Annotated in this window: 46 protein-coding genes (1 of these 46 cut by a window edge); 37 read left to right on the top strand and 9 right to left on the bottom strand. The window is 39.7% G+C overall.

All coding sequences use genetic code 11. The features are described 5' to 3' along the window. Window positions 1–185: 185 nt before the first annotated feature. A complete protein-coding gene (locus tag ACSQ6I_RS17955) occupies window positions 186–890 on the bottom strand; it encodes a phosphoribosyltransferase (protein ID WP_438891657.1) in 705 nt (234 codons plus the stop codon). 455 nt (window positions 891–1,345) lie between these two features. Here ACSQ6I_RS17955 and ACSQ6I_RS17950 point away from each other — a divergent pair, with 455 nt between their 5' ends. From ACSQ6I_RS17950 to ACSQ6I_RS17940, 3 genes are all read left to right on the top strand, one after another. Next, complete coding sequence (locus ACSQ6I_RS17950) at window positions 1,346–1,873, top strand: universal stress protein (RefSeq protein ID WP_438891656.1); 528 nt, start codon at window positions 1,346–1,348, stop codon at window positions 1,871–1,873. Between the two features lie 326 nt (window positions 1,874–2,199). Next, a complete protein-coding gene (locus ACSQ6I_RS17945; RefSeq protein ID WP_438891655.1) occupies window positions 2,200–2,886 on the top strand; it encodes a LabA-like NYN domain-containing protein in 687 nt (228 codons plus the stop codon). Window positions 2,887–3,464: 578 nt separating this feature from the next. Continuing rightward, entirely contained in the window at window positions 3,465–3,740 is a 276-nt protein-coding gene (locus ACSQ6I_RS17940) for a hypothetical protein (RefSeq protein WP_438891654.1), read from the top strand. 151 nt (window positions 3,741–3,891) lie between these two features. Here the strand turns inward: ACSQ6I_RS17940 and ACSQ6I_RS17935 are convergent, their stop codons facing one another. Continuing rightward, window positions 3,892–5,130 carry an HhoA/HhoB/HtrA family serine endopeptidase gene (locus ACSQ6I_RS17935; RefSeq protein WP_438891653.1) on the bottom strand — a complete coding sequence of 413 codons (1,239 nt, stop codon included), beginning with the start codon at window positions 5,128–5,130 and terminating at the stop codon, window positions 3,892–3,894. Window positions 5,131–5,607: 477 nt separating this feature from the next. On the opposite strand from ACSQ6I_RS17935, the gene ACSQ6I_RS17930 reads away from it, so the two are divergent. The 6 genes from ACSQ6I_RS17930 (at window position 5,608) to ACSQ6I_RS17905 (ending at window position 10,882) form a co-directional block, all read left to right on the top strand. Then, window positions 5,608–6,183 (top strand): TetR/AcrR family transcriptional regulator, encoded by a 576-nt coding sequence (locus ACSQ6I_RS17930; protein WP_438891652.1) that lies wholly within the window; start codon window positions 5,608–5,610, stop codon window positions 6,181–6,183. Between the two features lie 29 nt (window positions 6,184–6,212). Then, on the top strand, window positions 6,213–7,502 hold the full coding sequence (locus ACSQ6I_RS17925) for an ABC exporter membrane fusion protein (RefSeq protein WP_438891651.1): 1,290 nt from the start codon (window positions 6,213–6,215) through the stop codon (window positions 7,500–7,502). An 86-nt stretch (window positions 7,503–7,588) separates the two neighbouring features. Beyond that, window positions 7,589–7,924, top strand: a complete 336-nt coding sequence (locus ACSQ6I_RS17920) for a DUF2834 domain-containing protein (protein ID WP_438891650.1) — start codon at window positions 7,589–7,591, stop codon at window positions 7,922–7,924. 14 nt (window positions 7,925–7,938) lie between these two features. Further along, complete coding sequence (devC, locus tag ACSQ6I_RS17915) at window positions 7,939–9,120, top strand: ABC transporter permease DevC (protein ID WP_438891649.1); 1,182 nt, start codon at window positions 7,939–7,941, stop codon at window positions 9,118–9,120. 356 nt (window positions 9,121–9,476) lie between these two features. After that, entirely contained in the window at window positions 9,477–10,214 is a 738-nt protein-coding gene (locus ACSQ6I_RS17910) for a DevA family ABC transporter ATP-binding protein (RefSeq protein ID WP_438891648.1), read from the top strand. A 32-nt stretch (window positions 10,215–10,246) separates the two neighbouring features. Next, the gene (locus ACSQ6I_RS17905; protein ID WP_438891647.1) at window positions 10,247–10,882 is read left to right on the top strand and encodes a MotA/TolQ/ExbB proton channel family protein; all 636 of its coding nucleotides are present in this window, start codon (window positions 10,247–10,249) and stop codon (window positions 10,880–10,882) included. A 247-nt stretch (window positions 10,883–11,129) separates the two neighbouring features. Here ACSQ6I_RS17905 and ACSQ6I_RS17900 read toward each other — a convergent pair whose 3' ends face one another. Both ACSQ6I_RS17900 and ACSQ6I_RS17895 read right to left on the bottom strand, forming a co-directional pair. Then, complete coding sequence (locus tag ACSQ6I_RS17900; protein ID WP_438891646.1) at window positions 11,130–11,516, bottom strand: response regulator; 387 nt, start codon at window positions 11,514–11,516, stop codon at window positions 11,130–11,132. Window positions 11,517–11,825: 309 nt separating this feature from the next. Then, the gene (locus ACSQ6I_RS17895) at window positions 11,826–16,253 is read right to left on the bottom strand and encodes a response regulator (RefSeq protein ID WP_438891645.1); all 4,428 of its coding nucleotides are present in this window, start codon (window positions 16,251–16,253) and stop codon (window positions 11,826–11,828) included. 798 nt (window positions 16,254–17,051) lie between these two features. Between ACSQ6I_RS17895 and ACSQ6I_RS17890 the strand changes: the two genes are divergently transcribed. The 19 genes from ACSQ6I_RS17890 (at window position 17,052) to ACSQ6I_RS17800 (ending at window position 42,400) form a co-directional block, all read left to right on the top strand. Next, the gene (locus tag ACSQ6I_RS17890) at window positions 17,052–20,399 is read left to right on the top strand and encodes a PAS domain S-box protein (RefSeq protein WP_438891644.1); all 3,348 of its coding nucleotides are present in this window, start codon (window positions 17,052–17,054) and stop codon (window positions 20,397–20,399) included. Window positions 20,400–20,898: 499 nt separating this feature from the next. Next, window positions 20,899–21,918, top strand: coding sequence for a helix-turn-helix transcriptional regulator (locus ACSQ6I_RS17885; protein WP_438891643.1), 1,020 nt, complete (start codon window positions 20,899–20,901; stop codon window positions 21,916–21,918). A gap of 188 nt (window positions 21,919–22,106) precedes the next feature. Then, window positions 22,107–24,722 (top strand): TonB-dependent siderophore receptor, encoded by a 2,616-nt coding sequence (locus ACSQ6I_RS17880; RefSeq protein WP_438891642.1) that lies wholly within the window; start codon window positions 22,107–22,109, stop codon window positions 24,720–24,722. A 123-nt stretch (window positions 24,723–24,845) separates the two neighbouring features. Next, entirely contained in the window at window positions 24,846–25,784 is a 939-nt protein-coding gene (locus ACSQ6I_RS17875) for an iron-siderophore ABC transporter substrate-binding protein (RefSeq protein WP_438891641.1), read from the top strand. Window positions 25,785–25,936: 152 nt separating this feature from the next. Then, window positions 25,937–26,971: an ABC transporter substrate-binding protein gene (locus tag ACSQ6I_RS17870; RefSeq protein ID WP_438891640.1), complete on the top strand. Its 1,035-nt coding sequence runs from the start codon at window positions 25,937–25,939 to the stop codon at window positions 26,969–26,971. 255 nt (window positions 26,972–27,226) lie between these two features. Continuing rightward, a complete protein-coding gene (locus tag ACSQ6I_RS17865) occupies window positions 27,227–27,583 on the top strand; it encodes a hypothetical protein (protein ID WP_438891639.1) in 357 nt (118 codons plus the stop codon). Window positions 27,584–27,615: 32 nt separating this feature from the next. Then, the gene (locus ACSQ6I_RS17860) at window positions 27,616–29,409 is read left to right on the top strand and encodes an ABC transporter ATP-binding protein (protein ID WP_438891638.1); all 1,794 of its coding nucleotides are present in this window, start codon (window positions 27,616–27,618) and stop codon (window positions 29,407–29,409) included. 201 nt (window positions 29,410–29,610) lie between these two features. Then, window positions 29,611–30,609: a helix-turn-helix domain-containing protein gene (locus ACSQ6I_RS17855; protein ID WP_438891637.1), complete on the top strand. Its 999-nt coding sequence runs from the start codon at window positions 29,611–29,613 to the stop codon at window positions 30,607–30,609. 130 nt (window positions 30,610–30,739) lie between these two features. Then, window positions 30,740–33,304: a TonB-dependent siderophore receptor gene (locus tag ACSQ6I_RS17850; protein WP_438891636.1), complete on the top strand. Its 2,565-nt coding sequence runs from the start codon at window positions 30,740–30,742 to the stop codon at window positions 33,302–33,304. Window positions 33,305–33,318: 14 nt separating this feature from the next. Beyond that, the gene (locus tag ACSQ6I_RS17845; protein WP_438891635.1) at window positions 33,319–34,272 is read left to right on the top strand and encodes an ABC transporter substrate-binding protein; all 954 of its coding nucleotides are present in this window, start codon (window positions 33,319–33,321) and stop codon (window positions 34,270–34,272) included. A gap of 4 nt (window positions 34,273–34,276) precedes the next feature. Next, window positions 34,277–34,654 carry a DUF1636 family protein gene (locus ACSQ6I_RS17840; RefSeq protein WP_438891634.1) on the top strand — a complete coding sequence of 126 codons (378 nt, stop codon included), beginning with the start codon at window positions 34,277–34,279 and terminating at the stop codon, window positions 34,652–34,654. Between the two features lie 406 nt (window positions 34,655–35,060). Further along, window positions 35,061–35,591 (top strand): universal stress protein, encoded by a 531-nt coding sequence (locus ACSQ6I_RS17835; RefSeq protein ID WP_438891633.1) that lies wholly within the window; start codon window positions 35,061–35,063, stop codon window positions 35,589–35,591. Window positions 35,592–35,622: 31 nt separating this feature from the next. Next, entirely contained in the window at window positions 35,623–36,138 is a 516-nt protein-coding gene (hoxE, locus tag ACSQ6I_RS17830) for a bidirectional hydrogenase complex protein HoxE (RefSeq protein ID WP_438891632.1), read from the top strand. Then, a complete protein-coding gene (locus tag ACSQ6I_RS17825) occupies window positions 36,125–37,729 on the top strand; it encodes an NADH-ubiquinone oxidoreductase-F iron-sulfur binding region domain-containing protein (RefSeq protein WP_438891631.1) in 1,605 nt (534 codons plus the stop codon). The genes hoxE and ACSQ6I_RS17825 overlap by 14 nt, the downstream gene beginning before the upstream one ends. 174 nt (window positions 37,730–37,903) lie before the next feature. After that, window positions 37,904–38,620 carry a bidirectional hydrogenase complex protein HoxU gene (hoxU, locus tag ACSQ6I_RS17820; RefSeq protein ID WP_438891630.1) on the top strand — a complete coding sequence of 239 codons (717 nt, stop codon included), beginning with the start codon at window positions 37,904–37,906 and terminating at the stop codon, window positions 38,618–38,620. Window positions 38,621–38,686: 66 nt separating this feature from the next. Then, window positions 38,687–39,208, top strand: coding sequence for a DUF3122 domain-containing protein (locus ACSQ6I_RS17815; protein ID WP_438891629.1), 522 nt, complete (start codon window positions 38,687–38,689; stop codon window positions 39,206–39,208). A gap of 102 nt (window positions 39,209–39,310) precedes the next feature. Further along, the gene (locus tag ACSQ6I_RS17810; RefSeq protein ID WP_438891628.1) at window positions 39,311–39,856 is read left to right on the top strand and encodes an oxidoreductase; all 546 of its coding nucleotides are present in this window, start codon (window positions 39,311–39,313) and stop codon (window positions 39,854–39,856) included. Window positions 39,857–40,033: 177 nt separating this feature from the next. Next, window positions 40,034–40,648: a CP12 domain-containing protein gene (locus ACSQ6I_RS17805; protein ID WP_438891627.1), complete on the top strand. Its 615-nt coding sequence runs from the start codon at window positions 40,034–40,036 to the stop codon at window positions 40,646–40,648. A gap of 303 nt (window positions 40,649–40,951) precedes the next feature. After that, window positions 40,952–42,400: a Ni/Fe hydrogenase subunit alpha gene (locus tag ACSQ6I_RS17800; protein ID WP_438891626.1), complete on the top strand. Its 1,449-nt coding sequence runs from the start codon at window positions 40,952–40,954 to the stop codon at window positions 42,398–42,400. Window positions 42,401–42,997: 597 nt separating this feature from the next. Here ACSQ6I_RS17800 and ACSQ6I_RS17795 read toward each other — a convergent pair. Then, window positions 42,998–43,393, bottom strand: coding sequence for a pentapeptide repeat-containing protein (locus tag ACSQ6I_RS17795; protein ID WP_438891625.1), 396 nt, complete (start codon window positions 43,391–43,393; stop codon window positions 42,998–43,000). A gap of 210 nt (window positions 43,394–43,603) precedes the next feature. Between ACSQ6I_RS17795 and ACSQ6I_RS17790 the strand changes: the two genes are divergently transcribed. The 3 genes from ACSQ6I_RS17790 (at window position 43,604) to ACSQ6I_RS17780 (ending at window position 48,208) form a co-directional block, all read left to right on the top strand. Continuing rightward, window positions 43,604–44,827 carry a hypothetical protein gene (locus ACSQ6I_RS17790; RefSeq protein WP_438891624.1) on the top strand — a complete coding sequence of 408 codons (1,224 nt, stop codon included), beginning with the start codon at window positions 43,604–43,606 and terminating at the stop codon, window positions 44,825–44,827. A gap of 15 nt (window positions 44,828–44,842) precedes the next feature. Next, on the top strand, window positions 44,843–45,310 hold the full coding sequence (locus tag ACSQ6I_RS17785) for a hydrogenase maturation protease (RefSeq protein WP_438891623.1): 468 nt from the start codon (window positions 44,843–44,845) through the stop codon (window positions 45,308–45,310). A 120-nt stretch (window positions 45,311–45,430) separates the two neighbouring features. After that, entirely contained in the window at window positions 45,431–48,208 is a 2,778-nt protein-coding gene (locus tag ACSQ6I_RS17780; protein ID WP_438891622.1) for a bifunctional acetate--CoA ligase family protein/GNAT family N-acetyltransferase, read from the top strand. Here the strand turns inward: ACSQ6I_RS17780 and ACSQ6I_RS17775 are convergent. The 3 genes from ACSQ6I_RS17775 to ACSQ6I_RS17765 form a co-directional block, all read right to left on the bottom strand. Further along, window positions 48,176–50,428 carry an FdhF/YdeP family oxidoreductase gene (locus ACSQ6I_RS17775; RefSeq protein WP_438891621.1) on the bottom strand — a complete coding sequence of 751 codons (2,253 nt, stop codon included), beginning with the start codon at window positions 50,426–50,428 and terminating at the stop codon, window positions 48,176–48,178. The two genes, ACSQ6I_RS17780 and ACSQ6I_RS17775, sit on opposite strands and share 33 nt — an antisense overlap. 120 nt (window positions 50,429–50,548) lie before the next feature. After that, complete coding sequence (locus ACSQ6I_RS17770; protein ID WP_438891620.1) at window positions 50,549–51,481, bottom strand: DUF4351 domain-containing protein; 933 nt, start codon at window positions 51,479–51,481, stop codon at window positions 50,549–50,551. Window positions 51,482–51,689: 208 nt separating this feature from the next. Next, window positions 51,690–52,961 carry a tetratricopeptide repeat protein gene (locus ACSQ6I_RS17765; RefSeq protein WP_438891619.1) on the bottom strand — a complete coding sequence of 424 codons (1,272 nt, stop codon included), beginning with the start codon at window positions 52,959–52,961 and terminating at the stop codon, window positions 51,690–51,692. A gap of 180 nt (window positions 52,962–53,141) precedes the next feature. Between ACSQ6I_RS17765 and ACSQ6I_RS17760 the strand changes: the two genes are divergently transcribed. The 6 genes from ACSQ6I_RS17760 to ACSQ6I_RS17735 all read left to right on the top strand — a co-directional run bounded on the left by ACSQ6I_RS17760 (window position 53,142) and on the right by ACSQ6I_RS17735 (window position 57,315). Continuing rightward, window positions 53,142–53,996 (top strand): ATP-binding cassette domain-containing protein, encoded by an 855-nt coding sequence (locus ACSQ6I_RS17760; RefSeq protein ID WP_438891618.1) that lies wholly within the window; start codon window positions 53,142–53,144, stop codon window positions 53,994–53,996. Beyond that, complete coding sequence (locus ACSQ6I_RS17755; protein WP_438891617.1) at window positions 53,953–54,768, top strand: ABC transporter permease; 816 nt, start codon at window positions 53,953–53,955, stop codon at window positions 54,766–54,768. Before ACSQ6I_RS17760 ends, ACSQ6I_RS17755 begins: the two co-directional genes overlap by 44 nt. A gap of 19 nt (window positions 54,769–54,787) precedes the next feature. Then, a complete protein-coding gene (locus tag ACSQ6I_RS17750; protein WP_438891616.1) occupies window positions 54,788–55,240 on the top strand; it encodes a MarR family winged helix-turn-helix transcriptional regulator in 453 nt (150 codons plus the stop codon). Next, a complete protein-coding gene (locus ACSQ6I_RS17745) occupies window positions 55,212–56,480 on the top strand; it encodes an MFS transporter (RefSeq protein WP_438891615.1) in 1,269 nt (422 codons plus the stop codon). Before ACSQ6I_RS17750 ends, ACSQ6I_RS17745 begins: the two co-directional genes overlap by 29 nt. A gap of 92 nt (window positions 56,481–56,572) precedes the next feature. Next, a complete protein-coding gene (locus ACSQ6I_RS17740) occupies window positions 56,573–56,992 on the top strand; it encodes a XisH family protein (protein WP_438891614.1) in 420 nt (139 codons plus the stop codon). Then, window positions 56,980–57,315, top strand: a complete 336-nt coding sequence (locus ACSQ6I_RS17735) for a XisI protein (protein WP_438891613.1) — start codon at window positions 56,980–56,982, stop codon at window positions 57,313–57,315. Before ACSQ6I_RS17740 ends, ACSQ6I_RS17735 begins: the two co-directional genes overlap by 13 nt. A gap of 149 nt (window positions 57,316–57,464) precedes the next feature. Here the strand turns inward: ACSQ6I_RS17735 and ACSQ6I_RS17730 are convergent, their stop codons facing one another. Then, window positions 57,465–57,671, bottom strand: partial view of a hypothetical protein gene (locus ACSQ6I_RS17730; protein WP_438891612.1) — the end only. 243 nt of this gene lie beyond the right edge of the window; 207 of the gene's 450 nt are visible here — the last part of the coding sequence; the start codon falls outside the window, past its right edge; the stop codon is at window positions 57,465–57,467.

The raw sequence follows: 57,671 nt of genomic DNA, 5'->3' as shown, positions 1-57,671 counted from the left end.
GCAGGGACTGGGATTGCTTCGCTTCGCTCGCAATGACTGTAAATATTTTTGTCCAATTACTTACCTTTATCAACACCAAAATAGTTGTGTGGGTGATAGGTTCTCAAACAACACTCTGTCACCGTGATTAACCTAGTGGAGAGCAAGCCAAACTCATCACAAAAATGCTGAGTACACAGCTAAGTTCATTCTGATAATTTTCTCAAGTCTGATTGCTTGGCTAAAAGTTCGCGTACTTCTTCATCGGTAGTTTGGGAAAAATCTTCATACCAAAATCCAATAGCAGACATTTGTTCTAGGATTTGCAAACACACTATTTCGTCTACTTCTAACTGCAACTCTTGGTAAGTGCTTGTTGGTGCAACTGGAACTGCGACAACAATTTTTGTCGGCTGTTGTTGTTTGAGGATTGCGATCGCAGCACGTATGGTTGAGCCAGTAGCAATACCATCATCTATCAAAATCACCGTTTTATTTTTGACGTTTAAAGCTGGAGCATCACCCCGATAAGTGCGATCGCGTCGCTGTAATTCTTGCAATTCTTCAGCAGCAACTATCTCAATCACTTCTCTGTCTATTCCCAAGGTATTGATGACATCATAATTTAGTACTTTTATACCCCTATCAGTGATACCTTCTCTATGAGAGGCTTCGCTAACGGTGAGCATTGCGATCGCACCCATTGCCAATTCTTTATGGCCAGGTACGCCGAGTTTTCTGACTATACAAACATCCAGGGGTGCATTTAAGGTTTTGGCTATTTCAAAGGCGACAGGCACACCCCCACGAGGCAAACCCAATACTAGCAGGTCTTCTCGGTGAGCATAGGCTGTTAAATGTTGCGCTAAAATTTGTCCTGCTTCTGTACGGTTATGAAATCTTTTCACCATCACTATCACCACCTCGTAATGATTTTGGATGACTAACAACTTCTCCTCATCTGCAATTAAGAAGAAACTAAGACATTGCTAGGGCTTACGCACTCAGCCAGGTTGAGAACGGTAGAATAGGCGTTTCAACTTCTGGAGAGATTCTTCGCTGCGCTCAGAATGACAGTTTTCCGTTTTAGTGCGTGAGTCCTGATTGCTTAATTCACCGATGAGGCTATTCTCCACCTTGTATAGGGAGTTAGGAGGGATTTCGATACAACGGTAGAGTTTTCAAACATCCTCTCCTATTTCTATGGTAGATCCAAAATGCAGGTGATCAGAAATAACTATCCGGTCAAAAAAGGTTAAAATAGTTTGTATATAAGTAGGTGGGCAAAATAAAACCAAACTTAAGACTTGTCGAAACTTACCCTCAAGCTGGCTTATTGCTACCTACTCCTCAAGGAATATTAACTATGTTTCACCAAATTTTAGTTGCGTTAGACAACTCCGAAACAAGTCAGTATATTTTCGAGCAAGCCCTATTTTTGGCAAAAACAAGCAATGCAGCCTTAATGTTGCTTCATGTGCTATCGCCCTTAGAAGATCCTTACCTCAATCCTATATTTTTGCAACCAGAAACAATTTATCCCACTTTGTATACTGAAAACATCAATCAATATATGCAAGCATGGGATAAACTCAAGCAAGAAAGACTCGACTGGATGCGATCGCTCACTCAAACAGCAGTTAATGCAGGTGTCAAAACTGAGTTGACCCAAACTGTAGGCGATCCAGGTCGCATCATTTGTGAATTAGCATTAAGTTTGCCAGCAGACCTGATTATTGTCGGTCGTAGAGGAAGAACTGGAATCAGTGAAGTTTTCTTGGGCAGTGTCAGCAATTATGTACTACATCATGCTCATTGCTCAGTTCTCACTGTACAAGGTTTAATTCCCGCTAACATACCAAATAGCGAAGATACTCAAGTAACTTCCACCTAAAAAATTCACAATTTCTTAATATTTAAGCTAGGACAGATCAAGCAAACTTTTCTTTTTCCCCTCTGCAAATAGGGGTAATGAAAGGCTGCTCACCTCTGGGTTTGAACCACAATATCAGTCAGCACTATAATACTATTGCTGTATCTACTCTCATCCATCACTTTAATTTAAGATATGGCTCAGTCTCAATGAGTTAAATTTATTTGTAGCTAGGTCTGTATACAATTTCCTACTACTTTTATGACTACGGTTATTAACTTGGTACAGACTATACTAGTATTAGTAATTTATCAAATACATCCAAAATTTAAAATCTAGAGGTATCTATGAGTTTTTCTAATCTTAACAAGAATACAAACGAATATAAAGAACTTAAAGAAAAACCACATTGGCAAGGGCCACCCACAATAAAAAATGGTGTCAAAGGTAGAGAAATCAAGCCACAAGAGATAATTACCGATGTTTTCAATGAAGATGATCGGGGTCGCGGTCGAGTGGCAATTTTTATTGATGGCTTAAACCTATTTCACGCAGCTTTGCAACTAGGCATTGAAATCGACTACGTTAAATTGCTATGTCGTTTAACACAGAGTTCTCGATTGTTACGAGCTTTCTTTTATACCGGAGTCGATGCCAGCAAGGAAAAGCAACAAGGGTTTCTGCTATGGATGCGTCGCAATGGATATCGTGTAGTCGCTAAAGAAATAGTTGCAGTTGCCGAAAATTGCAAAAAACCCAATCTCAATGTAGAAATTGCCGTTGATATGATTACTCTAGCACCCTACTACGATACGGCTGTCTTAGTCAGTGGTGATGGTGATTTAGCCTATGCTGTCAGTGCTGTCAGCAGCTTGGGATCTAGGGTAGAAGTGATTGGTCTGCAAACAATGACTAGTGATAGCCTGATTGATGTGGCTGATTACTTCATAGACTTCGACAGTATTAAACAACATATTCAAAAGGATTCTCAGGTTGGCTATAGTTATCGCACTTCGTCCACTTCTCAAATTTAAATACTCAAACATCTGCTGAGGTAACAGGACTTATTGAGGTAAATCACAGCCAGGAAATTAGTCTCCATATTTTGCTCAAACTTCATCAAAATGGATATTTTAATAGTTGAATATGAAACCCAACTAGCTTTAGAAAAAGAAAAATTTTATTGTCGGATTCAGTCGCAATGGGATCAATATCGCCATATTCTTTATTGCCTGTTCCCCGTTAAGAGTTACCCTAGCTAGAGAATTTATTTTGCACAACTACTGACATCAACTTATAAAGTAGCAAATGCTGCATTTTATTTGCGCCTTATTTTAGATGTGTGCTATACCAGGTTAGGAATAGCTAGTTAACATTTCCATGTATAATTACTATCCTAATTATGGAAGTTTGAAATTCAGTGATAGTACTGATTAAGGTGTTTTTAGAATTCGATTAATATTGACTTTAGGGAGGAATGTATAGTTAGCTTCAAAGTTATTAAATATGAAAGTCTCTTTGCAAACTTATGCATCTTCACTGCACAAACTATATTAATAACCTGAATACAGACATTGTTACTGGATCTCGCAAAATCTAAGGAGTGCAAAACGTGAATCAGATCCAATTGACTTTAGTGATTAGTTATCTGTTAATGACTTGCTATTTTTTTACCAATTGGTTAAGTTTTTCCCTGCGTCATCCGGCATCTACTCCAGAAGATAAATTTTTATCATTTATTATGTGTTTAACAACTACTATCTTCTGGCCTTTAATGATTCCTCTATCGTGTTTAAAAATTATTAAGAATGGCAAGCTAGAATTTAGTACTGTAATTCCTGTGCTTTTAGCAATATTTGCTTGTAGTATTTCCTACTATCTCAGTTAAGTAACCACGCATAAATATTTAGATAAATAGGGTTTGCTGAAAAAGTTGTTGATGAGGATTTAGATTTATTCAGCAAGCCCTAAGTAAATTCTACATTCCTGACACAACTTTAAATTAGGGACAAAATTATTCCGTCCCTAATTTTAAAATATTACTGAACGCGTGTAGGAAAAGTCCCAGGACTAACACCTATGTTGAGATTCTGGTTATTTCGACGCAGATCTAAACGTAAATTTCCGCCAATTTGGGCTTTTTCAACAGCTTTCTGCACACTAGCTGCATCTGTAACTAATTGGCCATTGAGTTTTTGAATGACATCACCAGCACGTATTCCGGCTTTGTCCGCAGGTGAATTCACCATAACTTTGACTATCAACACACCTTTATCTTCTTTCACATTTAAACCACTATTGGGATCTGAGTTGAGACGTTGCTTCAACTCAGGTGTTAAACCCACCATTTGAATTCCTAAATAAGGATGTTGGGCTTTACCTGTTGTTATAAGTTGATTAGAAATGCGTTGTGCTGTGTTAATAGGAATGGAAAATCCTAAACCCTGCGCTCCTTGAATGATAGCTGTATTCATACCAATGACTTCCCCGCGAGCATTTAGCAAAGGGCCACCAGAGTTACCGGGGTTAATTGCTGCGTCGGTTTGAATAAATTCTACTCGCTTATCGGGAACGCCAACTTGATTGCTAGAGCGTCCAGTGCCGCTGATAATGCCTGTAGTTACGGTATTATCTAACCCTAGAGGATTACCAATTGCGATCGCCCATTGTCCCGGTTGTAGTTGATCAGAATTACCTATAGTCACTGTTGGCAAATTATTCGCCTGAATTTTCACAACTGCAACATCAGTTAATTCATCTTTCCCAATTACTTTACCGTCAAAGGTACGCCCATCCTTGAGAGTGACACTCACTGTATCAGCACCATCAACTACGTGAGCATTAGTAATAATTCGACCGTCTGCACTGAGGATAAAACCTGAGCCAGTACCTCTTTCTACCCGATTTCTTCCTTGCATTGGTAGTTGTGAACCAAAAAAGCGGCGGAAAAACGGGTCATTCAACTCATCGGGTAACTGGGTTGTAACAGTGCGGGCTGAGTTAATTCGCACTACCGCAGGCCCTACTTTTTCGACAACTTGAGTAATAAAATTAGGATCTGTATTTGCTGGTAATGGGGAAGCCGCATTGACTCGACTTACTGCTAGTTGAGATGCAGTTTCAGATACCTGCTGTTGGTTTCCAGCTAGATAGCCACCTGCTAACGTCATACCTGATCCCAGCAGCACCAAGGATAAAGAGGCCGCTGCCTTTTTCCAGGGTGTATCATGATGGCTTTTTGGTAAAAGATTGTCTTGGTCTTGTGTTTGTTTTGACATTTTCTGTACAGAAGGGATATTGAGGACTATTACTAAGGTAGATATTTTTTTTGATGCTTTTGTTGCAAAAGTGTAGCAGTATTGGGAAAATTTCTAGTCTTTATATTTGGATACACTCACAAATATGAATTTTTCCAACAAATCCATAAAATCTGTTGACATTATAGCAATCTTCAAAATTTGATACCCTAATTATCACAAAGTGCGTAACAGCCTACCATCATTGAAGGAGGCAGGAGGCAGGAGGCAGCTATGCAGAAGGAGCAAATCAGGCATGGGATTCGACCCTGATTTGAAGTCACTGAAAATTCCCAATCCAAAATCTAAAATTCAAAATCTAAAATTTTTCGGTCAGTTTCCCTCTTGCCTTCTGCCCCCTAACTCCTGCCTTCGATAAATCATTGGTCAAGTCTTGACAAGTCTCATGCTATGTGGTTTATTAAAAATAACGACCGTTCGATATAGATAAGCTGAGTAATGCCGAAAATTGTTGATCACGAACAGTACCGTAAAGAATTAATCGGCAAGTGTTTTGATTTATTTGCCGAAAAAGGTTATGGCGCTATTACCATGCGGCAAATTGCTCAGAGTTTAAATGTTTCTACGGGTACGTTATATCACTATTTTCCCAGTAAACAAGCTTTATTTGAGCAACTGGTGGAAGAAATTACTCAACAGGATGTCATTACAGCTTTAGCAGAATTGGGAGGAAAGAATAACTTATCTGAATTGATGACAGCCTTAGGTAATTATCTTGTCAAAAATGAAGAATACCTAATTAAATGGACTTATGTATGGGTTAATTTTTGTCAACATCAAGACTCAAAATCCATGCTGAGTAATAGCACGGTTTTCAAACACGCTAACCAACGATGTCAACAAGTAGCCTGTGACTTATTAGGCATTCAAGATGTAGTATTGGCATCTTTTATTTTAAGCTTTGTCAATGGTGTAATTCTAGAAAAATTATGGGGTAATGAAACAATTAACTTTCCTGAACAATGTGCTTTGTTAGAAAAAATGTTAACTGCTTATTTACAGCAAAAATCATAGGTGACTGGGGAGTCTTTTGGTAAATAGAAATGAATCAAAAACTGTTATTCAAACCTGCAAATAAAGGGTTTATCGGTTTACTCATAGGTACTACTGCTATTATAGCGGGGATGACGACTTACGGTATTTATAATTTTGGAAAAATTGGCAAAAATGCCACATTGGAATTAGCAGCAGCTTCCCCTAGTCCCATCAAAGTGACTGCTTTAGGCAGACTAGAACCAGAGACAGAAGTTATTAGCTTGTCTGCACCTTTAGCATTAGATGGCGATCGCATCGCGGAAGTTTTAGTTAAAGAAGGTGATAGAGTCAAAGCCAGACAAGTGATCGCAGTTTTAAATTCACGCGATTATCTGCAAAATGCTGTCCAACAAAGCGAGAAACAAGTTAGAGTTTCCCAAGCCAAACTTGAGCAAATCAAAGCTGGGGCAAAATCGGGAGATATTCAAGCACAACAAGCAAGTCTTGAACGAATAAAAGCCCAATCTGAAGGCGATAAAAATGCCCAACAAGAAAATATTGCTCGCATAGAAGCTCAATGGCAAGGTGATAGAATTGCTCAAGCAGCAACTATTAATAAATTAGCCGCAGAACTGAATAATGCTGAAGCCGAATCTCAACGCTACCAACAGTTATATTCTGAAGGTGCTGTTTCTAATTCTGTGATTGACAGCAAACGTTTAAATGTGGAAACTGCCAAACAGCAATTAGGAGAAGCCAAAGCAATTCTCAACCGCATCAATTCCACCGCCACCAAGCAACTAGCAGAAGCCAAAGTTGGATTAACTCGAATTAACGCCACCAGTAATAAACAAATTAGCGAAGCCAAAGCCACGCTGAACAGTATTGCCGAAGTTCGTCCGGTAGATGTGAATTTAGCACAAACAGAAGTTGAAAGTGCGATCGCTACCCTCAAACGCGCTCAAACTGACCTAGAAGCAGCTTATATCCGCGCCCCAATGGATGGACAAATACTCAAAATTCATACCCGTGCTGGCGAAAAAATAGAGAATACTGGAATTGCAGACTTCGCACAAACAGACCAAATGCTGGCAGTGGCAGAAGTTTATCAAACTGATATTAGTAAAGTCAAATTAGGGCAAAAAGCCTTAATTACCAGTTCCTCATTTACAGGTGAACTGCGGGGAACGGTTTCACAAATTGGCTTACAAGTCAACCGCCAAAATGTGTTTAGCAATCAACCCGGTGAAAACCTCGATAGTCGAGTAATTGAAGTAAAAATTCGCCTTACCCCTGAAGACAGTAAAAAAGTTGCAGGTTTAACCAACTTGCAAGTACAAACAGCAATCGAATTGTAAAGTTGATTTGCTGTTAAATATAATGAATGTTCGTTATCAACTGGTTTGAATTGTAACCTAAAAACTACTTTGGGGTGAATTTAATCATGATTCAATCTATATACATATCGCTTGCTATTCTCGGCTTAGTTCTTCCATATTCTCAGTTTATTCCCTTTATATTAGAGCATAGTCTTGATATAAAACTGTTTTTTGAACAACTTTTTGTTAACAGAATATCTAGCTTTTTTGGAATGGATGTAATTGTTTCTTCCCTCGTATTTTGGGTATTTGTGTTTGGGGAAGGAACACGGCTAAAAATGCAAAATCTATGGATTTACATTGCTTTTAATCTTATGGTTGGCGTTTCCTTTGGTCTGCCCTTATTTTTGTTGATGCGACAACGGCAGATAGAACAACAAAGTGACAAACTTAGTTATTAAGAGGCGGTTACACAATGCTATCTCAATTATTTCGCAAAACGCCTCTAGCTTGGCGACAGTTAATGAAAGAAAAAACACGGCTGGCTATTGCAGTCGCTGGGATTACTTTTGCAGATATGCTGATGTTTATTCAGATGGGTTTTGAAAGTGCTTTATTTGATGCAGCTATTCAACCACATCGCAATTTACAAGCAGATTTAGTTTTAATTAATCCTCAATTTGAAACTCTATTTTCAGTTAAAAGCTTTTCCAGAGAAAGACTTTATCAAGCATTGAGTTATGATGGTGTAAAATCAGTTAACTCTGTTTACATTGGTACTGGACAGTGGCGAAATCCAGAAACACGAATTGATAGGGCTATCTTAGTTTGGGGCGTAGATCCAACACAACCAGGTTTGATATTTCCTGAAGTGCAAAAAAATAAAGATTACCTCAAGTCACTACATCAAGTAATGTTTGATCAAGCCAGTCGTCCTGAATATGGTGCGGTGGGTGATATCTTTAAAAAAACGGGTAATTTTCAAACAGAACTAAGTAGTAAATCTGTTAGTGTTAAAGGGTTATTTAGTAATGGTGCTTCCTTTGCGGCTGATGGTAATGTTGTTGCTAGTGATTCGACTTTTTTAGAACTATTTCCTACTCGGAAAGCAGATCAAATTGAAGTGGGTTTAATTACTCTCAAACCTGGTGCTGATATTGAAAAAGTCAAAGCACAACTAAGAATAGGATTAAATCCAGATCCAAAAAATCCCTTTGTTCAAGTCGGAACACCTGAAGATTTTGCTCAAAAAGAAAAAAGTTATTGGGCTAATGGGACAGGGATTGGTTTTATTTTTGGTATAGGTGTCGGAGTAGGTTTTATTGTTGGTATCGTGATTGTTTATCAAATTCTTTATTCTGATGTTTCCGATCATTTACCAGAATATGCCACTCTCAAAGCAATGGGTTATACAGATACCTATTTTTTGGTTGTCTTGCTACAAGAAGCATTACTTTTAGCTTGTTTGGGTTTTTTACCAGCATTTTTTCTATCTTTTGGGCTGTACCAAGTCACTTATTCTGCCACTTTGTTGCCCATTTTTATGAAAGCAGACCGGGCAATTAATGTTTTTATTTTGACTGTGATTATGTGTAGTATTTCGGGGGCAATCGCTATCCGAAAACTAAGTTCTGCTGACCCTGCGGATGTTTTTTAGGCTTTCCCAGAACCCCACCCCCAACCCCTCCCCGCAAGCCTACGGTGTACACACAAGTGATCTGATTACCCAAAACAAGCCCTGGCGATTATAAATCACGGCTACACAAACAAAGTCCACCTGCGTGGACTTAAGAAAAGAAAAACTACTTATTTTCAACCCACGTAGGTGGTGAGACCAGTCCTGTAGGCGGGTCTCCCGCCGTAGGGAACTGGCGAATCCGAAGGAGTTTTGCCTGTGTAGTTGCGGTTTCTAACCGCCGATTTAATGTTAACTGGACTTGTGTGTACACGGTAGGCAAGCGAGGAGGGGAGTTAAAAGGGAATACTTGATTAGTTGAAACCAATAAAAAATCTATGTTACAAGTCTCGACGAAATCCAACATTGCTTCGGAAACGGTAATTACTGTTTCCAAACTCAATCATTATTTTGGTGAAGCGATGCTCAAAAAACAAGTGTTATTTGACATTAATTTAGAGATTAAGACTGGTGAAATTGTGATTATGACGGGGCCTTCTGGTTCAGGTAAAACTACTTTGTTATCACTTATGGGAGGTTTGCGTTCCGCGCAAGAGGGGAGTTTACAAATATTGGGTGAGGAAATGAGTGGTGCGAGTAAGGGACAATTAACTAAGTTGCGTCGTCAGATTGGTTATATTTTCCAAGCGCATAACCTCATGACGTTTTTAACAGCGAAAGAAAATGTGCGGATGTCTTTGGAGTTGCATGAGGATTATCTGCAAGGAGATATTAACGCCAAAGCTATAGCAATGTTAGCAGAAGTGGGTTTAGGTGATCGTGTTGACTACTATCCAGAGAGTTTATCGGGGGGACAAAAGCAACGAGTTGCGATCGCACGTGCTTTAGTTAGTCATCCTAAAATAGTTCTAGCTGATGAACCCACAGCGTCCTTAGATAAACAATCTGGACGCGATGTGGTGGAATTAATGCAAAAATTAGCTAAAGAACAAGGTTGTACTATTTTGCTTGTCACCCACGATAATCGGATATTGGATATTGCAGATCGCATCATTTACATGGAAGATGGACAATTGAAGAGTGATGGTATAGATGCTATTGCTAAAATGCATTAATCTAGCTGTGTGCAGGATTTACAAGATAGTAAATGGAAATTAGTAATCTATTTCAAGCCGGTGGCGTAGTCATGTTGCCACTGCTGTTTTTTTCCGTATTAGCAGTAGCACTCATTATGGAAAGGATCACCTTTTGGGTAAAGCTGAGTGGTCGTCAAAATCGGGTAGTCAGGGAAGTGCTAAATTTTTACCGTCAAGGTAATGTAGTTAGTGCTTTAGATAATTTGCAGAAAAATGTTGATTTACCTATCGCACGAATTTTTTTAGCTGCTTTAGAATTGGAAGAACCAACCCCAGAAGAATTCCGCTTGGCTTTAGAAAGTGAAGCACAGGGAGAGATTCCTTTACTGAAAAGATTCCAAAACATTTTTGATACAATTATTGGTCTTGCTCCCCTGTTAGGCTTACTGGGTACGGTTTTGGGGTTAATTACTTCTTTTGCTTCTTTGAATATTGGTGATGTGGGTGGTAGTAAAACAGCGGGTGTGACAGCGGGGATTAGTGAAGCATTAGTATCCACAGCATCAGGATTAGTCGTGGCTATCTTTACACTTTTCTTTGCGAATACATTTCGGGGATTATATATACGTCAGATTGCTTGGATTCAAGAATATGGTGGACAGTTAGAATTACTCTACCGTCGTCGTTATGAAAGAAGGGATCGTTAAACAGACTAATTTTATGTGAAGCTGCACTAAATGATGACATCAATTAAGAGACTTCCAAATAAAAAAATATCCCAAAATTTCTTGTGGTTCAGGCCGAAAAGCCTGCTAATAATACAAGGACGGGCAGGATGCCCATCCCACAAGATTGGATCATCTCTTTTGTGGAGTTTTCTAAATTATCCGTCTTTATCTGTGTTTATCTGCGGTTAATTATTCTTGATATCTTAATTCTATGCTCTCGTTGCATCTAATTTTCTAAAGTCCAGCCCAAAGCTGCTGCTACTTGTCCTGCTAATGATAGCGGATCGAATGGTTTAGCGATCGCACTTTTAATTCCCAATTGAGCATAACGACGACGATCCGCAATTTGGATTTTAGCAGTTAACAAAATCACTGGAATCTCTTTTGTAGCTGGATTTGCCTGTAAATTTTCAAAAGCAGCCAGTCCATCCATATCTGGCATCATCACATCCAAAAGAATAGCATCTGGTTGATAATTTTCAGCCTTGACTATTCCTTCTTTTCCAGAACCAGCCGTAAATACTTCCCAATTGGCAACAGTTTCCAAGCAAATCTTCGCTACTTCTTGAATGTATTGCTCATTATCAACGACTAATATTCGCTTTGTTGTCATTCTTGCCATCCCCCTCATCAACTTTAGATTTTATATCATTTTGGGGACTGGGGATTAGGGAAATGGTCACAAGAGGCATGGGAGCAGGGAGCAGGGAGCAAGGGGGAAGACTGAGACCGGAGCTTGTACTCCGCCCCAGTAAGAGCGCCCTGGAAGGGCGGGGCTTCTCTACGAGACGCTCCGCGCAGAGGGGAAGGGCTTGCTCCCCCTGCACCCTGCCCCCTTCCCCTCTGCCTCTTCGGTGAGGATGAGGGATATAAGGGGGAATATTTATCTTTCTCCTGCCTTATGCCTTATGCCTATTACCAATTACCTGTTACCAATTCCCCCAGTAATTTTTTGCAGTAAATACAGCACTCTTTGTTCAACTTCATGAGTTGAAACTCGTCCTTTAGTTAAAAATTCTGTATGCCCCAATTTTAGTCGATGGCGTTCCGAATCATCCAAATCTTTAGCTGAGTAAACAACTACGGAAATAGTACAAAGTTGATTATGCTGTTTAAGCCAATCCACGACTGTAAACCCATCACTTTCTGGTAAAATTAAATCCAGAATCAGTAAATCAGGATTAACTTTTTGGCTGAGGTGAATAGCTTCCTTACCTGTTTTAGCAAAAAAAGTTTCAATATCATCATGTCTCTCGAATAAAGTTGCCAACAAATCGACAAGATCATTATCATCTTCAACAATTAAAATCTTAACTTTCCTTGCAGGTTCAGCTACTACTTTTTTCAAAGAATGCAACAGAGAGATTTCTTCTACAGGTTTACTCAACCAATCCACAAAATTAGCACTAGGTTGATTATTTGTACTGGGTTGGTAAACACTACAAATTACAATGGGGATGTTTTGAGTATCTTCCCGTGCTTTCAATACTGCCATTGTTTCCCAGCCATTCATTCCCGGCAGGAGCAAATCTAGTAGAATAACATCTGGATGTTGAGTAATTGCTGTAGAAATTGCTTCTTCACCTGTGGCAACTGTCATTACCAGATATCCTCCTTGCTCTAGCAAAGTTTTTAATTCGGTGCGAATCACAACATCGTCATCACAAACTAACACCAAGGGAGAATATTGATTATTAATTAGCATTTCTTCAGAAGCAGAATTTTCTAATTCAGTTTGGGGAAGTTGCCAAATTGGCAGAGTTAAGTAAAAAGTACTGCCCTCATTTAAAACACTTTCTGCCCAAATTTTTCCACCATGTTGCTGGACAATACTCTTAGAAATTGCCAAACCTAAACCAGTACCTTCATGGTTGCGTGAATCGGAGGAATCAACTTGTTGAAAACGCTCAAAAATACTATCTAATTTATCAGATGGTATTCCCCTTCCTGTATCTTTAACTATTAGCAGAACTTCGGTTTTTTGTTGTTTTGCTGTTAGCCAAACAGTAGAACTAGAAGTAGAAAATTTAATGGCATTACTCAACAAATTAGTCAAAGTTTGGACAATCCGATCTGGATCAGCCCAGAGTTGTACAGATAAACTAGAGATAGATAAATTTACCCCAGCTTTATTAGCTAGAGGCTGCATAATATTCAAAGCTGAACTAATTAATTCATCTAGATTGCAGTTTTCCCGCTCCATTTTCACCTTACCCGATTCGATACGCTCGATATCGAGAATGTCATTAATCAACCTCACTAAGCGTTCAGTACTATCGGTAGCAATTTCCAGTAACCGTTTACCTTGTTCTGAATCTGTTGGTAATAAACCACTCGCTAACATTCCCAAGGAGCCGTGAATTGAAGTTAGGGGAGTACGGAGTTCATGACTGACCACAGAGACAAATTCATCTTTCATCCGTTCCACTTGCTTGCGCTCAGTTATGTCACGAAGGATAACTGTATAAACACATTCAGAGCCAACATCTAATTTAGAAATAGATGCTTCAGCCGGAAATTCAGTTCCATCTTTGTGACGACCAAATATTTCGCGTCTTTCTCCCATTCTCCGAGCCGGACTAGGAGATTTACCAAAATCAGTGACATGATGGCGATGTTGCTCAGAAAAACGCATGGGTAAGAGTAAATCCAGCCGTTTTCCGAGAATTTCTTGGGCATAATAACCAAAAATCTTTTCTGCACCTTGGTTAAATAAAGTAATACATTGATTACCATCAATAGAAATAATTGCATCATCAGCAATACTCAAAATGCCTTCAAATCGAGTTTGGGAAATGATGAGAGCGTCTTGTGTGCGTTGTCGCTCGTCTAGTTCTAACTGCAACTTGTAATTGGCTGTAATTAATTCAGCCGTGCGTTCTGCTACTCTTAGTTCTAGTTCATCATGAATTTTGTGGAGAGCTAATTCTGCTAATTGCCGTTGTTGCTGATTTCGCAAAGCCACAATGCCATAAGCCAAGTCAGCGGCTAGTTCTTGGAGTAGTTTGACTTCATCTGTATCAAAAGCTTCTGTAGATGTGGCATAAATATTCAAAGCTCCAAAAGGTTGTTGATTATCAGCAATTAGAGGTAGAGCAATTGAGGAAGCATAACCCCGTTCATTAGCTTGACCCTGCCAAATCTGATAATTGGGATCTGTGAGAATATTTTGGATGATAGAGGTTTGACCTGTGCGAATTGCTGTAGCTGTAGGACCTTGTCCTCTGATTGCATCAGCCCAAGTTAGGTCAAGAGATTGCAAATATCCTGCGTCATAACCTGCTTGAGCTACTGGTAGGATGCTTTGGGCGATATCTTGTAGGGCAAAACCCACCCAGGCCAGACGATAACCGCCAACTTCGACAATAGTATGACAAATTTGTTGAAGTAGGTCAGACTCGTTTTTAGCGCGGACTAGTGCCTGATTACAAGCAGTTAATGTTTGCAAGGTGCGATTTATACGCTGAATTTCTATTTCTGTGTGTTTTTGTTGGGTAATATCGCCGATTTGGGTGTTATGGTTTTGTGTCATTTGTCGTGACAGTCTCACCCTTTCTAAACGGTTGATGATGCGGGTAACTAATTCCGGTTCAATGATAGGTTTGCTGACAAAATCATCAGCACCGGCGCTAAATATCTGATTGATAATTTCTGCATCGTTGTGGACGGTGAGAAAGAGGATTGGTAACTCATGATGTTGGGGATCGTTACGAACTACTTGGCAGAGTTCAATGCCGTTGATGTAGGGCATTTCTACATCTAAAATTAGCAGATCTGGCTTTTGTGTTTCTAGGGTTGGCCAGAATTGACGGGGATTACTCAGAGGGATGATTTTTAGACCCCAAGGGGTGAGTAAGGTTTGTAATAGTGCTAATATCTGCGGGTCATCATCTACGACTAAGATTTTTGGTTCTGCATGGGGAGAATTTTCGAGGGCTTGCTGGACTGCGGCTAATATCTGTTGGGGTGGCATTGGCTTTTGTAAAAAAGTATGTTTGCCATTACGAGCTATTTGCAAGCGATAGCGAAGCGCTCCGTAGGAATCGCTAAAATTAGTCTGATCAGTAAACACTAACACCGGAATTGGGGGTTTATATTGGCAAACTTCAGCCAAAAATTTGCCGCTATCTTCCTGGCTTGCTCCCACTTTTGGATCTAGTAACACTACATTAGGAGGTTGGCGGTAAAATTGACTTTTCGCTGCATTTAAGTTGGTGGCAATTGAGACGTTTAACCCCCAATTAATCGCTTCAATTTTGATTTGCTCTGCTAAATTGGCATCATTCTCAATTACTAATAACCAGGGAAGTTGATTATTAGTTGATGGTGGGGGTACATTTTTCTCGTTATGGCTCTCGATTTCCTGACGTAGTAACTTCACCCAATTTTGCAGATGCTTAATATCCGTTTTGGTGAATGTTTTTCCTGATTTCAGTAATTTTTCAATTTTTCTGGCTAACTCTGAACCCAGAGGTAAACCAAATGTGCCTAATGAGCCTGCGAGGGTGTGAGCTTCTGGGGATGCTTGGGAAAGCAATTCTGGAGTTAAAGTCTGTGCAGCTTGCTCTAATACACTGAGCTGCTCATCTACCCGTCCCCGAAATCGCTGCCAAATATTTGCAATGGCTGTGAGTGTTTGCTGTTGTGATTGAGAACTTGCTTCTTTGTTCTCTTCTTTCTGGGGTTTGAGACGATAGCCAATGCCATACACTGTTTCGATTAAATCGTGGGGTGCATTGGCTGATTTGAGCTTCATTCGCAGTCCTTTGATATGGGTGCGGACTGCTTCTTCTCCAGGTGTGTCTTCATAAGACCAAAGATGCTCTAAAATCATCCCACAGCTAAATACCCGGCGCTGATTTCGCAAGAATAGTTCTAAGAGTGCGTATTCTTTTGGGGTGAGGGAGATGAGATTTTGGGCATAGGTGACTTCACAGCTACTAGGATCTAGTTGTAAGTTACCCCATTCTAAGATGGGTGCTAAAGTTACACTACCCCGGCGTAATAATGCCCGGACACGAGCTACTAACTCTTCTTGGTCAAAAGGTTTAACTACATAGTCATCTGCACCTGCATCTAAACCTGTGGCTTTTTCGTGAGAGCGATCGCACCCTGTTAATAATAAAATTGGTACTTGCCTGCCACTAGACCGGATTTGCCGACAGAGACTAATCCCATCCAGTTTGGGTAACATGACATCTAACAGGATTAAATCATAATCATAAGTTTCGATTAAATCCCAAGCTGCATCACCATCAGTCGCTACCTCAACGGCGTAATTTTGGTCAGTGAGAACGGCGGTGAGTGCATAGGCATTTAACTCGTCATCCTCGACAACTAAAATCTTCATCTTAAAAGCTTTCCTGAAGTAATGGTTTTTATAGTTGATAAAAAGGAAAAAAATTCAATCGCCACAGAAATTATGATTAATAGTCAGGGGTCAAGAATTTTTCAGGATATACAGCAATCCGATTTGATTTATGATAGCTTGTCGAGCGCAGTACTGGAGGCGATCACTACCCCTACCCTACTGGAAGCTAACGCAACGGCAAGCTACGCGGAGCATCTCCTAGAGAAGCCAGTTAGAGGTAGTTCATAATACTTGTATGACGACATTAGACCTCTTGCAGTTTATGACCTTTTTTCGGCTTGGCGAGAAATCCGGGTACGAATTTGCCCTCTTTTCTTGATTCATGCCAGAGGTCTATTGGTTTTAGAAAAATTTTAGAAAAAATTGTACAATTAGTAATGCAGTAAATTTATATAAAATTAATTAGAGTATTCCAAGCAATAAAATACCCTGTCATGCTTCGCTTTGTTCAATATCTCGGAGATTCTTCTCTACACTGCGTTTTGCATGGCTATAGCTTGCGTAACGACGTAGGAATCATACGCCACGCTCTATAAACAGAATGACAGTCCTGATTATTTCTTCTGGGGTAAATAAGCTCATGTTTGCCATAACAGGTACTAAAGAGCCAAAATTATTTCATTACATTTAAAGTTAACAATTAAAAATCAAAACTTTATTTGGACAGAAAGCTAAATTTTGTTAGCTAGATTGAATAATCATGATTTTTGAGATGATCTTAATTCTGTTCAGAATTTGAAAATAACTTTTTTATTGCTTTAACTAAAAAGCTAAACAATGCAATCACTTTATCCTGTGGATTTGCTGACATTAGAACAGGTACTTGAATGTTATCCTTTAACTGTATTACCAGATACCCTGCTCATTGATGTAATTGCATTAATGAATCCGGTAAGTAGCGGTGCAGGAGAATCTTTATCTGATTTCAGTAGCTGTGTTTTAGTAGTTGAAGAAACAAGTTTAGTAGGTATATTAACTCTACGGGATATAGTATTACTGACTGGGGCAGGAATAGATTTATCCAAGGTAAAAATTTCTGAGGTGATGACGCAGCCAGTAATTAGCCTGACGTTAGATCCGGCTCAAAATGCCCTGACTGCTTTATCTTTCATGCGCCAGCATCAAATTCGTCATTTGCCTGTAGTAGATAAGCAAGGGCAATTGGTAGGGTTGATTACTCAAGATAGAATTCGTCAAGTTATCCAACCAGTTCACCTGCTAAAACTGCAATATGTGACAGAGGTAATGGTAACAGAAGTTATTCATGCTCTGCCAACTACGTCTGTGCTGGAATTATCCCAAATCATGAGCGATCGCCAGATTAGTTCTATAATCATTGTCGCCCAACAAGACACCGTGCTGATTCCAGTGGGGATGATCACCGAAAAAGATATTCTGAAAGTTCAGTTACAGGGATTAAATATAGTCCAAACCCAAGCGCAAGCTGTGATGAGTAGCCCCGTAGTCAGCATTAGTCCCACTGAATCTTTGTGGACTGTTCACCAGTTGATGCAAAAACAAGGAGTGCGGCGGTTAGCCGTAATTGGAGAACAAGGCGAACTGCAAGGACTGGTGACACAAAGCAATCTTCTACAAGTACTTGATCCTCTAGAAATAGTCAAAGTTATCCAAGCCTTACAAGCAAAAGTTGAAGAGCAAACAGTTCAACTCAAGCAAAGCAACCAGCAGTTACGACAGGAAGTGACACAACGCCGCCAGATGGAGGAAACACTACGCCAAGTTCAACAAGAATTAGAGTTGCGGGTGGTGGAACGTACAGATGAACTAGTGCAAGCAAATAACCGTTTACAACAGGAAATTGAGGAACGTAAACAGATTGCAACAGCACTCCAGCAGCGTGAACATCAGTGGCAAGCCCTTTTTGATCACGCTCTTGATGCGATCACTATTACAGATGATGAGGGACGGTATGTAGAAGTCAATCCGGCAACCTGTGAATTATTTGGTGTATCGAGGGAAGAACTTTTAGGTTCTAGAATCGCAGATTTTGCAAAACCTGGATTTGATATTACCCAAGTTTGGCAACAGTTCTACGAACAAGGACAAATGTTTGGTGAGTTTAGCTTATATCGTCCTGATGGCACAGTTAGAGAAACTGAATTTGCGGCGGTTGCTAATTTTATACCACATCGCCATCTCTCCATGCTGCGAGATGTCAGTGATCGGCAAGCCGCGCTACGTGAACGCAAACAGGCTGAAGTAGCGCTGAGAGAAAGCGAGCAACGGCTACAACTGGCACTCTGGGCAGGTAACACTGGAACTTGGGACTGGAATCTGAAAACCAATCAGGTTTTCTGGTCTGAGAATCTGTTTTCTTTATTTGGTCTAACTCCTGATACATTTGATGTCAGCTATGAAAATTTTGTAAACATTGTCCACCCTGAAGACCGCGAACGGTTGCATCAATCAGTTTTGCGAGCGGTTGACCAGCAAGTACCCCATGATCTTGAATTCCGGTTTATTTACCCAGATGGTACAGTAGGTTGGTCAGTATGCAAGGGTAAAGTATTCTACGACGATGCCACTGGTGAGCCACTCCAGATGATTGGGGTGAATATGGACATCACTGCACACAAACAGGCACAACAGCAAATCCGTGAACAAGCGGCTCTAATTGATGTTGCTACTGATGCTATTTTTGTCCACGATTTAGAAAAACGTATCCTATTCTGGAACCGAGGGGCTGAACGCTTGTACGGTTGGACAGCAGAGGAAAGCTTAGGTAAGAACGCCTATGAAATATTCTATAGAGAATCATTATTGCAACTCGAAGCAGGTCTACAGGCTACTATCGAACAAGGTTATTGGCAAGGTGAGTTAGTACAAATCACCAAAATGGGGAAAGAAATTATTGTTGCTAGTCGTTGGACTTTGGTACGGGATGAATCTAGAAAACCCCAGTCTATCTTAGTAGTCAACACCGACATCACCGAGAAAAAACAACTAGAGCAACAATTTTACCGCACTCAAAGGTTGGAGAGTGTAGGAACTCTAGCCAGTGGTATTGCTCATGACCTCAACAACGTCTTTGCTCCTATTGTGATGATTGCTCAACTGTTACCTTTCAGATGTAAAAATGTTGATGCGCGGACGCAAGAACTGTTCAAAACTCTAGAAACTAGCTCAAAGCGTGGATCTGACTTAGTTAAACAAATTCTCACCTTTGCCCGTGGTACAGAAGGTAAACGTATACTGTTACAACCTGGACATTTGCTCAAAGAATTAGTCAAGGTCATTAAACAGACATTTCCTAAATCCATTCAGATTCGGACTGAAATTCCCACAAATACCTTGTGGATGGTGCAAGCAGATCCCACCCAACTAGATCAGGTGTTTATGAATTTGGCAGTTAATGCCCGTGACGCTATGACTAATGGTGGGGTTCTTAGCATCACTGCTGAAAACCGGATGATTGACGAAACCTATGCCCGAATGCACCTTGAGGCGAAAGCAGAAGGCTATATTGTTGTTACCGTCTCCGATACAGGAACGGGAATTCCTCCAGAATTTATAGAGCGCATATTTGATCCGTTTTTTACTACTAAAGAAGTCGGTCAAGGTACAGGACTAGGGCTGTCAACGGTTTTAGGTATTATCAAGAATCACAACGGCTTTGTGCAAGTATCAAGTCAGGTAGGTAAAGGGACAAAATTTCAGGTGTTCTTGCCAATAGCAGAAGGAACAGTAAGCGAGGTGATAATAGAAGCAGAGTTATCTAGAGGTAACGGCGAGTTGATTTTGATTGTAGATGATGAAGCGGTCGTCCAAAAAATCACTCAGGAAACTCTAGAAGATTATAACTACAAAACCCTTGTGGCTAACGATGGCATTGAAGCGATCGCTCTCTATGCCCAACATCACCAAGAAATTAGCACCGTCTTGCTAGATATGCTTATGCCTAACATGGATGGATTAACAGCCATCCGCACCTTGAGAACCCTCAACTCTAAAGTCAAGATTATTGCCACCAGTGGCTTACCCGCTAACGAGCAAAAGGCTATTGCTGTTGGTGCCAACAAATTTCTGTCTAAGCCTTACACAACGACAGATTTATTAACTACTTTATCGGATGTGATCAACATTAGGGAACAGGGAGTGGATTAACTTTAATCCAACGTTGTTAGATAAGATTACTGTAAATCGGACTCGTACCGTGGGTAATCGCTCACAGTCATTGCATATATGTGATGGATAACGGTCAAATTATTGAGCAGGGTAAACACGAGGATTTACTAGCAATTGATGGAATTTATACTAGGTTGTGGCGCGTACAATCTGGGATTTAGCTCCACCACCAGCGACTGCGACAAGTCGCTTTTTTTACAGCAAATTTCGTGCAATAATTGAGAATACTTCTTATTTAAAGCTATAGTAGGCTGAGATACTACTATAGCGTTCACGTAGTGTACCGTAGGTATCGCTGTTTTTTAGATGCCCATACCCCCTACAGGGTTCGCGGTAGCGTAGCGTCTCCTAAAGGAGAAGGGCTTTTTTCAGTTTGCAATTGCATCCATTATTAGGTATTCCCTTTTGAGAAACTGGAAAAAGCGTGTTTGTTTCAACCATATATTAGCTTGAAAATAATAGCAATTATCATTAAACTATGACAAAATTTATTACAAATACAGACTGGGAAGAACTATGGGCAGAAAGTGAACAAAATGGTCAACTTTCTTGTCAATTAAAGGGTTTTGAAACTATCCATCAAGGGAAAATTTTAGATATCTGTCATACCTATGAATGCTGGACAGAATTACGTAGTGGATTATTTATTAAGATACATGAAAAAGAGTTTATTAATGACCTGGTATGGATTAGAGATAATTTAGATGATACTGAATTTGGCTTGAGTTTTTTTCTCTCAGGAAAAGTGAGAATTGAACGCCACGGTTTAACTGACAAGACAGACGAAATCGTAGGCAGATATTATTCAGAATGTAACTGCGATATCAAAGAAACTGAATGGTGGAAAGCCGGAGAAAAGTTTTCACGAATTTATCTGAAAATCGAACCACAGCAATTCTTTCAAAGTTTTGGCGAAGAAGAATTAGAACAGATCCCAATTTTTCTGCGTCAAGCAGTAATGAATGGTAAAGTACAGCCTTACTACCAGCAAGGGGAAATTACACAGCAAATGTGGCAGGTGTTATGTAATATCCTCAAGTGTCCCTATCAAAGCTTGATGAAGCGAATGTATTTAGAAAGTCAAGCAATGGAATTGATGACGCTTTATTTCCAACAATTTCAGGAGCAGGAGATATCTAATCATAACTTTCCCGGCAAGAATTTGAGAGATGTTGAGAGAATTTACCAAGCCAAGGAAATTTTGTTGGGTAATCTAGAAAATCCACCCAGTCTGATAGAGTTAGCACAACAAGTAGGGATAAATGAATTTAAATTGAAGCGTGGGTTTCGTCAAGTTTTCGGGACATCTGCGTTCAAATATTTGCACAACTATCGTCTGGAAAAAGCGAAACAACTTCTAGCATTAGGAGAAATGAAAGTTGAAGAAGTGGCATTTAGAGTAGGTTTTGATAGTCGCAGTTACTTTGCTTTAGCTTTCCGCAAAAAATTTGGCTTGAATCCCAAACAATACTTTCAAGATCAAAAAAAATCCCTCTAGCGTTCAAAAAAAATCCCTCTAGCGTTCAAATTAGAAATCCGAATCCCCTATTATACATACACTGCTAAGTTAGTTAAGAAATATTCCTAACAGCTTGTGGGCATAAATGGAGTGACCTAATACCCTAACCTGTCACAGGATAGGGGTCAAAAGTCTGATGAATATGTTGGTGTGAGGGAGATTTGGTGATGAGATTAATAAAATCGCTTTCCGGGCTGATGTTTACAGCCTCAGTTTTCATACTCATAACACAGTCAGTCCTGGCTGAAACCGATGGGGGAAATTCGGTTGAGATTGGAGATAAAAGCAAATCTGTATCAACTATGCCCCAGTTGAGTGAGGTAGAACTTCCCCAGACTAATGCCGCACTGTTGTTAACTCAGAACCCTGATGCAGAAGCAATAGTAGAAATTACAGGGGTAAGTATCAACCAAACTGAAAAAGGTGTTGAGGTCATTTTAGAAACTGCTAAAGGTGATGCTCTCCAACCTGTTCAGAAGAATGAAGGCAATAAATTAATTATCGATATTCCCAATTCGCAATTGCGTTACAAGGATGGTGATACATTTCGTCAAGAAAAACCATTTGCCGGAATTGCGGAAGTTTTGGTAGTTAATCAAGATAATAATACTATCCAGGTGAAAGTGACGGGGGAAACAGGACTGCCGATAGTTGAGTTGTTTGATGGGGATGAAGGACTGATTTTTGGTGTGACACCTGCGGCTGTGACGCAACAATCACAAACTCCGCCAGTGGAAGAGAAGCCAACCAGTGAAACACCCCAAGAGCAAGCATCGGCGGAGACTGATGAACCCATTGAATTGGTAGTGACAGGACAGCAAGATGGCTATCGTGTGCCAAATACTACAACTGGAACTAGAACCGATACACCCTTAAGAGACATTCCCCAATCTATTCAGATTATTCCCCAACAAGTGCTGCGGGATCAACGTGCTGACCTTGGTAGTGCGTTGCTCAATGCTCCTAGTGTCCGTAACGCAGCTCCTACTAACTTTGACTCAGTACGGATACAGACTAGGGGATTTTTTAGCGCACCTGCACTAGATGGTATCATTCCCGGAGGATTTAATGGTGCGCGTGTTAACGTAGGGCCTGACTTGACGGGAATTGAAAGAATCGAAGTTCTCCAGGGGCCAAGTTCTGTTTTATTTGGTTCTTCACCTCCAGGTGGAACGGTCAACTTTATCACCAAGCAACCTCTACGCAATCCCTATTACTTCGCTGAGGCTACTGTGGGAAGTTTTAACTTTTATCGCGGTGAGATAGACTTGTCTGGCCCCCTCGATGATGACAAGAAGGTACTCTATCGGCTGAATGCCTCCTATCGAGATCAACAATTTTTTACTGAACTTGGCAGAACTAGAAACCTGGTGATTGCTCCAGTTGTTAGCGCTGCACTAGGTGAGAACACAAACTTGAGCTTTGGGGGAATTTATAAAGATATCTCCTTCAATGCTGACTTTGGGTTGCCTGCTGTTGGTACGGTACTACCTAACCCCAATGGAAGAATTCCCCGGGATCGCATGACCAATGAAGGCTCTACGAATCTAGTACAGGGTAGAATTGGCTATACATTAGACCATAAATTTAGTGAAAATTGGTCAGTCAGCAATACTTTTCGATACGAAAGTATTAATGATGTGTCTACTGGCTATTTCCCACTAGGGCTTGAGTCAGATAATCGCACACAAACAAGATATTATTTTGCGGATGATGGCCAAGAACATGATTACAAGATGGTAACGAATATCATTGGCAAGTTTTCAACGGGTTCGATTCAGCATCAGTTACTCATAGGTGTTGATGTCGGGAGATACGAAAACACCAGCAGTTCTCAAGAAAGAGATGCTGCATCCATTGATTTATTTAATCCAATTTTTGGTCAACCCATCGGCACTGAGGTTACATTTGAAGACAGAAGCCGTAGGGCGTTAGATAGCTTTGGTATTGTGTTACAGGATCAAATTACCTTTGCAGAGAATTTAAAGTTCCTGATTAGTGGTCGATTTGATACATTCACTGAAACCAACCAAAACCTGATCGGCAATACAGAAACCAGTCAATCACTAAGTGCATTTAGCCCCCGTCTAGGCATTGTCTATCAGCCTATTGCACCCATCTCTCTGTATGCAAACTACAGTCGAGCGTTTGAGCCAGCGATTGGGCGCACTCGTGATCAGAGTTTATTTGATCCCACCAGAGGTACTCAGTATGAAGTTGGGGTAAAAGCAGATTTGAGCGATCGCCTTTCCACAACATTAGCATTTTATGAAATTACTCGATCAAATGTCCTAACCCCAGATCCAGTTGATGACAGATTCTCCGTTCAAACGGCAGAACAGCGCAGCCGGGGTATTGAACTTAGCTTTGCAGGTGAGATTTTACCGGGATGGAACGTCTTTGCCAGTTATGCTTACAATGACGCTCGTACCACTGAGAGTAATATTCCTGATGAAGTTGGCAAACGCTTATCACGAACTTCTCCTCATGGAGCTAGCTTGTGGACAACATATCAGATTCAAAAAGGGGACTTGCAAGGTTTGGGGGTGGGGTTGGGACTTTTCTATGTAGGCGATCGCGCTGGTGATAACGCCAATACATTTGAAATTCCTAGTTATTTAACTATCGATGCTAGTATCTTCTATAAACAAGACCGATTCCGGGCTGCGATTAATATTAAAAACCTCTTCGATGTGGAATACTTTGAAAGCGCTTTTAATCGGAACAGAGTTCACATTGGTGCGCCATTTACAGTGCAGGGAACTATTTCTTGGACGTTTTGAAAAATCAGGATTTTTATGAAGAGGTTTCTACGCCGTCTCACCTCTGTGCATTTAATTTTCCTATGTTTATTAGGAATTTTTATATTTATCTCTGTTTCAGTTTGTAGCAGTATTTCTCTGCAAATGAAAAACTCAAACTTTCAACAGCCAAGCACAGAGTGCCGAGTGGTAAAGCATAGCATGGGAGAAACTTGTATTCCCAAAAATCCTGAGCGTGTTATTACTATTTTTCATGGCACTTTAGGTAATGTATTATCTCTAGGAATTAAACCGATTGGGAGTGGTGCTGTAGGGCTAAATAATCCTGTTCCTGCATACTTACAAAATCAAGTTGGGGAGATGGAATCATTAGGTGATCACTATCAACCTAATTTAGAAAAAATATTGATGCTGAAACCAGACCTGATTCTAGTTTGGCAAAATATGCAGCAAATTTATCCGATTCTAGCTAAAATTAGCCCTACCGCAATCGTCCCGTGGTATGGCCCAGCCGCTTGGCGAGAACATTTTGAATTTGTCACTAAGGCACTAGGGAAAGAAAAAGAAGCACAGCAAGCCTGGAAGCACTATTATCAAAAAATTAATGAACTAAAACAAGTGCTTGGCGTTGGCGCAGCCTCTCCGTTCGCGCAGCGTCCCGAAGGGAAGGAGAATCGCTATCAAAATCAAGAAATATCAGTTATTTCTGCTTCTAGTCAATGGGGGTTCAGTATCCAAGCAAAAAATTCATTTGCTGGATCTATTCTCAACGATCTCGGACTCAAACGCCCAAAGGTGCAAGATGTGAATACATCAAGTGGCTATCTTAATGTTGTCTCAGAAGAAGAAGTGACAATGTTAGATGGTGATATTATCTTTGTTTTGAGTTTTAAAGATGACGACAGGAAATTCTTGGAGGAAATTCTCCAAAAACCACTAGTAAAACAGCTGAAAGCAGTTCAACAGGGAAATGTATATCTTGTAGATGGTTTAGCCTGGATTGGCTCAAACTTACTAGCTGCTGATGTCGTTATTGATGACTTATTTAAGTACCTCATCAAAACACCTCAAAAAACAAAATAATTCCTCATCTTTAATTGTCTAATTTTTATGTAGTTTCTGGATTTAAAATTATCTAAAATATAGGATATATCAGTTAGATAATACCTTAAATTAGTGGAAATATCTTTGTATTGAAGCACCATGCTATAGTTCTTATTAAAGGAGTTTGTGTTTTGACTTTTTCTAAGTTTTTTTGGGTTGTCAAGACTGTTTTTTCTAGCTTGCATATCTGGTGGCAACCCCGACAGCTTTCGAGGAATTACAAATTTTTACCATTTTTTCTGACCATAGTTACTGTTTTAGCGATCGCAGCCTGTAACAACAACATACCGCAGCTAGAGAAAAGGCAAACAACGAAAAACTGCCGAATTATACAACATGCAATGGGAGAAATTTGCGTTCCTAATCATCCAAAACGGATTGTAACTTTAAACCCTGCTGCCTTGGGCAATGCGATCGCGCTTGGCATTCAACCTACTGGAAGTGCTACTGAAGCAATTAATCAGTGGCCGCCTTATCTTCAAGACAAAATTGAGGGAATCAAGTTTTTAGGTACTTGGGGAGAGCCTAACTTAGAAAGTATTGCCTTACTTAAGCCTGATGTTATTATTGGCTGGAAACATAACCAGCAGTCAACCTATTCTCAACTATCTTATATTGCACCGACAACTTTATACGACTGGGTAGTTAATATAAACCATCCAGATAATTGGAAAGAGTATTTTAATTTTATAGCGAAAGTATTAGGCAGAGAAGATATTGGTCAGCAACTTTGGCAACATTACAATCAGCGCATTGAAAAACTAAAAATCGCAATAGGCAATCGCTATAAGAATAAAACAATTTCTGTCATCGTATTTAATGCTGGTACGATTTACAGTGTGGGAGAAAATTCATTTATTGGTTCTATATTGAGTGATGTTGGATTAAATCGTCCAGAATCACAAAAAATTCCCTCAAATGGGTCTTTTAGTCTCTCTGAAGAAACTTTAGAAATGGCTGATGGCGATGTGATGTTTATTGCAGACCATGATGGTAAACACAACTTAAGTATTCTCAAGAAAAAGTCGCTGTGGAAAAAGCTGAAAGCAGTTCAACAAAATCATATTTATTTTGTTGAATCTACTAACTGGGAATCATCAAGAAATCTACTGGCTGCCAATACCGTCATTGATGACTTATTTAAATATCTAGTGAATAACCCCTAAAATCACGTCTAAACACAGTATTTTCCTTGATATTGCTATTCAATTACCACTAAACCAATGCCCAAACATAGATTACTCCTTTGCACATCCTGCCACCGTTACTCTGAAAAACGACTAGAAAATCCCCCTTTTTCGCCCAAATACCCCCTGAGTTGGCAGCAACCCATATCTCATTTCGGACATTATCCAACCTGGGAGAAGCTGCATTCCCCATACGGTAAAAATCAACGGGCATTTTCCTCGCTTTTAGGCTCAATGGTTTCGCAAATCTTGACTGCGATCGCTTCTATATCTACTATCTTACCTGAGCCGTGGGGCGATCGCCTTCACTATCTCTATCTCAATGATCGATTCGCACCTCTAGCTAATCTGTTTTTAGGCTCAGAAATTCAACCAGTGGGATGCTTATGGGCGTGCAGTCATGGTAGTTATCCCGCACATCATTCAAAATCTCATGGTGTAGCTTCTCAACTTTTACATATATGTGTTGCCACAATTAACTATAAATTGCCCTTTTGGGATATAAATTTGCCGTTTTTGGATAGAATTGATATGTCAAATAATAGTATGCTTTATATATTTTGGTCAACTACGATTGCAATGACTAACTAGAAAACCTAAATTACTGAACCCCAATTTCTACAATGACATCAAAATCCCATCCTTTATCAAATAAACACTCACCACTCCAACGATTACTCAACTACGGAGAAAAATATCGCCCGCAAATTTATCAAGCTACAACCTATTCTATTATCAATACAATTTTAGATTTAGCACCACCTTGGTTAATCGGTATTGCTGTAGATATATTAGTCCAAAAGCAAGATTCTTTGATTGGCAAATTGGGAATTACAGAAGTAGTATGGCAATTTGCTCTACTTTCACTAATTACTGTGATTGTTTGGATATTTGAATCACTTTCTGAGTATGCCTATAATAGACTTTGGCGAAACTTAGCCCAAAATATTCAACATAATTTACGCTTAGATGCCTACGATCATTTACAAGAATTAGAATCAGCTTATTTTGAAGACAGTAGTACAGGCGGGTTGATGTCTATTCTCGGTGATGACATCAACCAACTCGAAGACTTTTTAAATGGGGGAGCAAATGAAATTATCCAAGTTACCACCTCATTTATAATCTTAATTGGTGGTGCATTCTTCATTTTACCTCTCAACATCACCTTAGCAGCAATGCTGCCAATGCCTTTTATTCTCTGGGGTTCTTTAATATATCAAAAACGACTCGAACCTCGTTATGCTGATGTTAGAGAGAAGGTCAGTTTTTTAAATTCTCGTTTGGCTAATAATATTAGTGGTATTACCACAATTAAAAGTTTCACTGCGGAAACTTATGAAAGTGCCAGATTAGCAACAGAGAGTGATGCTTATAAAAAAAGTAACGCCAAAGCAATTAAACTTTCTGCGGCTTTTGTTCCTGTAATTAGAATGTTGGTTTTAGTAGGGTTTACGGCTTTATTATTTTTGGGAGGTATGGCAGCTTATTCCGGTAAAATATCTATCGGTAATTACAGTGTTTTACTGGTTTTAGTCCAAAGATTGTTATGGCCGTTGGTATTTTTAGGAGAAACTTTTGACCGATATCAACGGGCGATGGCTTCCACAAAACGAGTGATGGATTTGTTAGATACTCCCATCCAAATTACTACGGGGGATGTACCTTTAATTGTTGAGCAAGTCCAGGGAGAAGTTGAGTTTAAAAATATTACTTTTGCCTATGGAAATAGTGGAACCATAATTAAGGATTTATCTTTACATATTCCTGCTGGAAAAACTATTGCGGTTGTTGGTTCTACAGGTTCTGGTAAAAGCACTTTAGTAAAACTATTGTTGCGGTTTTATGATGTTTCACATGGCTCAATTACCATTGATGGCATTGATATTCAAAAGTTGAATTTATCTGATTTGCGTCGCAGTATTGGCTTAGTTAGTCAAGATGTATTTTTATTTCATGGTACGGTAGCAGAAAATATCGCCTATGGAACTTTTGATGCTCCTGATGAAGCGATAATTAATGCAGCAAAAGTAGCTGAAGCAGAAGATTTTATTATGCGACTTCCCCAAGGTTATGAAACAATAGTTGGGGAACGAGGACAAAAGTTATCTGGGGGACAACGCCAACGTATTGCTATAGCCAGAGCAGTTGTCAAAAATCCCCCAATTTTGATTTTGGATGAGGCGACATCTGCGGTGGATAATGAAACTGAAGCCGCAATCCAACGCTCTCTAGAAAAGATTACCGTGAATCGAACAACTATTGCGATCGCTCATCGTCTTTCCACTATCCGCAATGCTGACTGCATATATGTCATGGAATACGGACAATTGGTGGAAACGGGAACCCATGAGGAATTATTAGAGAAAAATGGTATTTATGCAAGTTTATGGCGAGTACAGTCAGGACTCAAGTAGGGGCGGGGTTTCCCCGCCCTCGATTGTATTGAATGCGACCGATAACAGCTAGAACTTGTTGAGAGTAGGGGGCAAATCCTGTATACTTATTGCAAATAATTATTATTTGCTTGGCATAATATGTGTCAGTTTTGTTTTGCTTAATTTTCATGACAACTCAATAACAAGATAAATTTTACTGTTATTTCAGTAATATTAACTATGCCAATCTCCGTCTCTGACCAAGCTTTTGAAGAGCTACTTTTTCAGAAAACAGTTAACAATTGTCAATATTCAGACCCTGATGATCGCTTAGACATAACATATTATTACCCAAAGCCATTTGGACAGGGGCATTGGCGAGAAATCCACCTGCGTCAAGGTTTGCTATTGGCGATTGGGGATTTGTGTTTGAGCGATCGCATAATTTTTGACAGCCCAGAACTAGAAAGTTCACTAAATTACCACTTCCATTTTTCTGGGGAACACGAAGATGAATACACATCCATAGGTAACAGAAAGTATATTTTTCACGGCAGTGGTCTTACGCCTAAAATGAAATCCCAATGTTATTGCGAACAACCATTCCTAGAGATTACATTCATAGTAGAGCCTGAGTTGCTGCGTTCCTTTGCTGGAGATAGTGAAGGACAATTACCACAACAGTTGGAGCACTTAATCCGACCAACTCATGAGTTAATGTACCATCGCTGTGGCACAGCTACTCTACCCATGCAGAGAATTGCACAGCAAATTTTGCATTGTCCCTATCGAGGAATTGCCAAACGGATGTATCTGGAGGGTAAAGTATGGGAATTGATGGGAATACTCATAGCCCAAGAAATGGAAATTCATGAAGGGAAAAACTATCTCCAGCCTCTAAAACCAGATGTAGTAGATAGAATTCACCACGCCAGGGAAATTATCCTGCAACGCTTGGATAATCCACTGTCTTTAAACGAACTAGCGCGACAAGTTGGTTTAAATGAATGCACCCTAAAACTGGGTTTTCGTTGTTGTTTTGGTACAACAGTATTTGGTTATCTGCGTAACTACAAACTTGAACAAGCACGACAACTCCTAGAAACTGGAGACATGAAAATCACGGAAATTGCTCATGCAATGGGTTACACCAGTCGCAGTCCCTTTGCAGCTGCATTCCGCAAACAGTTTGGCATGAACCCCAAGGAATACCAAAAATTGCGAAAAAATTCCGTTTAGCTATCGAAAAAATTCCGTCTACCTATCGGATTAGTCTTCTGTTACACCCAGTTTAACGGTATCTTGTTGAAACTAATTATTATTAATGGTGTGAGCAGTGGTGTCAAATTATTGCAGGTTAAAGGTGTTGATGCTTAGTTCCTTCTGGGGATTGTTTGCCTTACCATCTGTAGCGGAAACTAATTTAAACCGTACTAATTCTGATGCAAATATATATCCTGTAACAACTGCGGCTAAAAATCTCAACGAAGTTGAACGTCCAGCTACTACGGTTAAACAGTGGCTTTCTCAAGGAATAATTCAGGTAACGGGTGTAAAGTTAAGGCAAACAGACAGGGAACTAGAAGTAATTTTAGAGGCTACAGGTTCAGATAAGTTGCAGCCTGTAAGTAAGAGTGAGGGAAATAATTTTATTGCAGATATTCCCAATACTCAGTTAAATTTGCCATCTGCTAGTGAGTTCCGTCAAGAAAATCCTGCTAGTGGAATCACTGTAGTCACTGTAACTAATCTCGATGCTAATACTATCCGGTTAACAGTCACAGGTGCAGCCAGTTCTCCCAAAGTAGAGCTATTTGATAGTGATGAGGGTTTAATTTTCGGTGTGGCAGCAACTGAGATAGCAACAACACCACAGCCACCGGAAACAGAACAACCGATGAGTGAGACACCACCAGAAGCACCAACAGCACAGCAGGATGAGCCGATTGAGTTGGTGGTAACAGGCGAACAAAATGGATATTTTGTACCAAATACTACGACTGGGACAAAAACTGATACACCTTTGCGTGACATTCCCCAATCAATTCAGGTAGTACCACAAGAAGTGTTGCGTGACCAACAGGTAACTCGTTTAGATGATGCACTCAGAAATGTTGCGGGTGTCAATCAGAGTTTTAACTTTGGGCCATTTACTTTCTATAACATTCGCGGATTTGATGCAACAGAGACGAATCTTCTGAGAGATGGACTGATTGACACATTGGCTGGACAGGTAAGTGAACTTTCCAGTATTGAGCGAGTCGAAGTTCTCAAAGGCCCGGCATCAGTTCTATTTGGTTTGGGTAATCCAGGGGGAAGCATCAACCTCGTATCTAAACGTCCTTTGCGCGACCCTTTTTATGCTGTTGAGACAACTATTGGCAGCTATAGTTTTTATCGAGGTGCGGTTGATTTATCGGGGCCGCTAAATGACTCGAAGACAGTCTTATATCGTCTCAACTTAGCCTATAGAAATTCAGGTAGTTTTGTCGATTTTTTTGATGGTGAAAGCTTAAATATATCGCCTGTAATCAGTGTGGCACTTAGCAAGAAAACTAACCTGACATTAGAGGCAGAATATATCACAACAAAAGATAGATATGCCTCTGGTGTACCTGTGATTGGTAGTATTTTACCTAACCCAAACGGGAAAGTTTCTCGTAATCTCAACCTTTTTGAACCTTCTGATAGTGCTGAACAAACAATTATCAGGCTTGGATACCGACTAGACCATAAGTTTGATGAAAATTGGTCATTAAACAATTCATTTAGGTTTGTATTTCGCGATCTCTTTCAACGCCGCACCGATTCTAATGGTTTAGAAGCAGATAATCGAACTTGGAGGCGTTCAGCATCAGAAGGATCTTCTGAAAATAGAAATTATGCGATGACGACCAATCTAATCGGTAAGTTCTCCACAGGTTCAATTCAGCATCAGCTATTATTTGGATTTGATTTAAATCGTTTTGACAACTACAATCCAGTCACTCCTACTTTCGAGGCGGCATCAATTGATATCTTTAATCCCGTATATGGAAACCCGCGAGGATCGAATATTATTTTTTCTGAGGGTTTTCGACAGGAGACGAACTCATTAGGAATTTACCTACAAGACCAAGTTACACTGATGGATAACTTGAAGATTTTGTTAGGTGGGCGGTTTGACGTGATTGATCGAAAATATGAAGATTTATTCAATAATACAAAAAGCAGTGGGACAGATAGTGCATTCAGTCCTCGCTTTGGTATTGTCTATCAACCCATCCCTGCGATCTCCCTCTATACCAGTTACACAAGTTCATTTACTCCACCAGGCGGATCATACTTTTTTGGTGTTGACTCTTCCTTTGAGCCAGAACGCGGTAATCAGTATGAGATTGGCGTAAAAGCAGATTTGAATGATCGCCTTTCCGCAACCCTAGCCTTATTTGATTTGACTCGTACCAATGTCACGACAGAAGATCCTAATAGACCAAACTTTTCTATCCAAGTAGGTGAGCAGAATAGCCAGGGGGTTGAACTGAATCTGGCGGGCGAAATTTTACCAGGATGGAATATTTTTGCTGGCTATGCTTATATCGATGCCCGCATTACGAAAGATAATACTTTGATAGTTGGAAACCGATTGTCAAATAGTGCCAATCATTCTTTCAACTTGTGGACGAGCTACGAAATTCAAAAAGGTAACTTACAAGGGTTAGGGGCAGGAATAGGCTTGTTTTTTGTAGGCGATCGCGCTAATTTTGATAACACTTATACTGTACCTAGCTATCTTCGGACTGATGCCTCTATTTTCTACAAACAAGATCGATTCAGAGCCGCACTCAACTTCAAAAATCTATTTGACGTAGACTATTTTGAAAGTTCGCTAGGTAATCGTGTTTATTATGGACAACCTTTTACAGTGCAAGGCACAGTTTCCTGGCAGTTATAACCATCGAGATCATCATGCGACATTTTTTCTCTTGGCTAATATTAGGCATCTTGGGATTTACTCTGCTTACAGCTTGCAATCATCATACATTTCAAAATATATCCTCTTTACCTAAACAACCAACCGTAGAATGTCGCATGGTTAAACACACAATGGGGGAAACCTGTGTTCCCATTCACCCCCAGCGTGTTATCACCTTATCATCATGTACTTTAGGTAATGTTCTAGCCCTTGGGGTTAAACCCATCGGCACAACTAACGAAGTTTATGTAGAGGGAAACTCTCTCTCATCCATTAATGGTAAAACGGAGGGAATAAAACTACTGGGACTTTCACAACCAAATTTAGAAGCCACATTACTACTTAAACCAGATTTAATTATTGGTGTAGATTGGTTTAAACCAATTTATCCTTTATTATCTAAAATTGCCCCTACAGTATTAGGTGAAATTGATTTCATAAGCTGGCAAAGACATCTAAATTTTGTGGCTGAATCACTGGGGAAGCAAGATGTAGAAGAAGCACTTTGGAAACGCTACTATCAGCGAATAGAACAGCTAAAACAAGCTTTAGGAACTCGCTATCAAGGCAAAAAAATATCCTTCGTAACTGTTGGACGTGGTGAGATATATATTGATTCCAAAAATTCATTTCCTGGTTCTATTATCAGTGCTGCACTTTTACAGCGTCCAGCCGCACAAAATCTCGATTCAACCTATGGGGCATTTCCTATTTCTCTAGAGGAACTACAAAAAGCAGATGGCGATATTTTATTCGTGACGACATTTTCAAAAACAGGCAATGAATTTCTAGCAAAAAAACAACAAGAGCCACTTTGGAAAACCCTGAAAGCTGTTCAAGAAAATCACGTTTATTATGTTGATTTTATGGCATGGGCGGGAACAAATATGCTGGCGACTGATGTAGTTATTGATGATTTGTTTAAATACCTAGTCAACACACCCTAAAACTATGCCCAAACATACTATCTTCGTCTGTAAATCCTGCCACTGTTCATCTGAACAACGACCAGAAAATCCACCTTTCGATGGTGATATTTTACTTGATAAACTAAACTCTTTATGTGTTCAACAATTCATATCAGAACAAATAGAAATTAAACCTGTTGGGTGTTTGTGGGCGTGCAGTCAAGGCTGTGTTGTAGCTGTATCCAGTGAAGAGAAACCCACCTATCTCTTTGTCAATCTGACTCCAGAAGAAAGCGCAGCCGCCTTACTGGAATTTGTGCAACTGTATATCAAGAACCGTAAAGGGGTTGTAGTTTGGGAAAAGCTTCCGCAAGTTTTACAGTCAGCTATTTTCGCGCAAATTCCATCTGTGGAAGCGTAGCTAAGTACAACATTTCATTAATTCATAGCGAATTAACTTTGGCAAAACTCTGCGTACCTTTGCGTTTACCTCTGTGTTCCTCTGCGTTTACAAATGTCCAAAGTATTGATTTAATTACGAATTACGTAGCTTACTTCTCAGTTATGGGAATATCTGCTGGGTTTTTACCCATCCTCACAAGTTCCTCAAATTGTTTGCGTATAAACATAGTTGTAGGAGAAAGTTACAGAGTAGGACATTATGGCGAAAATAACTAAAAGCTAATAAAACTTGCGTTCTTTTCTTCTGACTTCTTGCAGCGATGTGAACAAAGCCGGATGAAATAACAGTATTTTAACCAAGTCTTAATCTAAAAAACACAAACAGCAATTATGAGTAATTAGCAAAGTCAAAATAGAGGTATTGTATGTTTAATAAAATTTTAGTTGCATTAGATCGCTCAGAAATGGGTAGAGATGTCTTTGAGCAAGCCTTGGAATTAGCAAAGCTAACATCAGCTAAATTAATGCTCTTACACGTCCTCTCTCTAGAAGAAAGTAGTAGTCCTGATTTTATGATTGCTCCTCATATTGACTACTATCCAGGTTGGAACGAGCAAAGTTTTAAATTACATCAGCAAAACTGGGAAACCTTTAAAACTGAAGGTTTGCAAATGTTACAGTCTTTTTCTTCCCAAGCCAATACCTTAGGTATCACTACGGAATTCACACAAAACCCTGGTAGTCCAGGACGCATTATTTGTGATTTGGCTAAAGTTTGGAACGCTGACATAATAGTAATGGGGCGGCGTGGTCATTCTGGACTGACGGAGTTATTTATGGGTAGTGTGAGTAACTATGTTTTGCATCATGCTCCTTGTTCAGTCCATGTTATCCATCTTCCCATTCCTGCCAAATCAGCAGAAATGATCATAGAAAATACCACCGCAGTTAGTTAAAGCGGTAATTGGTAATTGGTAATTTGGTAATATGAAAACTTCTATTTCGCCGCCATCTTCTAGTCATCCTAGTGGAGATAAACGTTTGAAGATGCTAGATGCAACTATCAAGCGTCATCAATATCAACAAGATGCACTAATTGAAATTCTCCATCGGGCTTCGGAACTGTTTGGTTATTTAGAACTGGATTTATTACTTTACATTGCCCATAGCCTAAAATTACCACCTAGTCGGGTGTATGGGGTAGCAACTTTCTATCATTTGTTTTCCCTTGCACCCAAAGGCGTACATAACTGTGTGGTATGTACGGGTACTGCTTGTTATGTAAAAGGCGCTCAGGCAATTTTAGCTAGTTTGGAAAAGTCTACCCAAATTCACGCAGGGGAAACTACCCCAAATGGTCAAATTTCTCTAATGACTGCTAGGTGTCTGGGGGCTTGTGGAATTGCGCCTGCTGTGGTGTTTGATGGTGCGGTTTTAGGTCATCAAAGCCCGGAATCAGTCTGCGAAAAAGTGGGAGAATGGCTGGAAAATGGAACTAAATGAATTATTAGAAATAACTCAAAAAGAACTTTCCCAAACTAAACCTGTACAGATTCGTTGTTGTACGGCGGCGGGTTGTCTCTCTTCTAATTCCCAAGCTGTCAAAGACAATCTTGATACATCTGTAAAAGCTGCGGGTTTGGAAGATACTGTCCAAGTTACGGGTGTCGGTTGTATGCGTCTGTGCTGTCAAGGGCCGTTAGTTCAAGTGGATTTCCCAGAAAAACATACAGAGTCAAAACTTTATGAAAAAGTTACTCCAGAAGATGCAACACAAATTATTGCTGGCGTAAATGGGGAAGAAACCAACTTACAACAGGGTGATTTAACTCAACCGTTTTTTACAAATCAATTACCGATTGTGTTGGAAAACAGTGGCAAAATTGATCCAGAACGGATTCAATCTTACATTGCTGCGGAGGGTTATCAGGCGCTTTACCAAGTTCTGCGAGAAATGAAACCCAGTGAGGTAGTTGAAACAATTACTAAAAGCGGTTTGCGGGGAAGAGGTGGTGCTGGTTATCCGACGGGTTTAAAATGGGCGACGGTTGCTAAGTCTGCGGGGGAAAGAAAATTTGTAATTTGTAATGCGGATGAAGGTGATCCTGGTGCATTCATGGATAGGAGTGTTTTGGAGAGTGATCCTCATCGAGTTTTAGAAGGAATGGCGATCGCAGCTTATGCTATTGGTGCAACCCAAGGTTATATTTATGTAAGGGCAGAATATCCTATTGCTATTCATCGTCTCGAAACTGCAATTCGCCAAAGTCAACGTCTCGGACTTCTCGGTTCACAAATCTTTGAATCACCTTTTGATTTTAAAATTGATATTCGCATTGGTGCGGGGGCTTATGTATGCGGTGAAGAAACGGCTTTAATGGCTTCTATTGAAGGTAAACGCGGTGTCCCTCATCCCCGCCCACCGTACCCTGCTGAGTCGGGTTTATGGGGCTACCCAACGTTAATTAACAACGTGGAAACCTTGGCAAATATCGCGCCAATTATCTGTAAAGGTGCAGATTGGTTTGCGAATATCGGTACTGCAAAAAGTAAAGGCACAAAGGTTTTCGCTTTAGCTGGAAAAATCCGCAATACGGGTTTAATTGAAGTACCTATGGGGACATCCTTACAGCAAATTGTCGAGGAAATGGGGGGAGGTGTTCCTGATCATGGTATTGCTAAAGCAGTACAAACTGGTGGTCCTTCCGGAGGATGTATACCTGCGTCAGAATTTGCTACACCTGTAGATTACGAATCCTTGACTGCGTTAGGTTCCATGATGGGTTCCGGCGGGATGATTGTCATGGATCAAACTACAAATATGGTTGATGTCGCCCGCTTTTTCATGGAATTTTGCATGGATGAATCTTGCGGTAAGTGCATTCCCTGTCGGGTAGGAACTGTGCAGTTATATCAGTTATTAACGAAGATTAGCAAAGGGGAAGCTGCACAGTCTGATTTGGAATTGCTGGAGGAACTTTGCGACATGGTGAAACAAACTAGTTTATGTGGTTTAGGACAGTCTGCACCAAATCCGGTTTTTAGCACTTTGCATTATTTCCATGATGAGTATTTGGCTTTGATTAGGGAATAGGAAAATTGTCTGAATCAGGATTTTCTGGATTTAAGGATTTACAGGATTTAAGAATTTTTTTCCCCCAACTACCAATTACCAATCACTATCACGGATTTACCGAATTTAAGAATTTTTTTCCCCCAACTACCAATCACCAATCACCAATCACCAATCACCAATCACCAAATTATTATGACTGTAAAAACACTAACGATAAATGGTGAATTAGTCAGCGCCCGTGAGGATGAAACTTTACTGACAGCGGCGCAAGAGGCTGGTATCCATATTCCTACATTGTGTCATTTAGAAGGAGTAGGGGATGTGGGGGCTTGTCGGTTATGTTTGGTAGAAATTTCTGGGAGTAATAAACTTCAACCAGCCTGTGTGACAAAGGTTTCTGAGGGGATGGAAGTGACTACAAATAGCGATCGCTTACAAAGATACCGTCGTACCATTATTGAAATGCTATTTGCTGAAGGTAATCACATTTGCTCGGTTTGTGTTGCTAATGGTAATTGTGAACTCCAAGATTTAGCCATAGAAATGGGTATGGATCACGTCCGATTAGAATATCAATTCCCGAACCGTACCGTTGATACTTCTCATCATCTTTTTGGAATTGATCATAACCGTTGCGTCTTGTGTACCAGATGCGTCCGTGTTTGTGATGAAATCGAAGGCGCACATACTTGGGATATGGCAGGAAGAGGTTACAAATCGCACGTTATTACCGATTTAAATCAGCCTTGGGGAACTTCTCAAACTTGTACCTCTTGCGGTAAATGTGTTAATGCCTGTCCTACAGGAGCTTTATTTGATAAAGGTTCTAGTGTAGGGGAAATGAAACATGATCGTGGCAAAATCGAATTTTTAGTTACAGCTAGGGAGAAAAAACAATGGAATTTTTAGAAGAGTTGAAAATGGGAGAACACGAAGAATTATCTATAAGTAAATACCAATTACCAAAAGAAGAATATGATGTTAAACTGGATTGGAAAAATATTTTGGCAGATGCTATTTTTGGGGATTTTGACAACATTTATATTCCTGGATTTAGGAAACTTCACATCCCAGAAAGCAAATGCTGCTGTCACTCAATTAGAAGAAGCACCAGGAGAAGTTCTTTATCGCTCACAAGTAAAATTAGATGATCAATCAGGAAAAGTTTGGCAGGTTGTTTTATTTAAACAAATATATCCTGGTCAAGCATCTAATGTAAATCTTCGGTTAATTGGTTTTCCTGGTTCTGCTGAATTAATTCATCCCCAACCTTTAAAAATTACTTCAGCTACAGATAAAGTTTGGAATGCTGCTGATGTGTTTTTAGATGAAGCACCAGCACCAACTATTGGTCAATATGATTTGACACATATTTTGCCAGAATTGCCAAATGAAAAGTTAACACTGGGAATACCTCTACCTGGTTCAAACTTCATCAACATCTCAGTCCCCCCATCAGTAGTTAAAGAATGGCGTACAGTTTTGAGTCCTGAGTAGTTAACTACAGATGTCTTCATACTCTTGATTCCTCTGGAGTGCCTCTGCGTGAGAAAAAAATGTGATTAATTTACCCAAAAATCAGATTTTGAGAACAGAAAAATGACTCGATTGAAATTAGCAACAGTATGGTTAGGTGGGTGTTCTGGTTGTCATATGTCCTTTCTTGATTTAGATGAATGGTTAATAGATTTAGCCGCGCAGGTAGATGTAGTTTATAGTCCCATAGCTGATATTAAAGAATATCCAGAAGGTGTAGATGTAGTCTTGGTTGAAGGTGCGATCGCAAATGAAGAGCATTTAGAACTAATTTACAAAATTAGAGAACGCACTAAAACAGTAATTTCCTTTGGTGATTGTGCTGTTACTGGAAACGTTACCGCTTTACGTAATCCCTTGGGTGGTGCTGAACCTGTCCTCCAACTTGCTTATATCCAATCAGCCGATATTAACCAGCAAATTCCCCACGCACCAGGAATTATTCCACCCTTACTAGATAAAGTCGTACCTGTACATCAAGTCATACCAGTTGATATTTATTTACCCGGTTGTCCACCTTCAGCCCCCCGCATTCGTGCCACCTTAGAACCATTATTGAAAGGAGAACAACCCCAAATGGAAGGAAGAGAAATGATTAAATTTGGATAATATCTACTTCCTTTTTTCTTACTCTTCTATTCTTATCTTCTTCTTCCTTCTTCCTTCTCCTGTCGGAGACGCTGCGCGAACGTGCTCTTTGCTTCGCAACGCTACCGCGAACGCGCCTTCTCTTCGAGACGCTTCGCGAACGCGGTTCATTTAATCCATATTCTTCAGAGGTAAAATATGTTAACAGCAGCAGATGTAATGACCAAAGATGTTGCGATGATTCGCAGTTCAGCAACAGTAACAGAAGCAGTGAAATTAATGCAAGCTAGAGATTGGCGAGCATTAATTGTAGATCGTCGCCATGAACAAGATGCTTATGGAATTATCACAGAAAGCGATATTGTTTATAAAGTAATTGCCTATAGCAAAGATCCAAATAAAATCCGTGTTTATGAAATCATGAGTAAACCTTGCATTGTTGTAAATCCCGAATTAGGTTTAGAATATGTAGCCAGATTATTTGCTAATCACCATCTCCGTCGTGCGCCTGTAATTAGCGGTGATCTAATAGGAATTATTTCACTTACTGATATCTTAGCGCGGAGTAGCAGTTTAGAAAAACCCCGTTCAATTATATTAGAACAAGAATTACAAGATGAAATTAAAAAAGCTCGTCTTGTCTGTACTGATAAAGGCATAAATTCCGCAGAATGTGCAGCCGCTTGGGATGTAGTAGAAGAGATACAAGCAGAAATTGCCCACCAACGAGCCGAGAAGCCTTTAAAAACTGCTTTTGAAGATTACTGTGATGAGTATCCAGAAGCAGCAGAAGTAAGAATTTATGAGTTGTAATTCATAGTTAGGGTTTGCTGAAAAAGTTGTCGGTGAGGACAGGGAATAGGGAACAGTTTCAGCTATCTCAACATCCTCAATTTTCCGGTTCTGACCAGGAAAAATGCACCTATTTTGTCACTCTATATGCCAAACCATTGCACTTTTTGAGCATCAAAAACCCAGCCAACCCTTATCTGTTATTGTTTTTAAGTTTATATGCCTAACGGCACGCTCCGCGAACAGCAAGCCCTAGTTAGTAATTGGTAATTTGTATTTACCAATCACCAATCACCAATTACCAATTACCAATTACCTATTTTTATGAAAAAAATAATTATTGATCCGGTTACTCGCATTGAAGGACACGCGAAAATTAGTATCTATTTAGATGATGATGGACAAGTCAATGATGCACGGTTTCATGTGACAGAATTTCGCGGTTTTGAAAAATTTTGCGTTGGTCGTCCTTTAGCGGAAATGCCTGGAATTACCGCACGGATTTGTGGTATCTGTCCGGTGAGTCATTTGTTAGCATCAGCAAAAACAGGCGATCGCATTCTCTCTGTCACAATACCACAAACAGCTACCAAACTTCGCCGATTGATGAACTTAGGTCAAATTGTCCAATCCCATGCCCTCAGCTTCTTTCACCTTAGCGCCCCAGACCTGTTATTAGGCATGGATAGCAACCCCGCACAACGTAACGTATTTGGTTTAATTGCTGCTGAACCAGAATTAGCTAGAGGTGGTATTCGTTTACGTCAATTTGGTCAAGAAATAATTGAATTATTAGGAGGAAAAAAAATCCATCCATCTTGGGCTGTTCCCGGTGGAGTTAGAGATCCTTTAACTGAAGAAAATCGTACCCACATTCAACAACGCATTCCTGAAGCACGCACTACTATTATTAATGCCATAGATTTATTTAAAAAGCTGCTGGAAAAATATGCAAAAGAAGCGCAAACTTTTGGGAATTTTCCTAGTTTATTTATGGGGTTAGTGACTCCTGAAGGTTTATGGGAAACCTACGATGGACATCTCCGTTTTGTTGATAGTGCTGGTAACATTGTTGCTGATAAACTTGACCCCACTAACTATCATGAATTTATTGGTGAAGCAGTTCAAGCAGATTCTTATTTGAAATCCCCTTATTATCGTCCTTTAGGTTATCCCGATACTCAGGATCATTGCCGTTTAGATAGTGGAATGTATCGCGTTGGGCCTTTAGCAAGATTGAATATTTGCAGTCACATTGGTACACCTTTAGCTGATCAAGAATTAAAAGAGTTTCGTAGTCATGGAACTGGAACTGTTAAATCATCATTTTTCTATCACTATGCCCGTTTAATTGAAATTTTAGCTTGTATTGAACACATAGAAATTTTACTTGATGATCCTGATATTTTATCAACTCATCTCCGTGCTGAAGCTGGTATTAATCAATTAGAAGCTGTGGGTGTAAGTGAAGCACCAAGAGGAACATTATTTCATCATTATCGTGTTGATGAAAATGGTTTAATGCAAAAAGTAAATTTAATTATTGCTACTGGTCAAAATAACTTAGCTATGAATCGTACAGTTGCTCAAATTGCCCGTCATTTTATCCAAGGTGATGACATTAAAGAAGGGATGTTAAACCGTGTTGAGGCTGGTATTCGTGCTTTTGACCCTTGTTTAAGTTGTTCAACTCATGCAATGGGACAAATGCCTTTACTAATTGAAGTATTGGCTAAAGATGGAACTGTAGTTAATAAAATTTACCGAAATTAATTACAATTATATTACAGAAATCTGACTTTTATATCATGTGTTTTCTAGAACCCTTGTAGAGATGTGACCTAGCTAGAGATTCTCGACTCTACATTCTTTTTTACTCCTATGTCTAAGATAAATTTGGTTATCTTCATAAATTTATTTTACTGTTTAATGAGTCTGTACAAATACCCTTTTTCCGGGAATTAATCTTAGATTTAACTAAAGTATTCCCAGGATAAAAATTAGGTTATAAAATGCAAATTTGACAAATTTTGAATAATCTGCTATTCTAAGTGTCAAGTGATAGAATAATGTAATTGTGACTATTTTTAATTACTGCCACCGAAGAACCTTGTAAAATAAGGGTTTTATCTTTCTAAACCGCGTCTACTTTGAAAGCCTAGGAAAGGCAGAGCCTTTGTGATCGCATTCCCAGTCTGAGACTGGGAACGAGGTATACTCAACACCGCTTAATCATTTGATTCTGTGGGTAGGGGTTTAGCACTGCTAAACCCCTACAAATCTAGGTTTTTCGTAATTTCGTAAAAGTCCATGTCCCAACTGTGTTGAGTATAACGAGGTGTGGTTAGGATGAGGTTGATGTTGAGTTATCTACTGAATTTCTTCACTTAACTTTACACCAGCTTGCACTAGGTCAAAGTCTGCGGGAAAATGGGTGGTGCGATCGCAATCTGCTTTCTCTAAATGCACTCCCTGTAAGTTAGCTTGACGTAAATCCGCAGAAAATAACATTGCTCCCCGCAAATCTGCATTATACAAGTTAGCGTGACTCAAATCGGCAAAGCTGAGGTCACAGCCGCGTAGATTAGCACCGCTGAGATTAGCTTCACTCAAATCAGCATAGCTGAGGTTAGAGCCTTTTAAATCAAGACCTTGTAAATCTGCATTACCTAATTCTGCTTTTTCAAAGTCTCGTTTTCCCGCTGCATATTCCTCTAGAATTTTGGCAGCGGTATCAATGGGCTGTTGGAAATTGACTTCAGGCATATAACAGCCTCACAGTTGATCTAAAGTTGAGTAAATATATTTTCATCATATAACCAATAATCACCAAAATAAACTCAGAATTAACATAAATTTGTTCAAGAATAGAAATTTTGAAAGGTTTTGTATTTCCTCACAACTTCCTCAAATTTTTGCTTTAATTTTAAATATAGATTCAATAACCCTATAACAAGCATAAAGGAAGGCAGACAGATGTCATCCCTGAATTTATTAGCTATTTTCAATCCCTCAAATTACTGGCGTAATGGTTATGTTACTATACCTTGGCAAAATATTGTCAAAAAGTTTCAAATTCCACCAGAAGAACTGGTATTAAGCGACCTACGCGATCTTTCACATACACCTATACCAGCCCAAATTGACCGCATTGATCCTGAAGATCCTAACCGCGATACTTTAGTTCTCTCCTTACAAAAGCCAATTCCACCCAGTTCCGAAGATGGGATTTTAGCTGCTGGTTTTATCAGAGTTGATAAAGGTAAACCTATACCTCAACAAATTGGTGAACCGTATATAGAAGTAGTTTATGGTTCTGAAGGTCGTGAACGTGGTGTCAGACTGGTTAACAAACGTTTAATTGTTTGGTTTAATTTAATTCCTGCACCTGAAGATAATGGTAGGAATTGGTTTTCTGGTTCAGCAACCAGTATACAGCTTGATCATCAAGAAATTCTTGACCCATTTTTGGCTGCAAAAGGTGAATGGTTAGGTCAAGATCCAGAAAAGCGTTGTTTGCAAGTTAGTGAAATTCAATTACCAGGTGAATATCATCCCAAATCACCTTTTTATCAAATATCTTTGTTTAATCATGCCTATCGGTTGGTAGCGCAATCTAGTGGCTCTGTTCGTGCTAGTATTACCATCGCCTCGGAACCTTTTGATTATATGGGTTTAGATCCAGTGACTGGGAAAAATCGGCATTTGGTTTGTGAACTGTATCGGGTCATAAGTTTGTATGCTGGCGCAGATTACCTAACAGAAGAATTATTTGTCAAAGGTAAACCCAAGCATCCAGAAGATGGAAATGAAGTTGTGAATCTTCCTGTGGGAATACACTATTTTGCTCACATGAATTTGGGAAAAACACAAGATATTGAGCAAGTATTTCCTGTTCCTGATTGGTTTGCTTTCGGTTCTACTGGATATCCCTATGCAGCTTACGGTTTAGCGACCAATTTGCATATAGAATCAATAATACATCCCCATCAGGGAAATCAAAGTTATTTCTCTTGGCAGTTATTACCTGGAGAATATGCCAAGTGTCTGCATTTTTTCATGCGTGGTCAACCGGAAGGATTTGATGCCAAGGTTGGTCATACTTGGTATGAGTTGATTTACAAACCGATCACAGCAGTGATTTATGAAGATGCTGATGTGGCGATTCAAGTTGAAAATAAGAGTTTAGTTATTGTCTGAAAGAGTGTAAAAGCAATGAGTAGAACTGCAATGGTGATTGGTTACGGTAATGAATTACGTGGTGATGATGGTATTGGTAAACGGATAGCAAATGCTATTGAATCTTGGCATTTATTAACCGTAGAATCCCTTGCAGTTCATCAATTAACACCAGAATTAGCTGCAAATTTAGCAAATGCTGATGTGGCAATTTTTGTTGATGCTTGTATTAATTGTGAACCTTTAGATGTACAAGTACGATCGCTCTCATCTAAAGATTCTAGCACTATTAATGGGCATACAGGTGATCCGCGATCGCTCTTAGCCCTCACAGAATCCTTATATGGCCACTGTCCCCCGGCTTGGCTGGTGACAGTACCAGGGGTAAACTTTGAAATTAGCGATCGCATTTCCCCTAGTGCTGAAAATGGAATTGCGATCGCACTCATTAAAATTGTCCAACTTTTGGATAAATGCAGAAATTTATGGATGCAGTTTGAATGAAGGGAACAGGTGACAGAAGAAGCAGGGGGGCGGGGGGCAGGGCGCAGAGGAGAAAGTTTTTCCCCTTGCTCCTTGTCCTCATCCTCCCCATCTCCCTATCTTCCCCAATCTCTAATCCCTATGCAAAAATATATGAAATCGACCAGCGACCGGGCTTATGATATATTGCAAACAGAGAGAATTAATCCCCTAGATGCTATTTTCACACCTCAGAGTGTAGCGGTGATTGGTGCAAGTGAAAAAGCTGGAAGTGTGGGACGTACATTACTTTGGAACTTAATTAGTCATCCCTTTGGGGGAACTGTTTTTCCCATTAATCCTCAGCGTCATAGCGTACTAGGAATTAAAGCCTATTCCACTATTTTTGATGTTCCTGAACAGATAGATTTAGCGGTAATTGCCACACCAGCAGCTACCGTTCCCAAGATTATATCTGATTGTGTGGATGCAGGAATCAAAGGAGCAATTATTATCTCCGCTGGATTCAAAGAAGCAGGTGTCAAAGGTATAGCTTTAGAACAAGAAATACTCCAACAAGCACACCGGGGAAAAATTCGCATTATTGGCCCCAATTGTCTAGGCTTAATGAGTCCCCGCACAGGTTTAAATGCTACCTTTGCTAGTACAATGGCGCGTCCAGGAAATGTTGGTTTTATCAGCCAAAGTGGGGCTTTATGTACAGCAATTCTGGATTGGAGTTTTAAAGAAAACGTCGGTTTTAGCGCCTTCGTTTCCATCGGTTCAATGTTAGATATTGGTTGGGGAGATTTAATATATTATCTTGGTGATGATCCCCATACAAAAAGTATTGTAATTTATATGGAATCTATTGGGGATGCGCGTTCATTCCTGTCAGCAGCGCGAGAAGTTGCTTTAACTAAACCAATAATTGTAATTAAAGCCGGTCGTACCGCAGCCGCAGCCAAAGCCGCAGCTTCCCATACAGGTGCATTAGCAGGAAGTGATGCTGTTTTAGATGCTGCTTTTCGACGTTGTGGAGTGTTACGAGTAAATAGTATTTCTGACTTATTTGATATGGCGGAAGTATTAGCAAAACAACCCCGTCCCCAAGGTTCACGTTTGACAATTTTAACTAATGCTGGTGGTCCGGGAGTATTAGCAACAGATACATTAATTGAAAGTGGGGGAGAACTTGCACCAATTTCTGAAGAATTGATCACTGATTTAAATCAAGTTTTACCTCCCCAATGGAGTCATAGTAATCCTATTGATATTTTAGGAGATGCTGATCCTCAAAGATATACTCAAGCTTTAGAAATCGCAGCAAAAAATCCGCATAGTGATGGCTTGTTAGTGATTCTTACACCACAGTCGATGACAGATCCTACCCAAACAGCCCAACAATTAAAACCCTATTCCCAAATTTCCAATAAACCGATTTTAGCAAGTTGGATGGGTGGTGCTGATGTCGCTGCTGGGGAACAGATTCTCAACCATCAAGGTATTCCTACATACCCTTATCCCGATACTGCGGCGCGGGTATTTAGTTATATGTGGCGGTATAGTTATAACTTAAAGGGTATTTATGAAACTCCGATTTTACCAAATTTAAGTTGTGATTCTACTGCTGATAATTGTACCATAGTTGAGAATATTATTCAAACTGCAAGACAAGCGAAAAGAACAATTCTGACGGAATTTGAATCTAAGCAAATTTTAGCAGCTTACGGTATTCCTGTGGTTGCAAGTTGCATTGCTGACAATGCAGAGAAAGCAGTTGAATGTGCAGCAAGTTTTGGTTATCCAGTAGTTTTAAAACTTTATTCCCAAACTATTACCCATAAAACAGATGTGGGTGGTGTACAGTTAAATCTGCAAGATGCAGAAGCTGTAAAAAATGCTTATTGGACTATTGAAACATCGGTGAGAGAAAAAGCAGGTGCAGAACACTTTCTTGGTGTCACTGTACAGCCAATGGTGAAAACTGATGGTTATGAGTTGATTGTTGGTAGTAGTTTAGATCCGCAATTTGGGCCAGTGTTATTGTTTGGGGCTGGGGGACAGTTGGTGGAAGTTTTTCAAGATAGTGCGATCGCACTCCCACCTCTCAACACAACTTTAGCACGACGGATGATGGAACACACCAAAATTTATAAAGCTCTCCAAGGTGTGAGAGGACGTAACAGTATTGATATGTCTGCACTTGAGCAATTATTAGTAGTATTTAGTCAATTGGTTGTCGAACAAAAATGGATTAAAGAAATTGATATTAATCCCTTGTTAGCAATTCCGCCAACCCCTGCAAATCCTGGTGGTTTAATTGCTTTAGATGCGCGGATAGTTCTCCATTCTCCAGATGTTCAAGAAAGCCAATTACCAAAATTAGCCATTTGTCCCTATCCTACCCAATATGTAGGCGATTGGAAATTAAAAAATGGGACACCAATTACCATTCGTCCTATCCGTCCTGAAGACGAACCTTTGATGGTACAATTTCATCAAACCCTATCAGAAGAAAGCGTTTATTTCCGATATTTCCACCTCATGAAATTGAGTCATCGCATCACCCATGAACGACTGACGCGGATATGTTTTATTGATTATGATCGGGAAATGGCTTTAGTAGCAGAGTCCCAAAATTTGGAAACAGGAACCCAGGAAATTATAGCTGTCGGGCGTTTGAGTAAATTGCATGGTAATAATGCGGCTGAATTTGCTATGCTGGTGAGCGATCGCTTTCAGTGTCAAGGCTTAGGAACAGAATTACTCCACAGATTGCTAGAAATTGCTAAAAATGAGCAAATCTGCTGTATCTATGCCGATATTCTCGCTGATAATTCAGGTATGCAGCGAGTATGCAAAAAACTCGGTTTCAAAATTGCACCCACAACTGATGCAATAGTATTAAGGGCAGAAATTACAGCGGATTTCATTTAATTCTTGATAAACAAATACTGGCACTCTTTTATAAGCAGGTGTACCAGAATGCGGATCAATTTTTGCTTGGAAAATTACGTTTACTTCAGGATAAAACATCATTGCTGCACCTTGACGAATCTCTCCGCAAATGATTTCCACATTTTCTAATTTGCCCGCATCACCTTGAACTGTTACCCGTTGATATTGACTGAAACCAGCTTTTTCTATATCGTGATGATTCATCAAAATACAGTTACGATGTGGCATTCCACGATAATAATCTCCATCTTTATAAACAACAGTATTATGTTGAGAATAACTTCTTCCTGTTACTAAAATTAAAACAATACCTGGGATTGATTCTCTCAAACCAAAGTCTGTTTGACTGGGTAAATTCAAGTTTGGTAAATCAGTAACAAACATCTTGGCTTTACCTGTAGCTGTGGCGAATTTTGGTTCATTAAAAATCCGTCCAGAAATAGTAAATTCTTCTCCTGTATTATCAATATTTGCCATTTTTTCATAACCAGGAATTGTCCTAGCAATCAATTCACGAACGTATTTTGGATCTTGGAGTTTGCGCCAATTTACAGGATTATCTCCTAAAACTCTATGAGCAATTTCCACAATTAATTCTATCTCTGAAATTAAATCAGCATCTTTTAAATGAGTTGTTCCTACATCATTAAGACGAACAAAATTATTACCAGATTCGATGGTAGTTTTATGGGGATTCTCAAAGCGAGTAAATACTGGCAGAATAATCGTATTTTGCTTGGCTAAACCGTGAAAATGTCCGAGATTTGGTTTTGTGGCTACATAAAAAATGGTTTCTATTTTTCCCAAAGCTTGTTTTGCTTGGTTTAAATTTGGATTTGCTGCATAGAGATTTCCACCCAAACAGATTAAAGTATCAACTTCTCCCTGTTCTGCCGCTGTAATTAATGCCCTAGTATCATAGCCAGGAACACGGCTAAGTTGACGTTGTAGAAGTTTTTCTAAAGCTTGCTGAATTTCTTTTTTTAAGTGGATAGTGACTCCCATCGAGCCAAATCCTTGCACGTTTGAGTGTCCGCGAATCGGCATTGTTCCTGCACCCGGTTTGCCGGCATTTCCTGTTAAAAGTGCGGTATTAGCAATACTATAAATGTTATCAACGCCATTTTCTTGTTGTGTAACTCCCATTGCCCAAGCAAATATTACACTTGTAGATGTACCAATTATTTGTGCGGCAGCATTAATCTCAGATTGAGAAATTCCGCAAGTTGCAGTTATTGTTTCCCAAGGAGTAGATTTGGCATATTTAATAATATTTTCCCAGTCTTCTGTATAGGCTTTGAGAAAATCTGGTTTAATTAAATTTTGGGCAATTAAAGATTTTTGTATCCCCACAAATAAAGCAACATCACTACCAGGAATTGGTTGCAGGTACAGTGAAGAAATTTCCGAACCACCAGCCAACATGGATTTTATGGGATAGGCTGGAGATGCAAACTTAACTAAACCAACTTCTATAATTGGGTTGACAACAATTACCTTTCCACCTCTTTCCCGTAACTTAATCAATTCATTCATCAATCGGGGATGATTTGCGGGGGCGTTAGAACCAATCAAAACTATACAATCAGCTTGTTTGAGACTTTCTAAACTTACCATTGAAGTCCCAGAACCAAACATCTGTTTTAACCCCACTGTTGAGGCTGCGTGACATAAATCTGAACAATCAGCCAAATTATTGGAATCAAGCGATCGCATCATTAACTGTAACAGAAAGGCTGCTTCATTCGATGATCTCCCAGAACTATAGGAAGCTATTCTTTGTGGTGATTTTCTAAATGCTGTTTCCGCTATTTGATAAACTTCATCCCATGAAATTCGTTCATACCGCGAACTCCCAGAACGTAAAATCAACGGATGACTCAATCTACCTAAATTATTTGCTGACTGAGAATTTAATTCCTGCAACTGTGCCAAGGTATACTGTTGTTCAAAATAAGTTGCTGCTTGTAGTTCTGATGCGATCGCTTCTATACTCTTAGCGCAGCGTTGCAATACTTCCCCATCTTCATTCACAAAACTACCTTTTTGTCCACCTGTCCCCCACGCGCAAGAAAGACAAGCACTTTTGTGCAATAACTTCTGCCAAATTTGCAAACCATCAGCAGAGATAGTCTTTTCTGCCCAGTATTTAATGACAGGCATTCCTCCACCGACATCTGGTGTTTTGTCAGCACTCATAACATCACCTTGAAATAATGAGTATTGTTAACAATGATATAGCAATCTTCACCAGTGAGTTAGAGGTTGTTTGAAAAGTGGTTCTAGTCGCATAATTAACTCCCGAACAATCAAAATGAATTAGATTGAGTGTTCGGTTAACCAAGCTTCTAAATCAGCAACACTAGAAAAGTCTAATAATGCCTCTCCTAAATTTTCTAACTGTTCAATTGATAATCCTGTAATTCGCTCGATTAATAACGCATCAGTTTCCCCAATTCGGCGATGTAGTAGACGCAGTATTAAGTCTTTTTCTCCTTCTTGTCTTCCTTCTTGTATTCCTTCCTGTCTTCCTTCTTGTCTTCCTTCTTCTTTAGCTTGTTCTCTATTTCTTTGATAAAGTGGTTCTAGTCGCATAATTAACTCCCTATCGTCTGTTTCTAGTTCTTGATTTACTCTCAAATTTTCGCGCAAGTTGTAAACTAATTCCAGGGTGGCCTTTTGGTATGGATGATCTAATGGTAACGCCTGCAACTCGATAATTGCTTGTGATTGTACGCTTCCCCTACCCAAAAGCCTCAACCATAAAGTCTCCGGTGTTTGTGGTAGTTGGTGTATTGCCACAATTGCTGTTCGCAAGGCATCTGCTAAAAAATGTACTCCCGATAACCAATCTTCTTTTTGGATAGTTCCAAAGCTAGATAAACGAGTTTCAGATATGGTGGGGGTTAAAATCCACAATTTAGGAATTTCTGACTCCTGAAGTTTGATTTTATTGGCTTTGGCTTCTCGTCGCAATAAAGCCTTGACTTCTAATAACTTGAGAATACAGTCGCAGATTTCATCGGTAGAAGCTGGATTGCGGTATGGTTCTATTATTGCAGGATTTTCGGCAAGTCTTCCTAGTAAACCCAGTATTTGTAATTTAGAAGTTTGTTGTTTAGCAGGTGTGAATAAAACATCTATTTCTTTAATTTCTCCTGAAACTTTTTCTGATGCTTTGACTTCTCCGTAATCTTTTAATAATTCTTCTAGATAGTCTTTGGCGAATTTATCATGTATAAACCTAGTCATTAAATTTTAATTTTGAGTAAAATCTGGGAAATAATTTGGAATTCTATTATATAGCAGTTAGGAATTTTCCCTAAGAGGATGTTTGAAAATTTTTTGGTGTTGTATTGAATACTTTTAGATCCCCGACTTCTTTGAATGATCTTTATTATTTACAAAAAATTTAATTAAGAAGTCGGGGATCTTTTGTACCTAGCTGAACTTATATTCATTATTTGTTAATTTTTCTGATTAGCTCCATAGTATCTTGATAGTCTGTTTCTTTACCTTCTTTTATATATATATTTGCGGCTGTTTGGAAATCTTTAATTGCACCCTGTTTATCTCCTAATGCAGAACGGACAAATCCTCGGTTGTAGTATGCTAGGGCATAGTTAGGATTAATCTTGATAACCTGAGTGTAATCATCAATTGCACCCTGCTTATCTCCTAAATTAGAACGGGCAGATCCTCTGTTGTTGTAAGCATCTACATAATTGGGATTAATCTTGATAACCTGAGTGTAATCATCAATTGCACCCTGCTTATCTCCTAACGCAGAACGGGCAAATCCTCGGTTGAAGTAAGCTTTGAAATAGTTAGGATCAATCTTAATAGTCTGAGTGTAATCATCAATTGCACCCTGCTTATCTCCTAACGCAGAACGGGCAAATCCTCGGTTGTTGTAAGCTTTGAAATAGTTAGGATCAATCTTGATAGCCTGAGTATAATCCTCAATTGCACCCTGCTTATCTCCTAATTTAGAACGGACAAATCCCCGCCTAAAATAAGCATCTTCATTATTTGGTTTCAGTTGCAATACTTGAGTATAATAAGCAATAGCATTTTGATACTCTTCTTTCTCACAACACTCTTTACCCAAGCGCATATATTCGTCAGATTCAGAAGATGTCAAACTCTCTAAATAGCTGCGTAAACCCCCAGAATAAAGCAATTCATCTATTCCCACCAAGGCTTTACTAGCAGACAAAGTAATCATATTTGTTGGTAAAAATCCCGCCAAAATCAGATTGTATTCAGCCTGAGCCTCGCTGACTTCCTCTTGAATTAAAATACAAACTAGAACAGCATTTTTTTCAATTTCTTCTTGGCTAATTGACCATTGAATTTTATCAAAATTGCCATTACGGGCTTTAACCTGAATACCAATTGATGAGTCAGAAGTTAAGGTAAAATCAACTTTTCCATCACCACCAACACGCTTTTCATAGTCAACTTCTGTCACAAAATCAGCTAAACGGGATTTGACAACTTCTTCACCCAACTTCCCCTTCATGTTGTTGATAAAGTAATTTTGGGGATCATTTGGTTTATACTTCTTGATCATCTCCCAGCAAAAATTACGTAATGGCTTTGATCTCTCATCAGAAATGACAGTTAATTCACTATGCTGGCCTTTTTCGTCACAATGGAGTAATTTAGCAGATTTAAGTCTTTGAATAAAATCAGTCTGTTGTGCCTTGAGTGATGTTGTCCAGTCCATATTGGTTTAAATAATCTATCCATAAGAATAGTATAGCGATTGCCTACACCAGTGCTGAAAGCGATAGCGAAGCGCTCCGTAGGAATCGCTACTTCCCAATGGCTCTTGACTTTTAGAAGAAATATGTCAAACTAATATTTAGATAGTCTAATTATTTGAATAAGGAAGTAAATCCTACTCGTGACGAAACTTACGGGAAGAATAGAATCTGCGGAAATACCTGCACAGGTTCCGAAATCGGTAATATTACAAACCTTGGAACTGACGCGCCGCTTTGAACAATTTACAGCCGTTGATAGCTTAAATATCTCCGTAACAGCGGGAGAAGTTTTTGGTTTACTAGGCCCCAATGGTGCTGGTAAAAGTACGGTAATTAAGATGTTAACTACCTTGCTACCAGTCAGTAGCGGGAAAGCATATTTAGCTGGTTATGATGTGACTCGTCAACCGGAATCAGTCAGAAGAGTTATCGGTTATGTACCCCAGGCTTTATCAGCAGATGGGAGTTTGACAGGTTATGAAAATCTTTTAATATTCTCTAAATTGTATGATATTCCCTCTCGACGGAGAAAACAGCAAATTGCGGAAGTGCTGGAATTCATGGGTTTGGAGGATGCAGCACATCGCTTAGTTGGAACTTACTCTGGGGGAATGATTCGGAAATTGGAAATTGCCCAAGCCATTTTACATCAACCACAGATTTTATTTCTAGATGAGCCAACAGTGGGATTAGATCCAGTAGCGCGATCGCAAGTATGGCAGCTGATGGAAGAACTGCGGGTTAATTTTGGTACAACCATCTTTTTAACTACCCACTTTTTAGAAGAAGCAAATACTCTCTGTAACCGAGTCGTGATTATGAACCAGGGTAAAGAAATTATCACCGGTTCACCCGCAGATTTAAAAGCAGCGATCGCAAAACCAGATGCAACCTTAGATGATGTCTTCATCCACTACGCAGGTAATCAATTAGTATCAGGAGTGAGTTATCGTGAGACTGCAAGAACCAGACGTACCACTCAACGGTTGGGTTGAAACTAGATATCAGCGACCAAAGGGGATTTTTTTTGGCATTAAAGAACTATTTACCAAAACCCTGGTAATTACTGAATTAGAAGTACGAAAACTGCGCCATGATCCTAGTGATTTAGTGATTAGGGCAGTACAACCAGCTTTATGGCTGCTGATATTTGGGCAAGTTTTTACCCGGACTCGTGCTATTCCTACAGGTAATTTACCTTACTTGGATTTCATGACTCCTGGTATTCTGGCTCAGAGTGCGCTGTTTGTCGCTATTTTTAGCGGGGGGATGACGTTAATTTGGGAACGTGATTTAGGGATTGTGCAGAAATTCTTAGTTGCACCCATACCCCGTGCGGCAATTGTCATGGGTAAAGCTTTTGCTGCTGGGATACGTTGCTTTTCCCAAGTGGTCTTGATTTACCTATTGGCTTTTTTGCAAGTCGTGCTAATTGTGTTTTTGGGAGCAGGTTGTTTTTGTACTTTTTCACTCATCATTGGCTGTTTGGTGAAATCACGGGAAAGGTTTACGGGAATTGGACAATTGATTACAATGCCGTTGTTTTTTGCCAGTAATGCGATTTATCCTATTTCACTGATGCCGGCTTGGTTACAGATTCTTTCGAGTATAAATCCTTTAACCTATGAAGTTGATGCTTTACGGGGTGCAATGCTGGCTAATGGCTCCAGTATTTATGGGTTCGGGTTAGACTGTACAATTCTCTTGCTAACATTAATAGGTTTGACTTACATCTGTGGACGACTTTATCCACGGGTGGCGATGTAATGTAGGAGAAACCCGTCTTATGAGTTTGGATAAACCCTCTGAAGAATGTGCCGCTAGGGTGATGGAAACAGTCCCCTTATTGATGCGGTTTATCCGAACCGAAATGCGATCGCACAGTTCTGACTCTTTATCTATACCTCAATTGCGATCGCTTGCATTTCTCAATCGCAATCCTGGTGCTTCCTTGTCTGAGGTAGCAGATCATTTAGGTGTCACCTGTGCTACAGCATCAACAACTATAGAAAGATTAGTTCAACGAAATCTGGTGCAACGTACTGATAACCCTCAAGAACGGCGACGAGTAGTCCTGAATTTGACAAAGGAAGGAAAGGTATTGTTAGAGCAATCTCAGGAGAAAACTCGCGCTGAAATTGCGGAAATTCTAGAGGGTTTGACACCAGAGCAAGTATCACATATTGAATCCGGCTTGACTCTACTAAAAAATGTCTTCGAGCAAACAGAAACCAACTGACCATAACCCTAAGGCTGCACAACACGATCCTTTTGCAGCCATGAGATTTCGAGATTATCGGCTATTTAGCATTGGGCGTGTACTCCTCTTCACAGGGGGACAAATGCAGACCGTCGCGCTGGGCTGGGAGTTATATGAGCGAACAAATTCAGCGATGGTGTTGGGTTTGATAGGGCTGGCGCAAGTTGTACCAATGATTGCGCTGACTTTGATTACGGGACACGTTGCCGATAAAAATGATCGGAAAAAGATTACTTTATTTTCAATACTACTGCTAACTTTTTGCTCAATCGCTTTGGCTGTTATTTCATTTAATAAAGGTGCCGTATTTCTAGTTTATGGTTGCTTGCTGCTAACGGGTGTAGCTAGGGCATTTCTCAAACCTGCGGGTGATGCGCTGATGTGGCAGTTGATACCGATGAGTGCTTTTACTAATGCAGCGACATGGAATAGTAGTAGCTTTCAGTTAGCCTCGGTAATTGGGCCAGCTTTGGGAGGATTTAGCATTGCTATTTTCGGAAGTGCGACATGGGTATATATATTATCTGCGATCGCGGCACTATCATGTTTTTTCCTGACTGCAACAATCAAACCCCAAAAAACCAACTTTAAAAAAGAACCAATATCTCTCAAAACCCTAGCTGCTGGTGCTGAGTTTGTTTGGAATAATCAACTCATTCTCGCAGCCATTACCCTAGATTTATTTGCAGTTTTATTGGGTGGTGCAGTGGCATTATTACCCGTATTTGCTAAGGATATTTTGCAAGTGGGGCCTGTGGAGTTGGGTTATTTGCAAGCAGCGCCATCCATAGGTGCATTAAGCATGGCAGCATTGTTAGTATATTTGCCACCTATCCGCAAAGCCGGGCCAGCCTTACTTTGGTCGGTTGTCGGGTTTGGGATTGTGACAATTATTTTTGGTTTATCCCGTTGGGTGTGGCTATCGTTGTTGATGTTGGCATTAAGCGGGGCGTTAGACAGCATTAGTGTGGTGATTCGTCATACTTTGGTGCAAATTCGCACTCCTGACCATTTGCGGGGTCGTGTTGCCGCTATAAATAGTGTGTTTATCAGTGCTTCTAATGAGTTGGGGGGATTTGAGTCTGGTTTGACTGCGGCTTTATTTGGGCCTGTGTTGTCTGTTGTTGGTGGGGGTATTGGGACAATTTTAGTGGTGGTGGCGACGGCGATGATTTGGCCGGAGATTAGGAAGTTGGGGGCTTTGCATGAGGATTTATAGGGGAAAAGCTCACGCAGAGGCGCAGAGTCGCAGAGAGGAAGAAATGCGTTAATATCGTAATATCTATGTAGGAAATATAATTAGGGATCAGTATGTCGGCTAAAGATGTCTTTCATGAAGTTGTCAAAAAAGCTCTACAGAAGGACGGTTGGCAGATTACTCATGATCCCCTATCAATTAGTGTCGGTGGAGTAAATTTGTCTATTGATTTAGCCGCAGAAAAGTTGATTGCGGCGGAAAAAGAAGGAGAAAAAATTGCTGTTGAAATCAAAAGTTTTTTGGAGAGATCATCTGCAATTTCGGAATTTCATACAGCGTTAGGACAGTTTATTAATTATAGAGGTGCATTAAGAAGACGACAGCCAGATCGTGTTTTGTATTTAGCAGTACCTTTAACAACCTATAAGACATTTTTTAATCTTGATTTTCCTAGAGATATGATTGAAGAGAATCAAGTCAAAATGATTATTTATGATGTAGAGCATGAGGTGATTGCAGAATGGATAAACTAACTAGATATCGCCAGCTTGTACAGCAGATTTTACAAGAATATAGCGAACAAAAACCTGCTAATGGAAATATAGAAGTTGAGACAATTTTTGATACACAACGTGACCACTATCAAATAGTTCATGTAGGTTGGGAAGGTCAAGAATGGATACATAGTTGTATTATTCATATTGATATTAAAGGTGAAAAAATTTGGCTGCAATGGAATGGTACTGAAGATGATATTGCAGAGAATTTAGTTGCGGTGGGAGTTCCAAAGGAGGATATTGTCTTGGGATTTCAATCTCCTTTTATGAGGAAGTTTACAGAATATGCTGTGGGTTAGGGAATTATTGATGATTATCAATTCAGTCTATGACCTACCTTGGAATGATCCCGATTAACGAACCGCAGAGGTGCAGAGGACACAGAGGAATAAGAGTTTGAGAGATTTTTTACCTTAGGTGGTTGAGTGTTTTTTTATTTAGAAGTCTCTTAAAAATTAGAGGCTGTTCTTTCTGGGGAGTTGTATCTACTTAATGGCGATTTCATCCACTGATAAGCTACAAATATCAGCAACAAACCAATCAAAAATAACAGCACCATTAGGGTGATTTGATACCAAAGTACTTGTGGTAAAAGTAAATCTAAAACCAAGTGCATTAAATTCATAATGCCATAAAATATAGTTAAGCCAAAATG

This window comes from Anabaena sp. WFMT (assembly GCF_051781005.1).
Lineage (GTDB): Bacteria > Cyanobacteriota > Cyanobacteriia > Cyanobacteriales > Nostocaceae > Anabaena.
Note: the sequence above shows the minus strand (reverse complement) of the source record. Positions and strands in the feature narration are given on the sequence as shown.

Bases quoted from the DNA above. Each gene is read 5' to 3' on its own strand.
- ACSQ6I_RS17935 (WP_438891653.1), bottom strand. From the start codon at position 5,130: ATGTCAAAACAAACACAAGACCAAGACAATCTTTTACCAAAAAGCCAT.
- ACSQ6I_RS17765 (WP_438891619.1), bottom strand. From the start codon at position 52,961: ATGGACTGGACAACATCACTCAAGGCACAACAGACTGATTTTATTCAA.
- ACSQ6I_RS17855 (WP_438891637.1), top strand. From the start codon at position 29,611: ATGCCAATCTCCGTCTCTGACCAAGCTTTTGAAGAGCTACTTTTTCAG.
- ACSQ6I_RS17800 (WP_438891626.1), top strand. From the start codon at position 40,952: ATGAAAAAAATAATTATTGATCCGGTTACTCGCATTGAAGGACACGCG.
- ACSQ6I_RS17905 (WP_438891647.1), top strand. From the start codon at position 10,247: ATGGAAATTAGTAATCTATTTCAAGCCGGTGGCGTAGTCATGTTGCCA.
- ACSQ6I_RS17890 (WP_438891644.1), top strand. From the start codon at position 17,052: ATGCAATCACTTTATCCTGTGGATTTGCTGACATTAGAACAGGTACTT.
- ACSQ6I_RS17920 (WP_438891650.1), top strand. From the start codon at position 7,589: ATGATTCAATCTATATACATATCGCTTGCTATTCTCGGCTTAGTTCTT.
- ACSQ6I_RS17750 (WP_438891616.1), top strand. From the start codon at position 54,788: ATGAGTTTGGATAAACCCTCTGAAGAATGTGCCGCTAGGGTGATGGAA.
- ACSQ6I_RS17835 (WP_438891633.1), top strand. From the start codon at position 35,061: ATGTTTAATAAAATTTTAGTTGCATTAGATCGCTCAGAAATGGGTAGA.
- ACSQ6I_RS17955 (WP_438891657.1), bottom strand. From the start codon at position 890: ATGGTGAAAAGATTTCATAACCGTACAGAAGCAGGACAAATTTTAGCG.
- ACSQ6I_RS17885 (WP_438891643.1), top strand. From the start codon at position 20,899: ATGACAAAATTTATTACAAATACAGACTGGGAAGAACTATGGGCAGAA.
- ACSQ6I_RS17795 (WP_438891625.1), bottom strand. From the start codon at position 43,393: ATGCCTGAAGTCAATTTCCAACAGCCCATTGATACCGCTGCCAAAATT.
- ACSQ6I_RS17780 (WP_438891622.1), top strand. From the start codon at position 45,431: ATGCAAAAATATATGAAATCGACCAGCGACCGGGCTTATGATATATTG.
- ACSQ6I_RS17770 (WP_438891620.1), bottom strand. From the start codon at position 51,481: ATGACTAGGTTTATACATGATAAATTCGCCAAAGACTATCTAGAAGAA.
- ACSQ6I_RS17775 (WP_438891621.1), bottom strand. From the start codon at position 50,428: ATGAGTGCTGACAAAACACCAGATGTCGGTGGAGGAATGCCTGTCATT.
- ACSQ6I_RS17880 (WP_438891642.1), top strand. From the start codon at position 22,107: ATGAGATTAATAAAATCGCTTTCCGGGCTGATGTTTACAGCCTCAGTT.
- ACSQ6I_RS17895 (WP_438891645.1), bottom strand. From the start codon at position 16,253: ATGAAGATTTTAGTTGTCGAGGATGACGAGTTAAATGCCTATGCACTC.
- ACSQ6I_RS17735 (WP_438891613.1), top strand. From the start codon at position 56,980: ATGGATAAACTAACTAGATATCGCCAGCTTGTACAGCAGATTTTACAA.
- ACSQ6I_RS17850 (WP_438891636.1), top strand. From the start codon at position 30,740: ATGCTTAGTTCCTTCTGGGGATTGTTTGCCTTACCATCTGTAGCGGAA.
- ACSQ6I_RS17790 (WP_438891624.1), top strand. From the start codon at position 43,604: ATGTCATCCCTGAATTTATTAGCTATTTTCAATCCCTCAAATTACTGG.
- ACSQ6I_RS17745 (WP_438891615.1), top strand. From the start codon at position 55,212: ATGTCTTCGAGCAAACAGAAACCAACTGACCATAACCCTAAGGCTGCA.
- ACSQ6I_RS17805 (WP_438891627.1), top strand. From the start codon at position 40,034: ATGTTAACAGCAGCAGATGTAATGACCAAAGATGTTGCGATGATTCGC.
- ACSQ6I_RS17925 (WP_438891651.1), top strand. From the start codon at position 6,213: ATGAATCAAAAACTGTTATTCAAACCTGCAAATAAAGGGTTTATCGGT.
- ACSQ6I_RS17900 (WP_438891646.1), bottom strand. From the start codon at position 11,516: ATGACAACAAAGCGAATATTAGTCGTTGATAATGAGCAATACATTCAA.
- ACSQ6I_RS17865 (WP_438891639.1), top strand. From the start codon at position 27,227: ATGGTTTCGCAAATCTTGACTGCGATCGCTTCTATATCTACTATCTTA.
- ACSQ6I_RS17785 (WP_438891623.1), top strand. From the start codon at position 44,843: ATGAGTAGAACTGCAATGGTGATTGGTTACGGTAATGAATTACGTGGT.
- hoxU (WP_438891630.1), top strand. From the start codon at position 37,904: ATGACTGTAAAAACACTAACGATAAATGGTGAATTAGTCAGCGCCCGT.
- ACSQ6I_RS17860 (WP_438891638.1), top strand. From the start codon at position 27,616: ATGACATCAAAATCCCATCCTTTATCAAATAAACACTCACCACTCCAA.
- devC (WP_438891649.1), top strand. From the start codon at position 7,939: ATGCTATCTCAATTATTTCGCAAAACGCCTCTAGCTTGGCGACAGTTA.
- ACSQ6I_RS17945 (WP_438891655.1), top strand. From the start codon at position 2,200: ATGAGTTTTTCTAATCTTAACAAGAATACAAACGAATATAAAGAACTT.
- ACSQ6I_RS17950 (WP_438891656.1), top strand. From the start codon at position 1,346: ATGTTTCACCAAATTTTAGTTGCGTTAGACAACTCCGAAACAAGTCAG.
- ACSQ6I_RS17930 (WP_438891652.1), top strand. From the start codon at position 5,608: ATGCCGAAAATTGTTGATCACGAACAGTACCGTAAAGAATTAATCGGC.
- hoxE (WP_438891632.1), top strand. From the start codon at position 35,623: ATGAAAACTTCTATTTCGCCGCCATCTTCTAGTCATCCTAGTGGAGAT.
- ACSQ6I_RS17875 (WP_438891641.1), top strand. From the start codon at position 24,846: ATGAAAAACTCAAACTTTCAACAGCCAAGCACAGAGTGCCGAGTGGTA.
- ACSQ6I_RS17910 (WP_438891648.1), top strand. From the start codon at position 9,477: ATGTTACAAGTCTCGACGAAATCCAACATTGCTTCGGAAACGGTAATT.
- ACSQ6I_RS17815 (WP_438891629.1), top strand. From the start codon at position 38,687: ATGATGTTAAACTGGATTGGAAAAATATTTTGGCAGATGCTATTTTTG.
- ACSQ6I_RS17845 (WP_438891635.1), top strand. From the start codon at position 33,319: ATGCGACATTTTTTCTCTTGGCTAATATTAGGCATCTTGGGATTTACT.
- ACSQ6I_RS17825 (WP_438891631.1), top strand. From the start codon at position 36,125: ATGGAACTAAATGAATTATTAGAAATAACTCAAAAAGAACTTTCCCAA.
- ACSQ6I_RS17840 (WP_438891634.1), top strand. From the start codon at position 34,277: ATGCCCAAACATACTATCTTCGTCTGTAAATCCTGCCACTGTTCATCT.
- ACSQ6I_RS17810 (WP_438891628.1), top strand. From the start codon at position 39,311: ATGACTCGATTGAAATTAGCAACAGTATGGTTAGGTGGGTGTTCTGGT.
- ACSQ6I_RS17740 (WP_438891614.1), top strand. From the start codon at position 56,573: ATGTCGGCTAAAGATGTCTTTCATGAAGTTGTCAAAAAAGCTCTACAG.